The organism is Pseudonocardia phyllosphaerae (genome assembly GCF_046546475.1).
Taxonomy (GTDB): domain Bacteria; phylum Actinomycetota; class Actinomycetes; order Mycobacteriales; family Pseudonocardiaceae; genus Pseudonocardia; species Pseudonocardia phyllosphaerae.
Map to the genome: position 1 here is coordinate 113916 of NZ_JBKGXS010000004.1, position 57195 is coordinate 171110.

Below are 57195 nucleotides of genomic sequence, written 5' to 3' on the forward strand. Positions count from 1 at the left end.
GACCCGTCCGAGGCGCGCGCCGGTGTCCGCGGGGTGCTCGACGGGTTCGCCTCGCGGAGCCTCGGGACGCAGGCGGCGTTCCGGTTCGGGCTGGTCGGCTGAGGGGTCGATCGCTGCTGTCGGAGCAGCACCCGCAGGCGGGGACATCGCCGCCATGTACCTCACCTACTGAGGCATCTCCCGGCTGAGCGACCCGTCGAGTCCGGTCCCCGTCACGATCATGACGAAATGGATCAACAGCAGTGACCCCGACGCCGGCACCCGGCGCACGTCGGCCGGATTCGGCATGCGTGTGACGTGCGGGACCGGATCCGAAACCACGTCGAGCCCCGGTCTGGGCACGAGGAGCAGCTCAGGCGCGCTTGATGCGCTCCAGGATCTCAGCGAGGAGCGCCTGAGTCTGTTCGTTCGAGTGTTCCAGCACGTCGAACCGGGCATCGGTGCGCTGCTCCAGCGCATCGAGCCGGGCGATCTGCGTCCCGAACTGAGCGTTCGTGCTGTCCGTGAGCTGGTCGATCTTGGTGTCGAGGTCGCCGACCTTGGCGTCCACGCCATCGACCTTGCCCTCGATGCGCGCGGAGATCTCGTACAGGGCATCGACGTCGGCGCCCTGCTGACGCAACCGGCGTTCCGCCTCGGGGGACGACATGAGGTTCAGGCTACGACACCGGCCGTCGGCCTGAGGTCGAACGGGCGAGGAGGTTCCAGGGCGCGACCGGTCCGAGTCGGAAACCCGTGACACGACCCGTACGCCTCCGATACCGGACCTCGATCACGTACCTCCGACGCGCACCGCGGACAGCAACGCAGCCAGATCGTCGGGGTGCAGCCGCGCTGCCGCATCCGTCGCGCCACCGGCGCCCCGCAGCTCCGCCAGCTCGGCCCGCGCCGCGTCCCGTTCCCGGCGCAGCCTCTCCTCGTGGTTCCGCAGGTCCTCGTGCGCCGCCCGCAGTTCGACCGCCTCGGTCCGGGCCGCGTCCCGTGCCTCCCGCAGCTCGTCGGCGTCGGCGCGGGCGACCTCGAGCCGGTCGCGCAGGTCCGCGGTGTCGGACCGTGCCGCGTCCAGCCGTCGCCGTAGGTCGGTGACCTCGGCGCGGGCGGTGTCGCGTTCGGTCTCGCGTTCCGCGGATCGCTCCTGCGCCGCATCCCGCTCCCGTTCCAGTCCCGTGGCCCGCTCGCGTGCGGCGTCCCGCTCGTAGGCCACCTGCTGGGACTCCCGCTGCGCGTCCTCCCGGTCCCGCGCCGCCTGCTCGCGGGTGGCCGCCGCGTCCTGACGCGCCGTGTCGGCGTCGGCGACGGCGCGGTCCCGGGCGGCGACGGCGTCCTCGGCCTGCTGCCGGGCCGCGCCGAGCGCCTCGGTCGCCTCCAGTGCGGCGACGGCGGACTCCTCGGCACGGGTGACGGCCTCGGCGCGTTCACGACGCGCGTCGGCCGCGGCCGTCTCGGCCTCGCGGGTGCGGCGCAGGGCGTCGTCGCGGGCGGCCTGGGCGGCCTGGCGGGCCTGGTCGCTCTCCGCGGCCCGGGTGCGGGCCTGCTCGGTCGCGGTGACGGCCTCGGCCTGGACCTCGTCGAGACGGCGCTGCACGACCTCCAGTGCCGCGGCCAGCTCCCCGACCGGACCGGTGACGGCCGTGACCTGCTCGCGCAGCCGGTCGGCGTCGAGGGCGAACGCGCCGGCGCCGCCGTCGAGCCCGAGCGCCCCGAGTGCCTCACGTTCGGCGCGGGCCATCTGCGCGCACGTCCGCCCGCCCTCCCAGCGCGTGTCCTTGCAGAACGAGCGCGGTCGCCCGCCCTGCGGGCCCGGTGGCGGGAGCTCGGCGCGGCAGCGGCTGTATCCGCAGCGTACGACGGTGTCGGTCACGCCGATCATGGTATCAGTTCCGCCGTTTCATACTTGATTACCAGTATTGGGTTCTGAAACCGGGTCTCTGCACCAACGGAACCATCGTTTCGTAGGTGCACGTAGGCGCAGGCCACCGGAAAGCTGGGAAGGCGGCGTCGCCGCTCGCTGGAGCGCAGAAGCCGCGCATCACAGAATCCGCATGCGTCGCCCCGCCCGGCGCGACACGATCACCCCGTGCCCACCTACGTCCGACCCACCGACTTCCAGCCCCTGCGCGAGCTGCCCGACGGCTGGGCTGCATGGCCGACCCGATGACCCCGCGCCGGATCACGCTGCAGGACAAGTCCTTCCCCGCCTCGGCGGTCGGCCGTGACATCACCGGCCTGCGCCTGCCCCTGGCGGAGTTCTCGACGCCGCTGTTCGTCATCGACGGCCCGGCGCTGGCTCACAACCTGGCCACGTTCGCGGCGTGGACGGCGCGGCGCGGCCTGGAACTGATGCCGCACGGCAAGACGACGATGGCGCCGGTGCTGTGGCGACGTCAGCTCGACGCGGGCGCCACCGGCATCACGGTCGCGACCGGCTGGCAGGCCGACGTCGCCCTGCGCGCCGGGGTGCCGACCGTGCAGCTGGCGAACATGTGCACCGACCCGCGCCTGCTGCGCCGGCTCGCCGCGCACCTGGTCGAGCACCCCGAGCAGGAGCTGGTCTGCTGGGCGGACTCGGTCGCCGTCGTCGACCGGATGGAGCAGGCACTACCCGGCGACGCACGGCTCGGGGTGCTCGTCGAGCTCGGCGCCGAGGGCGCCCGGGGTGGCGCCCGCACCGAACACGACGCCGTGGCCGTCGCCGAACGCGTCGCGGCCTCCCCCGTGCTGGCGCTGCACGGCGTCGCCGGCTACGAGGGCCCCCTGGCCCACGACCGTTCCCCGGACGCCGTGGGCGCGGTCCGCGCCTGGTGCGACCGCCTCGCCGCTCTCGTCGAGCGGGTCCGGCCGCTGGTCGGCGGGACGCCGTGGATCAGCGCGGGCGGCAGCGCGTTCTTCGAGATCGTCGCCGAGAGCCTGGCGCAGGTCCCGGACGTGCGCGCGATCCTGCGGTCCGGCGCGTACCTCGTGCACGACAGCGGCTTCTACTCGAGCGTCTCCCCGCTCGACGGATCCCGGCTCGCCCCCGGCGAGGAGCCGCTGCGCCCGGCGATGTTCACCCTCGCCCGGGTCGTGTCCCAGCCGGAGCCGGGCCTGGCGCTGCTCGACGCGGGCAAGCGCGATGTCCCGTTCGACGAGGGACTGCCGGTGCCGCTCACCGTCGCCGACGACCTGGGCGGCGCCGAGCGCCCGATCACGGCCGAGATCACCGCGCTGAACGACCAGCATGCGTACCTGCGCTGGGCCGGACCGGCGCCGGTCGCCGTCGGTGACGTCGTGCGCCTCGGGCTCTCGCATCCCTGCACGGCGTTCGACAAGTGGCGCCTGGTTCCGGTCGTCGACGCCGACGGCGCGGTCACCGAGGCGGTCGAGACGTTCTTCTGACCCAGCACGTGTGACCGGTGCCACTCCGTTGTCGGCTTGAGTGTGCCGCGACGTCCGGGTGTCTCGTCGGTGACACCGCAGGACAGGCGGCGCACCCACGACACAGGAGACACCGATGACCACCGCACCCCAGGACACCCGCCCCGACCTGATCCCGGTCGAGACGTTCTTCGCCGACCCCGACGTCTCCAGCGCCTCGATCTCCCCGGACGGCACCCGCCTCGCCTACATCGCCCCCGCTCCGGGCGGCGGACGGCGCAACGTCTGGGTCCGCGGGATCGACGAGACCCACGACGACGCCGTCCAGGTCACCCACGACACCCGCCGCGGAGTCTCCCGGTACCACTGGACCGACGACCCCCGCTGGCTGCTCTACCTGCAGGACACCGACGGCAACGAGGACTGGCACGTGCACCGCGTCGACCTCGACGCTCCCGGCGAGCCCGCCGTCGATCTCACTCCGATGGAGCGCGGGTCGCGGGTGTTCGGCATCGAGCGGCTGCCCGCCCGTCCCGGCACGGTGCTGGTCACCATGAACCCGGACCCGATGTCGCTGGACGTGTACCGGCTCGACATCGCCACCGGCGAGCTCACCCCGCATCTCGAGCAGACCGAGCCGACGGCGACGACGCTGTTCGACCGGGCCGGGACGCCCGCGTTCCAGAGCGTCTACACCGACGACGGCGCGATCGAGTTCTCCGCGATCGACTCCGGCAGTGGTGAACGCCGCCTGCTGCGCCGGGTCAGCGGTGCCGAGTACCCGGTCGGCGTCTACCCGCAGCTCCTCACCGCCGACGGCGCCGGCCTGCTGGTCGGCACCTATCCCGACGACCCGGCCGACGGCGACGACCTCCGCCTGGTCCGGATCGACCACGCCACCGGCGCCGAGACCGTCGTCGCCGCCGTCGACGGGCACAGCCTGGACACCGTCGGGATGCTGGCTCCGGGCGTGCTGCCGCCGCCCGTGCTCACCGACCAGGCCGGGAACCCGCTGGCGGCCAGGTTCGTCGCCGACCGCCCGCACGTCGAGGTGATCGACCCCGGCTTCGCCCCTGTGTACGAGCGCCTCGCCACCCTCTCCGACGGCGTGCTGGGTACCCTGAGCTGCGACGACGCCGGACGCCGCTGGGTCGCGACCTTCACCCACGACCGGGACCCGGGCGTCACCTGGCTCTACGACCACGAGACCGGCGAGGCCCGCGAGCTGTTCCGGCCCTACCCCGACCGCGACCCCGCCGACATGGCGCCGATGACCCCGGTGTCCTTCCCGGCCCGCGACGGGCTGCCGCTGCACGCCTTCCTGACCCTGCCGGTCGGGGTCGAGCCGCGGAACCTGCCACTGGTGCTGGTCGTGCACGGCGGCCCGTGGGCGCATGACGTCTGGGGGTACTGCCCGGACGCGCAGTTCCTCGCCAACCGCGGCCACGCCGTCCTGCAGGTGAACTTCCGCGGTTCCACCGGCTACGGCCGCCGGCACGTCACCGCCGCGATCGGTGAGCTCGCCGGTGCCATGCACGACGACCTGCTCGACGCCGTCGACTGGGCGGTCGCGCAGGGCTACGCCGACCCGGACCGCGTCGGGATCTTCGGCGGCTCCTACGGCGGCTACGCCGCGCTGGTGGGCGTGACGGTCACCCCGGACCGGTTCGCCGCGGCCGTCGACTACTGCGGCATCTCCGACCTGGCGAACTTCCTGCGCACCCTGCCGCCGTTCACCCGGCCTTACAACGCCGGTGGCTGGTTCAGCTACGCAGGCGACCCGGAGATCCCGGAGCAGGAGGCCGACATGCTCGCCCGCTCGCCGATCACGATGAGCGACCGGATCCGCACCCCGCTGCTCGTCGCGCAGGGCGCCAACGACGTCCGGGTGGTGCAGGCCGAGTCGGACAACATCGTCGCCTCGCTGCGCGAGCGCGGGGTGCCGGTGGAGTACCTCGTCGCCGACGACGAGGGGCACGGTTTCGCCAACCCGGAGAACCAGGTGCGCCTCTACCGCGCCGTCGAGCGGCACTTCGCCACCCATCTCGGCGGCCGTTCCTCCGAACGGGCCTGACCGCTGCCCCGCAGGGGAGACATTCCGGACGAGACACCCTCGGAAACCGCCGCCCGGACGGGGTCGGATGCATCGCTGTGCAGCGGAGTTGCTACCGTCCGAAGCCGTCGACCTGCACGCCGCGCGGCTCCCCGCGCCCCGTGTGAGCCGCTCCCGCACACGCTCGACACGAGCGCGAGGACCGATCAGCGACACCGAGGTGCAAACACATGACCGGAGACGACGCCGAGGCTCGGGACGTTCTCCCGAGGCGGCCCCGCCGGGCCGAGGGCGGGTCGTCCATGTTCACCCCGGCCGGCACGACCTGGGGCGACGACGAGACCCGTCCGATCAGCGACACGCCGTTCGCCGGACGGCGGGCGCTGCGCTCACCGGGCGGGGCCGTCGGCGCTCACCGGGCCGCCGGGGAGGCCGCACCCGCGCCGGGGATGATCACTCACGGTGACGAGTACACGGACACCGTGAACGCCGTCTTCGACGACCCGCGCTTCCGCGAGCTGCGGTCGCGGGTGCGCCGGTTCGCCTTCGTCGGCACCGCGGTGTTCCTCGGCTGGTACGGCGTGTTCGTCGTCCTCGCCGCGTTCTTCCCCGACGTCATGGGCACGCCGGTCTTCGACTCGATCAACGTCGGGATGCTGCTGGGCATCGCCCAGTTCGTCTCGACCCTGCTGATCGTCTGGGCCTACAACCGGTTCAGCACCGCCGAGGTCGACCCGCGCGTCGAGGAGCTGCGCGAGGCGCACGCCGCGCGGCCCGCCGAGCCCGCCCCGGTGCACGACGACATGTGGAGCGTCTGATGAACAGCAGCGTCGGGAACCCGATCGTCAACCTGGTCGTCTTCGGCGTCTTCGTCGCACTCACGCTCGGCCTGGTCTACCGGGTCAGCCACCGCAACCACACCCCCGACGACTACTACGCCGCGGGCGGCGGCTTCTCGGGCGCCCAGAACGGCGTCGCGATGTCCGGCGACTTCCTCTCCGCGGCGTCGTTCCTCGGCATCTCGGGCGCGATCGCGGTCTACGGCTTCGACGGCTTCGTCTACTCGGTGTCCTGGGTGGTGGCCTGGCTGGTCGCGCTGCTGCTCGTCGGCGAGGGCATGCGCAACACCGGCCGCTTCACCATGGGCGACGTCATGGCCTACCGGCTGCGCCAGACCCCGGTCCGCGCCGCCGCGGCCACGTCGACGCTGATGATCTCGCTGGTCTACATGATCGCGCAGATGGCCGGTGCCGGTTCCGTCGTCGCGCTGCTGCTCGGGGTGCGCTCCGCGGGCGGCGAGTCGCTGGTGATCATCGCGGTCGGCGTCGTGATGATGCTGTACGTGCTGCTCGGGGGCATGCGCGGCACCACATGGGTGCAGATCATCAAGGCGATCGCGCTGCTCGCGTCGGTCGCCCTGCTCGCGATCTTCGTACTCGGCCGGTTCGGGCTGAGCCTGGCCGGGCTGCTCGACCATGCCGTCGATCAGAGCCCGCACGGTGCCTCGATCCTGGAACCGGGCCGCTGGTACCGCGGTCCCACCGCCCGCCTGGACTTCCTGTCCCTGGGCCTGGCGCTGGTGCTGGGCATCTCCAGCCTCCCGCACGTGCTCATGCGCTTCTTCACCGTGCCGAACGCGCAGGAGGCCCGCCGCTCGGTGACCTGGTGCTCGTGGCTGATGGTCGGTTTCTACCTGTGCATCCTGGTCGTCGGCTTCGGCGCCGCCGCGGTACTCGGGCCCGAGGAGATCCTCGGTGCCCCCGGTGGCGCCAACGCCGCCGCGCCGCTGCTGGCCTACCGGGTCGGCGGGACGGCTGCGCTGGGCGTCGTCTCGGCCGTCGCGTTCGCGACGATCCTGGCCGTCGTCGCCGGTCTGACGCTGACGGCGTCGGCGTCATTCGCGCACGACGTGTACGCCAACATCATCCGCCGCGGCCACGCCGAGCCGAAGCAGGAGATCAAGGTCGCCCGCGGCACCGCGATGGGCATCGGCGCGCTGGCGATCGCCGGTGGTGTGGTCGCCCGTGACCTCAACGTCGCGTTCCTTGTGTCGCTGGCGCTGGCCATCGCCGCCTCGGCGAACCTGCCGACGATCGTGCTGGCGCTGTTCTGGCGGCGCTTCTCCACCCAGGGCGCGCTGTGGAGCATCTACACCGGCCTGGGGTCCTGCGTCGTGCTGATCGCGTCGTCGACGACGGTCACCGGCGCACCGGACGCGCTCTTCCCCGGCGTCGACATCGCGTGGTTCCCGCTGACGAACCCGGCGATCGTCACGGTCCCGCTGTCGTTCGCGGCCGCGATCGCCGGCACGCTGCTGGACAAGACGCCGGTCGACCCGGTGAAGACCAAGGAGATGGAGGTGCGGGCGCTGACCGGCATCGGCCCCCGCCTCTGACCATCCCGCGAGGCTCTCGCGAACCCGGAAATCCCAGCGCACACCCGGTCGGCCGTGCCCGCGCACGGCCGACCGCAGGATTGACCCGCCGACCCCGGCCGCCCTAGATTCGACGGCCCGGCCCACCGGCGTTCGCGACATCCCGCCAGACGCGGAGCCCCGGGCGCACCGCCCCACGAGGGAGCCACCCTGTCCGCGATCCCGCTGTCGTGCCTGGACCTGTGCCCCGTCGGTCCCGGGGGGACGGCCGCCGACGTCGTCGCGGACAGCGTCACCATGGCCCGGCACGCGGAGTCGCTCGGGCTGCTGCGCTACTGGGTCGCCGAGCACCACCTGACCCCGGGGCTGGGCTCGACCAGCCCGATGCTGCTGCTCGCCCACCTCGCCGGGCGCACCGGCCGGATCCGGCTCGGGGTCGCCGCCACGCTCGTGTCCTACCACCCGCCGCTGCGCCTCGCCGAGGACGCGATGCTGCTGTCCGCGGCCTGCGGCGGACGCGCCGACCTCGGCCTGGGCCGGACGGTCGCCGCCCGGGCTCCCGGGACCGCCACCGGCGACGAGGACCGCCCGCAGGTCGAGGCGGCGCTGCTCGAACGCGGCCTGGGCAGCTACAGCGGCCGCTGCGACCAGCTGCTGCGGCTGCTGGCCGGCAAGGAACCGGGAATCGACGGCGGCCCGGTGCAGCTGCTCGACGGTGTCCCGCCGCAGATCTGGATACACGCGGGCGGGGCCGGGGAGAGCGCGACCTACGCCGCGCGGCACGGCCTGCCGCTGGGCCTGGCCTACTTCGCCCGCCCGACGAGCGTGCTCGAGGCCGTCGACGAGTACCGGGAGCAGTTCGTACCCGGCGTCCGGGACCGGCCGCACGTCGCCGTCGCGGTCTCCGCGCTGGCCGCCCCCACCGCGGCCGAGGCCGACGACCTCGCCGCAGGCTACGACGTCTGGCTGCGCGGCCTGGTCCTCGACCGCGGACCGGCGTACTACCCGTCCGCCGACGAGCGCGCCGCGCTGCCGCAGCTGACCGCGGACGAGCTGCTCCGGCTGGAGGACCGGCTCCGTACCCGGGTGGTGGGCGAGCCGGAGGCGGTCGCGGAACGGCTCGCCGCCGTCGTCGAGGCGCTCGAGGCGGACGAGCTGGTGATCGAGACGATGACACCCGCCCTGGCCGACCGGATGCGGTCGTTCGAGCTGCTCGCCCGGGCGTGGTCACGGCTCTGACCCGTTGCCGGTCTCCTACGATCGGCGGTGATGTCCGGTCCCTCGTCGGCGCGCGCCGTGCTCGCCTCCCTCCCCCGCCCCGACGACGTCGTGCTGCCCGGCCCGGCCGGCGACAGTGCTGACGGCGCCGGCGGGGCCGGCGGGGCCGCGGTCGACTGGCCCGGTGTCGACGACCCGGACGCGCTGCGGGCGCTGGTCGCCCGCTGGCTGGCCGGCTACGGCGGCGCGCAGACCCGCCGCACCTACGCCTACGCCCTCGGGCTGCCCCCGCAGTGGGCCGACGCCGTCACCGGCACCCCGCCGCCCGCCCGCGACCGGCCCCGCACCGCGCCGCCACCGGCCCGGCGCGGGCGGCTGCACCGGCTCGCGTACTTCCGCTGGTGCGCCACGCACGCCCTCGACCCTCGGGCCGCGACCGGCACGCACGTCACGACCTGGCTGCACGCCCTCGACGCCGCCGGAGCCGGCAAGCGCACCCGGGCCCGGATGCTGTCGACGGTGTCGGCGTTCTACGCCCACCTCGTCGAGACCGGGGTCATCGCCGGGAACCCCGCCGCACTGCACCGCGGCCGCCTCGGCCTGACCGGCACGTCGCGGGACCCGTCGCCGACGGTGCGGCTCACCGCCGCCCAGGTCCGGGCCCTGTGGGACGCGGCGGCCACGCTGCCGAACCGGACGGCGGCACGCGAACTCTACGCGCGGCGTGCGGTCGCGTTCGTCGCGCTGCTCACCCTGGGGCTGCGGATCTCCGAGGTCACCGGGCTGGACCGTGACGACCTCGTCGTCACCGGCGGGGAGCAGGTGCTGCGGGTGCGCGGCAAGGGCGGCACGGTGCGCGAGGTGTTCCCCGGCGACGCCGTCACCGGGGCTCTGGGTGCCTACCTCGCGGTCCGCGACGGCAGCACCGCCGAGACCGTCCCCGCGCGGCGCGGGCAGGCCCCGTCGGGCCCGATGCTCGCCACCCGCTCCGGCGGCCGGTGCTCGCGCCAGGACCTCTACGCGCTGCTGCGCCGGATCGCCGGGCACGCGGGCCCCGAGCTCGACGACGTCGCCGACCGGGTGCACCCGCACGCCCTGCGACACGCCTACGTCACCCTCGCCCTCGAGGCGGGCGCACCGATCCAGCACGTGCAGGCCGACGTCGGGCACGCGTCGATCGCCACCACCCGGCACTACGACCGGTCGCTGCGCACCCGCACGTCCAGCGCGGCGGACCTGGTGACCGGCCTGGTCACCGGGCCCGCCGCCGCACCGGACGCCACTGATCCCGGGCAGGCCGGCTAGCGGTCGACCCGCTCGTGCGGCTCGACCTCGGTGATCTCCCCGCTGCGCAGCTTCTCCCGGAACGCCCGCATCTCCCGCTTCACCACCGGCGCCAGCAGGTAGAGGCCGAGGATGTTGAAGATCGCGAGCAGGAACAGCACGGCGTCGGCGAAGTCCAGCACGCTGCCCAGGCTCAGGACCGACCCGACGACCACGAAGAAGCAGAACACCGCCTGGTAGACCCGCTCGGCGAGCACGCTCTTGCCGAACAGGTAGGTCCACGCCTTCTGGCCGTAGTAGCCCCAGGTGATCATCGTGGAGATCGCGAAGAGCGAGACCGCCAGCGCCAGCACGATCGGGAACCACGGCAGCACGGTCGCGAACGCGTCCGAGGTGACGACGACGCCGTCGGCCTGGTCGTCCCCGCCGGTGGCGAACGCGGCCTCCCGGGCCTCGTACCAGAACGGGGTACCGGCGATGACGATCGTCAGCGCGGTCATCGTGCAGATGATCACGGTGTCGACGAACGGCTCCAGCAGCGCGACGTAGCCCTCGGTCACCGGGTTCTTCGTCCGGACCGCGGAGTGCGCGATCGGGGCCGAGCCGAGACCGGCCTCGTTGGAGAACGCGGCCCGCTGGAAGCCGACGACCAGCGCACCCAGCGCACCACCGACGACACCCTCGGCCGAGAACGCCCCGGCCAGGATCATCCCGATCGCGCTCGGGACCTGCGCGATGTTCACCGCGATCACGATCAGGCACGCCACGACGTAGATCAGGCCCATCGCCGGGACGAGCCTGCTGGTGACCCGGCCGACCGACTTCACCCCGCCGAAGATCACCGCACCGACGATCGCCGCCAGGACCAGGCCGAAGATCAGGTGCGCGCCCGCGCCGCCGAGCAGGCCCTCCTCGCCGCCGGTCACGTTCTCCAGCTGGGCCAGGGTCTGGTTGGCCTGGAACATGTTCCCGCCGGCCACGCCGAAGAACAGCAGCATCACCGCCGCGCCGACCGCGAGTACGGTGCCCAGGCCGCGCCCGAACGCGTTCGGGAAGCGCTCGGCGACGCCCTTGCGCAGGTAGTGCATCGGCCCGCCGGAGACGGTGCCGTCGGCATGGACCTCCCGGTAGCGCACGCCGAGGGTGCACTCGACGAACTTCGTGCACATGCCGAGCAGGCCGGCCACGATCATCCAGAAGGTGGCGCCCGGACCGCCGATGGTGACCGCGACGCCGACACCGGCGATGTTGCCGAGCCCGACCGTGCCGGACAGCGCCGAGGTCAGCGCCTGGAAGTGGCTGATCTCGCCGGGCTCGTCGCGCCGGGTGTACTTCCCGGTGACGATCCGCAGGGCCAGTGCGAACGCCCGGAACTGCACGAACCCGAAGTAGATCGTGAAGATCACCCCGGCGAGGACCAGCCACGCCACGATCCACGGAAAGCTCACTCCGAACAGCGAGATCTCGTAGAAGACCACGTCGGACAGGCCCGACGCCAGCGGGTCGAAGACGGCGTCGATGGCGTTCTCGATGCTGCCGAGAAGCCCGGGTTGCGGGGCCTGGGCGAGAGCGTCGGCGGGCGTGGTCGTGGCCGCACCCGGATCCGTGACGGGAGACATACCGGACATACGACCGGATACCAGACGTGAGGGCAATCACTGCCCCATACGGTTACCAAACCGTCAAATTCGGGCCCAACCGGTTCGGCCGAACAGCGGTGTACGGGTCCGTCACCCGGACGCCGACCCCGGCGTCGGAGTTCGGCGCCGGGGATCAGCCCCGGAGGATCAGCCCCGGGGGATCAGCGCTGTCCGGTCGCCGGCCTGCGCTGCGGCACGCAGCAGTCCACCGCGCACGGGGCGCCGTCCCGGGTGCAGCCGGCCGACGGGATCGTCGACAGCCGCGGCTCGGGTGCGCCGTCGGTGTGCTCGGCCATCAGCTCGACGACCATGTCGGCGAACCGCGGGTCCGGCCCGGCCGTCGCGGCGCGGGCGAAGCCCATGCCCAGCTCCTCGCACCGCTCGGCGGCCTCGTTGTCCAGGTCCCACACGACCTCGACGTGGTCGGAGACGAACCCGACCGGCGAGACGACGACCGCGGGAACGCCCTTGGCGTGCAGGTCGTCGATGTGGCCGACGATGTCGGGCTCCAGCCACGGGATCTGCGGCGGGCCGGAGCGGGACTGCCACACGACGTCGAAGTCGTCGATGCCCAGCTCGGCCGCGACCAGCGCGGACGCCTCCTGCACCTGGCGGGAGTAGCGGTGCCCGCCCTCGGCCGGAACGCCTGCGGCGGCGTCGGCGGAGTTCGGGATGGAGTGCGCGGTGAACACCAGTCGCGCCACGTCCTGCTGCTCGGCGGGCAGCGTCGCGAACGCGCGGCGCACCGCGTCGGCGTTGGCGCGCACGAACTGCGGGTGGTCGAAGAAGTGCCGCAGCTTCACCAGGTGCGGCGCCCGCTCCCCCACGGCGGCGCGGGCCCGCTCGATGTCCTCGTCGTACTGGCGGCAGGCGGAGTAGCCGCCGTAGGCGCTGGTGGCGAACACCAGGGCGTTGCGGACGCCGTCGTCGGCCATCTGCCGCACGGTGTCCTCGGCGAACGGGTACCAGTTGCGGTTGCCGAAGTAGACCGGCAGCGCGGTGCGTGCCCCGATCGCCTCGATCAGCTCACGGTTGCGGGCGTTGATCGGCGAGACGCCGCCGAAGTGCTGGTAGTGCACCTCGACGGCGTCGAGACGCTCGGGCGGGACCCCGCGGCCACGGGTCACGTTCTCCAGGAACGGTCGGACCTCGTCGGGGGCCTCGGGACCGCCGAAGCTCAGCAGCAGAAGGGCGTCGTACGTGGTGGGCACCCCTCGATTACACACCCACCGGGCCCATGCGGCCCGTCACACCCCGACGGCGTGCACCCCGCCGTCGGCCATGATCATCGAGCCGGTGGTCGCGGGCATCCACTCCGACAGCGCCACGCAGACGGTCTTCGCCACCGGCACCGGGTCGCCCATGTCCCAGCCCAGCGGGGCCCGCTGGCTCCAGACGTCCTCGAACGCGGCGAAGCCGGGGATGGACTTGGCGGCCATCGTCTTCACCGGTCCGGCGGCGACGAGGTTGACCCGGATGCCGTCCGGGCCGAGGTCGCGGGCCAGGTAGCGGGTGACCGACTCCAGTGCGGACTTGGCGACGCCCATCCAGTCGTAGGCGGGCCAGGCCTGGCGGTTGTCGAAGTCCATCCCGACGACCGACGAGCCCGGGCCGAGCAGCGGCTTGCACGCCATGGCCAGCGACTTCAGCGAGTACGCCGACACCTCGATGGCGGTGGCGACGTCGGACCACTCGGCCTTGAGGAACGCGCCGTCGCCCAGCGCACCGGCCGGGGCGAACCCGATGGAGTGCAGGACACCGTCGAGCCGCGGCTCGTCCCCGAGGTGCTCGGCGACGCGGTCGGCGAGCGAGTCGAGCTGTTCCTGGTTCTGCACGTCCAGCTCGACGACCGGTGCGGGCTTCGGCAGGCGCTGCGCGATCCGCTCGACCAGGCGGAGCCGGCCGAAGCCGGTGAGCACGACCTCCGCGCCCTGCTCCTGAGCGATCTTGGCGGCGTGGAAGGCCAGCGAGGCGTCGGTGATCACACCGGTGATCAGCAGCCGCTTGCCGTCGAGCAGTCCCATGACGTCCTTTCGAGGGTGGTGGTGCGAGAGTCCGGGTGAGCGTGTCGCTCGGTGCGTGAGTGACTCGGTGGGTCGGTGACCGACCGGCTCAGTGGCCCATGCCGAGGCCGCCGTCGACGGGAACGATCGCCCCGGTGACGTAGCCGGCGCCCGGGGAGGCGAGGAAGGCGACCACGGACGCGATGTCGTCGGGGTCGGCGTAGCGGGCCAGCGGGATGGTCCCGAGGATCTCCTCGCGCCGCTTGTCCGACAGCGCCCGCGTCATGTCGGTGTCGACGAAGCCGGGGGCGACGACGTTCGCGGTGATGCCGCGGCTGCCGAGCTCGCGGGCGACGGAGCGGGCGAGGCCGACCAGCCCGGACTTCGAGGCGGCGTAGTTGACCTGCCCGGCCGAACCGGTGAGGCCGACGACCGACGACACGAAGATCATCCGGCCGCCCTTGGCCTTCAGCATCCCGCGCGAGGCGCGCTTGGCGACCCGGTAGGCGGCGGTGAGGTTGGCGTCGACGACCTTGGTGAAGGAGTCCTCGTCCATCCGCATGAGCAGTCCGTCGTCGGTGATCCCGGCGTTGGACACCAGCACCTCGACAGGGCCGTGCGCGGCCTCGACCTCGGTGAAGGCGGCGTCGACCGACTCGGCGTCGGTGACGTCGCAGTGCACCGGCAGCAGGCCGTCGGGCAGACCGTCCTTTCCGGAGCGGTAGGTCACCGCCACCTGATCACCCTCGGCGGCGAACGCGTTCGCGATCGCCAGTCCGATGCCGCGGTTTCCTCCGGTCACGAGCACGCTGCGTCCCACGAGGGCAGAACCTAACGCACTACCCGCCGGTTACGCCGACGCCGACCCGGGACGTGGGTCACGGCACGCGTCTGCCGAGCAGGATCCCGGCGATCAGCCCGGCCACGAGCAGCAGGAACCCGGCGATCATCCAGGGTCTGCTCGCGTCGACCTCGCGTTCCTCGTAGCCGAGTTCCTCGGACAGGTCGGAGTAGACCGCACGCAGCTCGGACTCCGACGCGGCGGTGAAGAAGCGGCCGCCGGAGAGCTGGGCGATCCGCTGCATCGAGGCGTCGTCGACGGCGACGGGCGTGCGGCCGCCGTCGAGGTCGATGGTGCCGTAGGTGGTGCCGAAGGAGATCGTGGAGACCGGGACGCCGCGCTTGGCGGCCTCCTGGGCGGCGGTGAACGAGCCGCGCGGCTCCGTCTCCCCCTCCGGCCCCGGAACGGTCTGGGTGCCGTCGGAGAGCAGCACGATCCGGGCGGGCGGCGGCTGCCCGGACTGGTCGGGGCCCCCGGACAGGGTGCGGGAGAACGAGTCGATCGACTGCATGGCGGTGAAGATCGCCTCACCGGTGGCGGTGGACTCTGCGAGCTGCAGGCCGTCGACCCCGGACTTCACCGCATTGCGGTCGGTGGTCGGCGAGACCAGTACCGCCGCGGTCCCGGCGAACGACACCAGCCCCAGGTTGACCCCGGGGGTGAGCTGGTCGGCGAACTGCTTGGCCGCGGCCTGCGCTGCGGCGAGCCGGGTGGGTGCGACGTCGGTGGCCTTCATCGACAGCGACACGTCGATCACCAGCAGCACCGTGGCCCGGTTGCGCGGGACCTTGGCCATCGCCTGCGGCCCGGCTAGGGCGACGGTGAGCAGCGCCAGCGCGGTCAGCAGCGCGATGACGGGCACGTGCCGCCACCGCCCGGGCCGCTTCGGCATGACGGTCTCGAGGAGCTCGAGGTTGGTGAACCGGAGGACGTCGCTGCGGCGCCGGCGCAGCAGCCAGACGTAGCCGACGGCCAGTGCGGCGACGACGACGAGCGCCAGCAGCCACCAGGGGCTGACGAAGTTCACGCCGGCCTCCCGGGGGTGGCGCCGGTCCCGGAGTGCTTGCGCGCGACCGCGAACCGCACGATGTCGGCGACCCAGTCGCGGTCGGTGCGCAGGGTCAGCTGTGCGGCTCCGCAGCGGCGCAGCGCGGCGGCGACCCGGTCGCGGTGCTCGGAGGCAGCCGCGGCGAACTCGCGGCGCAGCAGCGGCGTCGTCTCGACCTCGCGTCGCCGGCCGGTCTCGGGGTCGGCGAGTACGACGGACCCGACGTCGGGCAGCTCCAGCTCGCGCGGGTCGACGATCTCGATCGCGAGCAGGTCGTGTCGGGCGGTCAGGGCGCGCAGCGACCGCTCCCAGACGGGCTCGCCGAGGAAGTCGGAGATCACCGCGACCAGGCCGCGGCGGCGCGGCGGGCGGCGCAGCTCGTCCAGTGCCGCGACGAGGTCCCCGCGGACGCCCTCCGGTGCCGGCGGCATGGTCGCGACGCGGCGGACCATGCCGCGCGCGTGCGCGAGGCCGCCACGGGCGGGCAGCCGCAGCGTCTGCGCCCCGGTGGCGACGACGGCACCGATCCGGTTCCCGCCTCCGGCGGTCAGCTGGGCGACGGCGGTGAGCCCGGCCAGGGCCAGGTGCCGCTTGTCGGTGTCGGCGGTGCCGAAGTCGAGGCTGCGGGACAGGTCGACGACGGCCCAGGTCTCCAGCTCGCGGTCGGCGACGGTCTCGCGGACGTGCGGGGCGGTGGTGCGGGCGGTGACCGACCAGTCCATCCGGCGGACGTCGTCACCGGGCTGGTAGGCGCGCGCCTCCCCCGGCTCGGTCCCCGGGCCGGGCAGCAGGCCGAGGTGGTTGCCCTGCAACAGGCCGTCGAGCCGGCGGCGGACGGTCAGCTCCAGGGTGCGCAGCGACGCCTCGAGCTTGGTGAGGTCGGCGGTGGCCCTGCCCGATCCCTGCTCACCGGTGGGCCGGTCGCCCGGCCCGGTGCCGGCCGTCACGCCTGGCCACCTGCCGGGGCACCGGGCCCGCCAGGACCTGCGGCGTACGGCGCCGGGCCGCCGGGCTGCGGCGCAGACCCGTTGCCCGGACGGGCGCTGACCTGCGGCAACGGCACGGTCTGCAGCACCCGGGACACGATGTGGTCGACCGGGACCTGGTCGGCGACGGCGTCGTAGGACAGCACGAGGCGGTGCCGCAGCACGTCCGGGGCGACCTCCAGGACGTCCTGGGGCAGCACATAGTCGCGGCCGCGGACCAGGGCGAGTGCGCGTGCGGCGGCGACGATCCCGAGCGAGGCGCGCGGTGAGGCGCCGTAGGCGATCCAGGACGCGACGTCGCCGAGGCCGTGCTCGGCCGGGGTCCGGGTGGCGACGACGAGGCGCACGACGTAGTCGACCAGAGCGTGGTGCACGAACACGTCCGCCGCGGTGCGCTGGAACGCGACCAGCTCCTGGGGCGTGAGCACCTGGGCGGGCTCCGGCGGGACGGACCCCATCCGGTAGATGATCTCCCGCTCCTCCTCGACACCCGGGTACTCGATCAGCAGCTTGAACAGGAAGCGGTCGCGCTGCGCCTCGGGCAGCGGGTAGACGCCCTCGTTCTCGATCGGGTTCTGGGTGGCGAGCACCAGGAACGGGTCTGGCATCGGGTGGTCCTGCCCGCCGAGCGACAGCTTCCGCTCGGCCATGACCTCCAGCATCGCCGACTGCACCTTCGCGGGGGCACGGTTGATCTCGTCGGCCAGCACGAAGTTGGCGACGACCGGGCCCAGCTCGACGTCGAACTCCTCGCGGCCCTGCCGGTAGATCCGGGTGCCGAGGATGTCGGCGGGCACCAGGTCGGGGGTGAACTGCAGCCGGGAGAAGCTGCCGCCGACGACCCGGGCGAAGGTCTCCACGGCCAGGGTCTTCGCGACGCCGGGGACGCCCTCCAGTAGCAGGTGGCCGCGGGCCAGCAGCCCGACGAGCATCCGCTCGACGAGCCGGTCCTGGCCGACGATCACGCGCTTCACCTCGAGGACGGCGCGCTCCAGGCGCTCGGCGTCCCGGGCGGGAGTGGACTGGCCGGACGGCTCGGGCGTTCCCGCGGCAGACGTGCTCACGGTGCCCATACCACCCGGTGGCCCGTGTGACCGAGGTGAAAACGCCACGGCCGGGTGGGGTCGGAGCGGCTCGTCGGTCCAGCGGCTCGTCGGTCTGGCGTAACCGGCGCCGCGAGGGTCAGCCGGCCGGGCCGCTCCCCCGGCCGGCTGGGCCGCTCCCCCGGCCGGCGCCGCTGCGAGGTCGTGGCCGGGGTTGGTCGTCGCTGTTTGGTTGACGATTTGCTGGCGTCAATGTTTCATTGACATTGAAGAGACGGGGTGGGCGACTGTCGGCCGCTGATCGATCGCGCCTGAGACCAGATCCGGGCGTGGATCCTCTCGGGGCCACAGGGCGGCTCAGGTGACGAGCAGGTACACGATCGCGGCGACACCGATGACGACGATCGCGACACGCAGGGCCAGGGGCGAGAGGCGTCGTCCGACGGAGGCGCCGAGCACTCCCCCGACGATCGAGCTCACCGCGAGGATCCCGACGACCGGCCAGCTGACGGGCGCGATGAACGCGTAGATGACGCCGGCGACGAGGTTGACGACGGCGGACAGGACGTTCTTGAAGCCGTTGAGGGTCTGCAGCGGGTCGGCCAGCAGCAGGCCCATGACGCCGACCAGCATGATCCCCTGGGCGGCGGTGAAGTAGCCGCCGTAGATCCCGATGAGGAAGATCAGGAAGTAGAGCAGCGGCCCTGGGGTCCGCTGCGCCGACCGTTCCCTGAGCCGCCGGTTCAGCAGGGGTTGGAGTGCCACGAGCAGCACCGACAGTCCGACCAGGACGGGCACGATGGTGGCGAACGCGTTCGGCGGCAGCGACAGCAGCAGGACGGTGCCGCAGATCGCCCCGAGGAACGAGGCGACGGAGTAGCGGACGAGCCGCGCGCCGTGTCCCTGCAGCTCCTTGCGGTAGCCGACGGCACCGGTGATCGTGCCGCTGATGAGCCCGATCGCGTTCGACGTCGTCGCCGTCACCGGCGGGTAGCCGAGCGCCACGAGGACGGGGAACGTCACGAGCGTGCCGGAGCCGACCACCGTGTTGATCAGGCCGGCCCAGAGCCCGGCCACGGCGATGATCAGGATCTCCCACCACTGCACCGGGCGACCCTACGTACGTTTCGCACCGAGACGCAGTGCTTGATCGGTTCCCATGACCCAGCTCTCCCGCCGTGTGCCAGTCTCGGAACCAGACAGACTCGGGACCCGACTCGGAACCGGCTCCGGAACCGGCCCCGGAACCCGGTCTCAGAACGGGGCCGGGGTGTCGTCCTCGCCGTCGCGCGGTTCCGGGATCGCGGCCTCTGGTTCGCCGGTGAGGCGCGTGATCCTGGTTCGCCGGCTGGACGCCTCGCGGTCGGGGTCGAGCACCCGCCGCTCCGCGACGCCCTCGGTCACCACGGTGTCCTCGGTGAAGACGCGGTAGTCCTTCGGGTACGTCGTCGACTGATACCCGTCGGGGCTGATCCAGGTCAGCCCACCGTCGGGGCGCACCAGTGCGTGCCAGCCGGTGACGTCCTTGAGCTTGTGATGGCGCTGGCACAACCCGAACAGGTTGTCGTCGACGGTATGGCCGTCCTTGCCCCAGTCCAGGTGGTGATCGAGATCGCGGATGCGGCGTTCGCAGTCCGGACCACGGCACGTGCCGTCACGGCCGTGGACGTGGTCGTGCAGATTCGCCGGAGGCCGGTAGGTGTTGCGTCCGTAGTCGAGCAACTGCCCGGTGACCGGGTCGGTGACCAGGCGTTTCCAGTCACCACCGGCGGCCAGGGCACGGGCGGTGGCCGCGGAGATCGGACCGTGGCCGGTGATCTCCCCGGGCCGGCTACCGCCGAGCAGGGTGTCGAGCCCGACCACGACCTGGATCAACGGCTTACGACCGATCGTGGCGTTCGGATCGGGCTTGTGGGCCAGGACCTCGGCGACGGCAGTGGCGATGACCTCGGCGTCCACACCGGTCGGCTCGTCGATCGCTGCGCCGGTCGCTGCGGTGGTCTCCGTGCCGGTTGTTGCCTCGGTGGTCTGCGCGGTGCCGAACCCGGTGTCGCTGCCGGGTATCCCGTTGGATGCGCCCGCAGCCCCTGCGAGGCGCGGCGCCGGCGCTACACCGCTACCGGTGCTCGTCGTGGTGCCGACTCCAGGGCGACTGTTGACCACAGTGCTCACCGCGGACATCACCGAGGTCAGGTCGGTGATCGTCACCGTGCCCTGCAACAACTCATGCGCCAGATCGCAGCGGCGCTGCGCCAACGTCCGCGGATCCTCGGTGCCCAGCGAGCGGGCGAGCCGGTCCAGGGAGTTCCAGGACGCCTCGGTCTGCGCCGCCGAGCCGGACAGCCACAGTGATCCCATGCCGTTGTCGCTGCGGCTGATCGACACCTCGCGGTCGTCGAACGCCCGCTGATGACGCTTGGACGCACCCTCGGGGTCGGCCCGGTGGATCGCGGTCCGCAACCGCGCCCGCAACCGGGTCTGGGTGATCGTCGAAGCGCCGGGCAGGATCGCAGCCTGCACCGCGCGGGCGGCGTCGTCGTCGAGGACCTGGGTGGACTCGGCGATCGCTTCGGCGGCACGTTCCCCGATCCGGCCCGCCTCCCACTCGGCGAGAGTCTCGGGAAGCACCCGATACAAGCGTTCGGCCATGCCGAGCTCGCCGCGGGCCTGGTCCTCGGTCAGACGGGTGGCGATCGCCACCTGCGACGGTAGCCAGCGGGCCACCGGCACCGCAGTCTTCCCGGTGGCATCGGGGACGGGTGCAGTGCTGCCCGGTGGGTGTCGTTCGACCAGGGCGCCGAGCAGGCGGGTGCGGACCGCGCCGGCCCAGCGTTCCAGCTGCACCGCAGCCTCGACGGTCTTCAGGAGTTCGCGGTCGGACAGCTCGCCGGGTGCGGCGGCGGTGGCCTCGCACAACGCGGCGAGGGTCCCGCCGGGCAGCATGTGCCCGGCGAGTGCCTCTTCGACCGTTGTGTCGACCACGTGTTCGATTCTACCGGAGTATGCAGTCAGTTCTCCAGTAACAGTTGCCGTCATTGGGCGCAAGGAGTCGACCGTTGGTCGGCGCACAACACGTGTTCCGGCAGCCGGAGGTCACGTGCACCGAGCCGCTCGTTTCCGGCGCGGACCTCGGCCGGCCCTGCCGCCTCGCAGACCGGTCGGGGGCGACGTCCGAGACTGCCTCGCAGACCGGTCGGGGGGCGACGTCCGAGACTGCCTCGCAGACCGGTCGGGGCGACGTCCGAGTCGTCGGGGGTCGACACCGGGCCGGTACCGGATCGACGGGCCTGCCGTGAACGCGACGCCACCGACCGGCCGCCACTCAGTCATCGGACGGGGGCGGGATCAGGTCCCAGCGGTCCCCGCGACGTCCCGGAACACCGCGACCGTCCCGTACTCCTCCACCTGCGGCCGCTCCTCGAACTCCACCCCGAGGCCGCGCAGACGCGCGTACTCCGCCATCCCACCCACTCGGTCAGGCCACAGCCGGCACCCGCTCCCGCGACCGCACCGGAGCCGACGCCGCCAGCACCCCACCGATCACCACACACCCCGCGACCAGCTCCACCACCGACGGCCGTTCCCCCAGTACCACCATCGCCAGCCCCATTCCGACGACCGGGACGAGCAGCGAGTGCGGCGCGACGACACCGGCCGGGTAGCGACGCATCAGCGCCGTCCAGATCCCCGCGGCCATCACCGTCGCCACCACCGACAGGTAGACGAGCGCGACGAGCCCGGGCAGGCCGTCCCACGAGAACGCCGCGGCGGTCTCCCGCCACCCCGTCCACGGCCCCTCGACCAGCGCCGACGCGCCCAGCAGCGGAACCGGCGGGACCACGGTCATCCAGAGCGTCAGGTGCAGCGGGTTCACCGCGACGCCGTCGCGCTGGGCCAGCCGGCTCGACAGGTTGCCGAACGCCCAGGCCAGCGCCCCGAGCAGCGTCAGCAGTACCGGCAGGAACGCCGCAGCCTGCGCCCGGACCAGTGCGATCACCGCCAGCGCGGCCACCGCGGACCCGATCCCGGCCCACTGCCGCGCACCGACGTGCTCGCGCAGCAGCACCGCGCCCAGCACCAGGGTGAACGGCCCGGACGCCTGCAGCACCAGCGACGCCAGCCCGGTCGGCATGCCCGCGTTCATCCCGAGAAACAGGAACAGGAACTGCAGCGTCCCGAAACCGAGGCCGTAGCCGATCAGCCATCGCACCGGCACCTGCGGGCGCGGGACCAGCAGCACGGTCGGCACCGCGATCACCAGCATCCGCAGCCCGGCGAGGAAGATCGGGTGGAAGTGCTCTAGCCCGACGTGGATGGCGAGGAAGTTCGCGCCCCACAGCACGGCGACGAGTACGGCGAGCATCCGGTCCCGGCTGGTCATGCCCCGAGCCTGCGCGACGACGACCGTGCAGACCAGCGACGAGATCTGAACCGGCGTTGTAGCTTCTCTTCATGGACGTGCGACGGCTCCGCATCCTGCGCGAGCTCGCCGACCGCGGCTCGGTCACCGCCGTCGCCGAGGCGCTGAGCTTCACGCCGTCCGCGGTGTCCCAGCAGCTCAAGACGCTGTCCCGGGAGGCGGGCATCGCGCTGACCGTCCCCGACGGCCGCGGGCTGCGGCTCACCGAGGCCGGCGCCGCCGTCGTCGCGGGGGCCGAGGACGTGCTCACCGCACTCGGCCGGCTCGACGAGACCGTCGCCGGGCTGCGCGGACGCCCGGAGGGCACGGTGCGGGTGGTGCTCTTCCCGTCCGCGGCCCGGTTGCTGCTCCCCGGGCTGCTGCGTCGCGGCGCCGGGCACGACGGCCTGCACCTGGCCTGCCGCGACGACGACCTGCGTCCCGACGAGGTGCCCGCCGCGGCCGCCGACGCGGACGTCGTCGTCACCCATCACGACGAGCGGCTCGACCCGTTCACCGGCGGGCGTCTGCACGTCCGGCCGCTGCTGCGCGAACCCCTGGACGTCGCGCTGCCGCCGGGCCACCCGCTCGCCGCCCGCGCCGACGTGCACCTCACCGACCTGGTCGACGAGGCCTGGATCGGCGTCGGCGTGGGCTGGCCGGTCGACGACGTCCTGCGCTCGCTCGGCCTGGTCACCGGCACGACCCCGCGGATCGCCCAGCGCATCAACGACTTCGCCGTCACCGAGGAGCTGGTCGCGAGCGGCTACGGCGTCGCGCTGCTCCCCCGCTACTCCACCGACCACCGGAACGACGCCCGCATCGCGCTCCGCCCGCTGGCCGGGGTGAAGGCGGCGCGGCTGGTCCGGGCGGTGACCCGTCCGGACGTGGCCGAGCGCCCGGCGGTCCGGCTGGTGCTGGACCTGCTCGCCGACGAGGCCGACGCCGTCCGCACCCGACACGGCGACGGCTGAGCCACGGGCGGCACGACGCGGACAGCCGCGACCGGCCCCCGGGAGCCGGGTAACCGGGCGCCGGGCAGCCGGGAGCCGGGTAACCGGGGTCAGAAGATCCGGGTGACCTTGTTCAGCTGCCCGTAGCGCACCGGGCTGATCCGCACCTTCGCCCCCGAGTAGGGCGCCTCGAGCATCTTGCCGTTCCCCAGGTACAGCGCGATGTGGTACGTCCGGCCGTTCTCGGCCCAGGACAGCATGTCCCCGCGGCGCATGTCCGAGATCGGGACCAGCTCGCCGTAGTTCGCCTGGTTGCCGCTGTAGCGCGGCAGGTGCACCCCGGCGCCGGCGAAGGAGTAGAGCATCAGCCCGGAGCAGTCGAACCCGACGTTGGCGTAGTCGCGGTACTCGTCGGCGACGCCGCCGTCGCGGATGCCCGTCGTCGGGCCGCCGGAGTTGCCGCCACCCCACGAGTAGCGCACGCCCAGCTGCTCGGTCGCCCGGTCGATCACGGTCTCGATCGCCTCGGAGCCGCTGCTCGGCGTGCCCGCGTCCGGCGCGGACTCCTGGGCGACCTGCGGGCCGTCCGACGGACGCTGCGCGTTCTCCCGAGCGCGGCGCTCGCGCTCGGCCGCGTTCCGGGCCCGCTGCGCGGCCCGGGCGGCCTCCCGGGCCTTCGCCTCGGCCTTGGCCTTGCGCTCGGCCTCGGCGGCGAGGCGGGCCTGCTCGGCCTGCCAGGCGACGAAGCGCTGCCGCTGGGCGCGCAGCCCGGCGTCGGAGTTCTCGGCGGCGTCGAGCTTGCGCTGCACCTCGGCCTGCTCGGCACGCACCGCGTCGAGCCGGCCGCGCTGCTCGTCGGCCGCTGTCGACGCCGACGCCAGCGCCTGGTCCGCGGCCTTGCTCGCGTCCTCCGCGGCGGCCCGGCGGCGGTCCGCCTCCGCCTGCGCCGCACGGGCCCGGGAGTCGGCGTTGGCCTGCTCGACCCGGGCGCGCTCGAGACGGTCGAGCATCGCCTCCTGGTCCTCGCTCAGCGCGTCGGTCATCCGGGCGCGGTCCATGAGGTCACGCGGGTCGGTCGCCCGGGACAGCTGCCCGAGCGGGCCGAGGTCGAGGCCGTGGGTGTAGACGTCGCCGACGAACGCGTCGACCTGGGTGCGCGCGTCGTCGACGACCCGGCCGGCCTCCTCGGTCCGGTGCCGGGCGTCGGCCGCGGCCGCCGCGGCCGTCTCGGCCTCGCGGGCCGCGGCGTCCGCGGTGTCGCGGGCCTGGTTGGCCTCCTCGTGCCGGGAGGCCACCTGGATCTGGAGCCGGTCGGCCTCGGCATCGAGCTCGGAGAGGCGCCCGGTGAGCCGGCCGACCTCCGCCGTGCGGTCCGCGACGTCCTGACGGCTGCGGGCCAGGTCGTCGTCGCCGGGGTTCGGCGGCGGGGTCGGTCGCGGCGGCGGCTCGGCCGGCGTGGCCATCGCGGCCGGGACGGGCGCCGGGCTCGCGACACCGGGCGTCGCCACCGACACCGCGGCGACCAGGACCAGCACCCCGGCGGCCACGGGTGCGGCCGGGCGCCTGCGGGCGTCGCGCGTCACGAGTCCTCCGGGGGATCGATCGGGGGCGGATCCCCGCCGGACCGGTGCCGACGAAGATCGAGAAGAGCGACCGCAGACTGCCACTCGCGTTACGTGAGCACCCCGCGACACACCGTGCACACCCGTTCGTGATGCCCCGGCCAGGGGAACTGCCACGTCGGCGCCGTCGGCTCCTCACCGTGGGGACACCGGCCGGACACCTGCGGGCCGTCGGTCACACCGGCCTCGCGCGGCTTGTAGGACAGGCGTACTATTTGCCATGAGGGTCCGCGATGCCGCCTACCCGGCGGTGCGCGAGACTCCGTGTCGTCTCGAACGTCGTGGCGACACGACCTGACGACACCGGTGCCGCCCACCGGCCGCCCCGCGGCCGTCGCCGGCCACCGGTCACCGAAAAGACGCCCACCACCACGGGGAGGACCGCCAAGTGGCCAGTACCGACAGCTTCGGCGCCAGAGGACAGCTCGACGTCGGGGGCACCGGTTACGAGATCTTCCGGCTCTCCGCGGTGGAGGGCGCGCAGCGGCTTCCGTTCAGCCTCAAGGTGCTGCTGGAGAACCTGCTCCGCACCGAGGACGGCGCGAACGTGACCGCCGACCACATCACCGCGCTCGCGAACTGGGACCCGCAGGCGGCCCCGGACACCGAGATCCAGTTCACCCCGGCCCGGGTGATCATGCAGGACTTCACCGGTGTCCCCTGCGTCGTGGACCTGGCGACCATGCGCGAGGCCGTCACCGAGATGGGCGGCGACCCCGCCAAGGTGAACCCGCTCGCACCGGCCGAGCTGGTCATCGACCACTCGGTGATGATCGACTTCTTCGGCACCGAGGACGCGTTCGAGCGCAACATCGAGTTCGAGTACGGCCGCAACAAGGAGCGCTACCAGTTCCTGCGCTGGGGTCAGGGTGCCTTCGACGAGTTCAAGGTCGTCCCGCCCGGCACCGGCATCGTCCACCAGGTCAACATCGAGAACCTGGCGCGCGTGGTCATGGCGCGCAACGGCCAGGCCTACCCGGACACCCTGGTCGGCACCGACTCGCACACCACGATGGTCAACGGCCTCGGCGTGCTGGGCTGGGGCGTCGGCGGCATCGAGGCCGAGGCCGCGATGCTCGGCCAGCCGGTGTCGATGCTCATCCCGAAGGTGCTCGGCTTCAAGCTGACCGGTGACATCCCGACCGGCGTCACCGCCACCGACGTCGTCCTCACGATCACCGAGATGCTGCGGCGCCAGGGCGTCGTCGGCAAGTTCGTCGAGTTCTACGGCGAGGGCGTCGGCGCCGTGCCGCTGGCCAACCGCGCCACCATCGGCAACATGAGCCCGGAGTTCGGCTCCACGGCCGCGATCTTCCCGATCGACGACGAGACCGTCCGCTACCTGAAGCTGACCGGCCGCTCCGCCGAGCAGATCGCGCTGGTCGAGGCCTACGCCAAGGAGCAGGGCCTCTGGCACGACCCGTCGCACGAGCCGGTCTACTCCGAGACTCTCGAGCTCGATCTGTCGACGGTCGTCCCGTCGATCGCCGGCCCGAAGCGCCCGCAGGACCGCATCGAGCTGTCGGACGCGAAGCCGGCCTTCCGCAAGGAGGTCCACAGCTACACCGACGACGAGGTCGCCGCCGACGACCCGCTGGTCGGCCTCGACGAGTCCGAGGCCGAGTCCTTCCCCGCCAGCGACCCGCCTGCGCCCTCGTTCGCCGATGACGACGCGGCCCCGATCGTCATCTCCGCCGCCGACGGCGGCGCGGGCCGGCCGTCGAAGCCGGTCACGGTGAACTCCGACTCGCGCGGCCAGTTCGTGCTCGACCACGGCGCCGTGGTGATCGCCTCGATCACCTCCTGCACCAACACCTCCAACCCGAGCGTGATGCTCGGGGCGGCGCTGCTGGCCAAGAACGCCGTCGACAAGGGCCTGACCACCAAGCCGTGGGTCAAGACCTCGATGGCGCCGGGCTCGCAGGTCGTCACCGACTACTACGAGCGCGCCGGACTCTGGCCCTACCTGGACAAGCTGGGCTACAACCTCGTCGGCTACGGCTGCACCACCTGCATCGGCAACTCCGGCCCGCTGCCGGAGGAGATCTCCCAGGCGGTCAACGACAACGACCTCACCGTCGTGTCCGTGCTGTCGGGCAACCGCAACTTCGAGGGCCGGATCAACCCGGACGTCAAGATGAACTACCTGGCGTCCCCGCCGCTGGTCATCGCCTACGCGCTGGCCGGGACGATGGACTTCGACTTCGAGAACCAGCCGCTCGGGCAGGACCAGGACGGCAACGACGTCTTCCTGCGCGACATCTGGCCCTCCACCGAGGACGTCAACGCCGTCGTCGACTCCTCGATCACCTCGGAGATGTTCACCAGGAGCTACTCCGACGTGTTCCGCGGTGACGACCGCTGGCGCTCGCTGCCCACCCCGGAGGGCCAGACCTTCGAGTGGGACCAGCAGTCGACCTACGTGCGCAAGCCCCCGTACTTCGAGGGCATGGCGGCCGACCCGTCGCCGGTCACCGACATCGACGGTGCCCGCGTGCTGGCGCTGCTGGGCGACTCGGTCACCACCGACCACATCTCCCCCGCCGGCGCGATCAAGCCGGGCACCCCGGCCGCGCAGTACCTCGACGAGCACGGCGTGGAGAAGAAGGACTACAACTCCTTCGGCTCCCGGCGCGGCAACCACGAGGTCATGATCCGCGGGACCTTCGCGAACATCCGGCTGCGCAACCAGCTGCTGGACGCGATCGTCGACGGCGGTGTCTCCGGCGGTTACACCCGCGACTTCACCGCCGAGGGCGCGCCGCAGGCGTTCATCTACGACGCCGCGCAGAACTACGCCGAGCAGGGCACCCCGCTGGTCGTCCTGGGCGGCAAGGAGTACGGCTCCGGCTCGTCGCGTGACTGGGCGGCCAAGGGCACCGCGCTGCTGGGCGTCAAGGCCGTCATCGTGGAGTCGTTCGAGCGGATCCACCGCTCGAACCTGATCGGCATGGGTGTGCTGCCGCTGCAGTTCCCCGAGGGCGAGACCGCCCGCTCGATCGGCCTCGACGGCACCGAGACCTTCGACATCGCAGGGGTCACCGAGCTGAACGACGGCACGACGCCGAGGACGGTGCACGTCACCGCCACCAAGGACTCGGGCGAGAAGGTCGAGTTCGACGCGACCGTCCGCATCGACACCCCTGGAGAGGCCGACTACTACCGCAACGGCGGCATCCTGCAGTACGTGCTGCGGGGGATGCTCGCGAGCTGAGCCGGCCGCGCGCCACGCAGACGGAGCCCGTCGTCCCACTGGGGCGGCGGGCTCCGTCGCGTCCGGGGCACGGCTGCGTCCGGGGCACGGGCCCGCCGCGTGTGCGGCCGCATGATCAGCGTTTCCGAGGGATCCGGTGCCGGATGTGGCACCGGATCCCTCGGAGCCGACGATCTTGACCCGGGGCGGGGCCGCTGGTCAGGAGGTGCCGAGCCGGAACTCGACCAACGGCGGCGGGTCGCCCGGCCCGACCGGACGCCCGAGGGCCCGTTCGACGACCTGCCCGAGCTGCTCCCAGGCCGCCGGATGCCGGGCGATGTAGGCGGCAAGCAGCTCTCCCGCCTCGTCGCGCGGGAGCACCCGTGCGGTGGCGGGCTGCGACCGGCGGCTGCCGACGGAGATCCGCACCCGCGGGTCGGCGACGACGTTGCGGTACCACTGGGCGCGCTCGCCGAACCCGGACACGACGACGAAGCGCCCCGGCCCGGGGTGGCCGACGACCTCGACGACGACCTCCCTCGGCAGCCCGCTGCGCCGTCCGGTGTGTTCGAGCAGCAGCATCCGGTGGCCGAGGACCCGGCCGAGGCCTCGGTGGTAGAGCGTGATCGGGGCGCGGGCGAGCGCGCGGGTACGCAGTGCGCGGTCGAGCACCGCGACTCCGGCGCCGCGGACGAGATCGGCGAGCCCCATCGATCCTCCCCTGCGGCGGGCGGTGATCCGTTCCGCGGCGCCGCGTGCTACTCCGTAGGTGGGCGCCTCCACCCTGGCGCGCACGACCGACCGCGACCACCGGAGGCACCGTTGCTTCTCACCTCGCTCACCCGGCCCCAGGACCTCGACCGCGCGGTCGTCGTCGGCGACGACGTGCTGTCCCGCGCCGGGCTCGTCGACGCGGCGGGCCGGTTCGCGGCGGGGATCCCCGGCGACGGGCCGGTGGCGGTGTGCGCGACGGCGTCGATGGACACGGTCGTCGCGGCCGTCGGCTGCCTGCTCGCGGGGGTGCCGGTGGTGCCGGTGCCGCCGGACTCCGGGCCTGCCGAGCGCGACCACGTGCTGCGCGACTCCGGCGCGGCGGCGTGGGCCGGTGAGCGGCCCGACGAGGTCACGTTGCCGCAGGTCCGCCCGGGTGCGGAGCCGGTCGCACCGGTGGAGACCGACCCGGAGCGCACGGCGATGCTGCTCTACACGTCGGGGACGACCGGAGCGCCGAAGGGCGCGGAGCTGTCCGGGCGCGCGATCGCCGCCGGGCTCGACGGCCTGTTCGACGTGTGGGGCTGGACGCCGGACGACACCGTCGTGCACGGGCTGCCGCTGTTCCACGTGCACGGCCTGATCCTCGGGGTGCTGGGGGCGCTGCGGATCGGGTCGCGCGTCGTGCACACGGTGAAGCCGGAGCCCGCCCGCTACGCCGCCGTCGCCCGGTCCGAGCACCCGGGGACGATGTACTTCGGCGTCCCGACGGTGTGGAACCGGATCGTCGCCGATCCCGATGCGGCACAGGCCCTGGCGAACGCCCGGCTGCTGGTGTCGGGCAGCGCCCCACTGCCGGAGTCGCTGTTCTCCCGGATCGCCGAGCTGACCGGGCAGGCCCCCGTCGAGCGCTACGGCATGACCGAAACGATGATCACGCTCAGCGCGCGGGCCGGCGGCGAGCGCCGCGCCGGTTGGGTCGGGCTGCCGGTCCCCGGGGCCGAGACCCGCCTCGTTCCCGCCTCCGACGAGGACACCACTCCGGTGCCCGACGACGGCGAGACCGTCGGCCGGTTGGAGGTCCGCGGCCCGATGCTGTTCTCCGGCTACCGCAACCGGCCCGACGCGACCGCCGAGTCCGACGCCGGCGACGGCTGGTTCCGCACCGGTGACCTCGCCGTCCGCGACGCGGCGGGTTTCCACCGCATCGTCGGCCGGGAGTCCACCGACCTGATCAAGTCCGGCGGGTACCGGATCGGCTCCGGCGAGATCGAGGCGGTGCTGCTGGACCACCCGGACGTCGCCGAGGTCGCGGTCGTCGGGGAGCCCGACGACGATCTGGGGCAGCGGATCGTCGCCTACGTGGTCGGCGAGGGCGGGACAGAGCAGGAGCTGATCGACCACGTCGCCGCGAAGCTGTCCCGGCACAAGCGGCCGCGGGAGGTGCGGTTCGTCGACGCACTCCCCCGCAACCCGATGGGAAAGGTACAGAAGAAGCGGCTGGGGCGGTAAGCAGGAGCCATGCCCTGTACCTTCAACCACTCCATCCTCGCCGCCCGCGACCGTGAGGTCTCCGCGGCGTTCTTCCGGCACGTCCTCGAAGCGGCCGAGGCGCCGTCGTGGGGGCCGTTCACCAACGTTCTGCTCGACGGCGGCGTCATGATCCAGTTCGCCGATCTGTCCGTCGAGGAGCACCCGGAGATCCAGCCTCAGCACTACGCGTTCCTGGTCGACGACGCCTTGTTCGACCGGGCGCTGGCGAAGCTGGACACCGACGGGACCGCCTACTGGGCGGACCCGCAGCGCACCCGGCCGGGCGAGATCAACCACGAACACGGCGGCCGCGGCGTGTACTTCTGCGATCCGGCTGGGCACTACCTGGAGCTGATCACCCAGCCGTACCTGTGAGACGGTGATCGCCATCGCGGCCGGAGGGGGACCGATGGCGACACCGGTACGGAGGAGGTCCCGGAGCCGGGACACCCGGACCGCCTATCTGCTGCTCGCGCCGAGCCTGGTCGGCGTGGTGCTGTTCCTGGCCGTCCCGGTGCTCATCGTGTTCGGGCTGTCGTTCTTCCGCTGGGACGTCCTCGGACCGGTCACGTTCGCCGGGTTCGACAACATCACCGAGGTCGCCGCCGACGACCGGTTCGCCCGGTCGCTGCTGGTCACGGCGGTGTTCGTGCTGATCGTCATCCCGCTGCAGACGGTGCTCGGGCTCGGCCTCGCGCTGCTGATGCACCGCGGCCTGCCGGGCACCTCGGCGTTCCGGACGATCTTCGTGCTGCCCTGGGTGTGCGCGCCGCTCGCGCTCGGCGTCATGTGGCGGTGGATCCTCGCCCCCACCGACGGCGCCCTGAACGCGCTGCTCGGCACCCGCGTCGCGTGGCTCGCCGACCCGGCGCTCGCGCTGCCCTCGGTGGCCGCGGTGACGGCGTGGACGCAGGTCGGCTACGTCGCGCTGTTCTTCCTCGCGGGCCTGCGCAACGTGCCGGAGTCGGTGATCGAGGCCGCCCGGCTCGACGGCGCGTCGTCGTGGCGGCTGTTCTCCCGGATCGTGCTGCCGCTGCTGCGCCCGACGCTGTTCTTCGTCCTGGTCACCGGCGTGATCTCCAGCTTCCAGACCTTCGACGCCGTCTACGCGCTGACGCCGAAGGGCGGCCCGTCGGGCGTCACCGACGTCGTCGCCGGCCGGATCTACTACGCCGCGTTCACCGACCGCGAGGTCGGGCAGGCCGCGGTGATGGCCGTCGTGCTGTTCCTGGTCCTGGCCGTGGTGACGGTGGCCCAGCAGCGGTGGTTCGCCCGCCGCACGACCTACGAGCTGGACACGTGAGCACGCCCCGCCGGTCCCGCGTCGCCGACGCGGGGATCTACCTGCTCCTGCTCGCGGGCGCCGTGCTGACCGTGGCGCCGTTCCTGCTGAGCGTGCTGACGGCGCTGAAGTCGCCGAACCAGTTCTCCGCGCAGCCGGTGCTCACCCCGCCCGCGCCGCCGACGGGGGCGAACGTCGCGGAGCTGTTCTCCCGCTACGACTTCGTCGTGCCGGTCGCGGTGACCGCCCAGGTCGTCGTCGTGATCCTGGTCGGGCAGATCGTGTTCTCGATCCTGGCCGCCTACGCGTTCGCCCGCCTGGAGTTCCCGGGGCGCGACGCGGTGTTCTGGCTGTACCTGGCGACGCTGATGGTCCCGCAGGCGGTGACCATCGTGCCGCTGTACCTGATGATGGCCGGGGCCGGGCTGCGGAACACGTTCTGGGCGCTGGTGCTGCCCTACGTCCTCGGCTCGCCGTACGCGATCTTCCTGCTGCGCGAGTACTTCCGCGGCATCCCGCAGGACCTGATCGACGCCGCCCGGCTCGACGGCTGCGGCACGCTCGGGACCCTGCGCCACGTCGTCGTGCCGATGAGCCGGCCGATCATCACGACGCTGGCCGTGATCACCGTCGTCACGCACTGGAACAACTTCCTGTGGCCGCTGGTGATCACCGCGGGGCCGCGCTGGCAGGTGCTGACCGTGGCCACCGCCGGGCTGCAGAGCCAGTACAACGGCAACTGGACGCTGGTCATGGCGGCGACGACGCTGGCGACGATCCCGCTGGTGCTGCTGTTCCTGGTGTTCCAGCGCGGCATCGTCCGGTCGATCACCATCACCGGCGGGTTCCGGTGAGCCGCACCGACTCCGTACCTCCTGCCTCCCACTCCGCGGTGTCCCGTCGTGCCGTGCTCGGGGCCGGGGCCGCGGGTCTGCTGGCGGCGGCCGGGTGCTCGCCGTACTCCCCCGACGCCGGGAACCCACCGGGCGTCACGACCGTGACGTTCCGGCTCTGGGACGACTCGGTGCTGCCCGCCTACCGGGCGTCGTTCGACGAGTTCTCCCGGCGCAACCCCGACATCCGGGTGCAGTTCCTGCAGGTGCCGTTCTCCGACTATTTCACCTCGCTGCCGCTCGACGTCGCGGGCGGGAACGCGACCGACGTCTACTGGCTCAACGCCGCGAACGCCGCCGCCTACGTCGACGCCGGGAAGCTGATCGACGTCGGCATCGAGCTCGCCGACCAGCGCAAGCAGTGGGCGGCGTCGGCGGTGCAGGAGTACACCCGTGGCGGACGGCTGTGGGGTGTGCCGGCCATGACCGACGGCCGGATCGCCGTCTACTACAACCGGGCGATGGTCGCCGCGGCCGGCGTCGACGTCGACCGGCTTCGCTGGGACCCGGTGGACCGCAGCGTCGACACCCTGCTGCCGGCCGCCCGGCGGCTGACCCGCGACCGCGCCGGACGCACCGCGGACCAGCCGGGCTTCGACCCGGGATCGGTCGTGCAGTACGGCTACAACGCCGCCCGGGACCTGCAGGCGATCTACTACAACTTCCTCGGCTCCAACGGCGCCCGCTTCCAGACGCCCGACGACACGTTCGATTTCGCGACCCCGGCCGGGGAGCAGGCGTTCGGCTACCTGGTGAACATGATCGACCGGGAGCGGGTGACGCCGTCGGCGGCGGACACCAACACCAACGGCGACTTCAGCCGCGACCAGTTCCTGCAGGGCAAGCTGGCGCTGTTCCAGAGCGGCACCTACAACCTGTCCAACGTCGCGGAGGGCGCGAAGTTCGACTGGGGTGTCGCGCCGCTGCCGGTGGGGCCGCGCGGGCAGGTCAGCGTCGTGAGCAGTGTGATCGCCGCCGGGAACGCCGACAGCCCGCACCACGAGCAGGTCCTGCGGGTGCTGCGCTGGCTCGGTTCGCCCGAGGGTGCAGCGCCGCTCGGGGCGAACGGCACGGCCCTGCCCGCGGTCACCGCCGCCCAGGCCGCGTACTACGCCTACTGGGCGCGCCGCGGCGTCGACACCCGCTGGTTCGGTGAGGCCGGCGGCACCGGCACGATCCCGGCGCCGTCCGGGCCGAAGTTCGAGGCGGCGTCGACGGCGATGGAACCGATCCTCAACGATGTCTTCGCCGCCGCGGTGCCGCTCGACGCCGGGCTGCGGCACGCGCAGGACGTCGGGAACGCAGCGGTGCGCGGCTGAGATCGGCGGTCCGCAGGTTCCGGGACCACGCGTGAACGGGCACACCGGCGATCCGGGCGCGATCCCGGCCGTTGGCTCCGGTCCCCGGGTACCTCAGCCGGTGAGGCATCGCCTCCGTCCGGGGCAACGGACAGCGGCCGGGTGCCCACCGAGCCCGCGGCCCTCCGGCGTCCCCGGCGGGGTGCTGTGCCGGAGATGCCTCAGCAGGTGAAGCATCTCGGGGTACCCCACCCCGCGCCACCGCAGCCGCGTCGTCACACCCGCCGGCGGGCTCGGGGTCTGCCCGCGGCCGCCGTTGCTCCTCCCCTGGCGCCATCCAGCGACAGCGCCGGTCCGGTGCTTTCCCGGGCGACGTCGTGAGCGGTGTTGCGGGGTGTCGTCGTTTCATTGCCGGATCGCTGGCGTCAATGTTTCATTGACACTGAGATGGGGGCACGGCCGGAGCCGGACGCTCACCTGTTGCGGCGAACGCTCACGTGATCATGCGAGCGTTCCCGTAACCGGTGAGCGTCTGTGTGGCGCTCACCGAGCGGGGCTCGTGCGTGTGGGTCAGGGGTGCGGGTGGCCCGGGTCGACCCAGGGGACGTGTTCCGGGTCGGTGACGCCCTCGATGTCGAGGTTGACCACGATCGGCTCCTGCCCGGAGCGGGTGAGGACGCACTCGAGGGGCTCGTCGTCGAGGGCGTTGATCTCCTGGTGCGGAACGTAGGGCGGGACGAAGATGAACCCGCCCGGCCCGGCCTCGGCGGTGAACTCGAGGTGCTCGCCCCACTTCATCCGGGCCCGGCCGCGCACGACGTAGATGACGCTCTCCAGCTCGCCGTGGTGGTGCGCGCCGGTGCGGGCGCCCGGGTGGATCGTGACGGTCCCGGCCCACAGCTTCTCCGAGCCGGCCCGTTCCCCGGTGACCGCGGCGGCGCGGTGCATGCCGGGGGTCTGCGGGGTGTTGGTGTCCAGGGCGTCGCCGGGGATCACGCGGACGCCGTCGTTGCGCCAGTCGGTAGCCACCCGCCCGACGCTAGCGCCCGGCACCGCGGAACGACGACCGGACGGTTACTCCCGCCCGGCCCGGAACCGGTAGGACCGCTCCCCCAGCTCGGTGCCCGGGCCGGTGAACCCGGCGGCACCGAGCCGCGCCGGCAGCGTCAGCGGGTCGACCGGGTTGAGAGTGTCGCCGACGTGGATCAGCCGGAACCGCAGGCTCATCCGCGAGTCGATCCCGGCGAACGCTCCCCCGGGCCGCAGCACGCGCGCGGCCTCGGCGAAGAGCCGGTCCTGCTCGGCCGGAGTCGGGACGTGGTGCAACATCGTGAAGCAGACGACGGCGTCGAAGCTCTCGTCCGGGAACGGCAGGTCCGCGCCGTCGCCGTGCCGGATGTCGACGCCCAGCTCGGCGCCGACGGTGTCGCGCAGGTCCGCGGCCATCGTCCCGTCCACCTCGACGGCGGTCAGCGCCCCGGCGCGCGGGGCGAGCCAGCGGGTGGTGACGCCGTAGCCGGGGCCGATCTCCAGTACGTTCCCGGTGAGGTCGACGTCGCGGGTGGCCCACGGCAGCGTCGTGCCGTGCATGCGCTCCGCCCACTCCTCGGAGCGGCAGATCTTGCGGTGCAGCCGGTTCATCGCCATGCCGGAGACGCTAGAACCGCGCCCGGGCCGTGAGCGCCGTCCCGGCCGCCGCGACGAGCACGCGGCGGCCGGGACGACACGTGCTCAGACCGCGGTGGCCAGGGTCAGCGCGAAGCGGCCCTCCGGGTCGACCCAGCGCCGGGTCGTCTCGAAGCCGGCGTCGGTGAGCATCGCGTCGATCTGCTCGGGGCGGAACTTCGACGACACCTCGGTGGCGATCTCCTCCCCCGCGGTGAACGGCACGTCGAGGTCGAGGTCGGCGACGTGCACGGTCATGTCACGCCCGGCGCGCAGCCGCATCTCGATCCAGGCGTTGTCGGCGTCCCACACCGCGACGTGGGTGAACGCGTCGACGTCGAAGTCGGCGCCGAGCTCGCGGTTCACCACGTGCAGGACGTTGCGGTTGAACTCGGCGGTGACGCCTGCGGCGTCGTCGTAGGCGGGGATCATGGTGTCGACGTCGGTGACCAGCCCGGTGCCGAGCAGCAGCTGCTCACCGGGTGCGAGCACCGAGCGGACGTGGGTGAGGAACTCGTGGCGCGGCACCGGGAGCAGGTTGCCGATCGTCCCGCCGAGGAAGGCGATCATGCGCTTGCCGCCGGGGTCGGCGCCGGGGAGCCGGTCGAGGTCGCGGGTGAAGTCCCCGACGACGCCGTGCAGCGCCAGGTCGGGGTAGGCGTCGTGCAGCTCGTCGAGGGCGCCGCGCAGCGCGGACTCGCTGACGTCCTGCGGGACGTAGCGGGTGAGCGTGCCGGTGCGGGTGAACGCGTCGAGCAGCAGGCGGGTCTTCGTGGAGGACCCGGACCCCAGCTCGACGACGGTGTCGGCCCCGGACGAGCGGGCGATGTCGTCGACCGAGTCGCGCAGCAGCGCGCGCTCGGTGCGGAACGGGTAGTACTCGGGCAGCTCGGTGATCTGCTCGAACAGGTCCGAGCCACGGGCGTCGTAGAACCACTTCGGCGGGAGTTCCTTGGGCGTCGCGGTCAGGCCCCGGGCGACGTCGGCGCGCAGGGCGCTACCGGCGTCGGTTCCGGTGAGGTGGACGTCCAGCTGGATCGTGCCGTGGGTGCTCACGGTGCTCCTAGCGCTTCAAGGGTGAGGTGGCCCGGGCGGGCCACCACCAGGTGCCGGTCGGGCACCCGGGTCCAGTCGGGGAACGCGTGCGTGGGCTCCGACGCCACCGTCACGGCGGCGGAACCCGGGTCGTCGGGGGCGGCGGGGAGCCCGGTGGCGGGAAGGTCGGCGGCAGGAAGTTCGGCGTCGGGGAGCGCGGCGGCCGATGAGGCGACGGCGGGGGTCTCGAGGACGGCCAGGGCGTGCCGCCACGCGGTCGCCCAGATCGTCGTGCCGTCGGTGAGCAGCAGGTTCAGCCGCGACCCGGGGGCGTCGCGGTCGACGCGCTCACAGGTCTCGGCGAGCACCGCGGCGGGGTCGTCCCCGGCGCGCAACCGGTGCCGGACCAGCGCCCACAGCACCGCCGCGTCGGTCGGCGCGTCGAGGGTCATCAGGTCCTCCACCGGCAGCGTCGATGCGGCCCCGGCCAGCGAGTCCGGCCATCCCCGGACGACGCCGTTGTGGCTGAACAGCCACGGCCCGTCGGTGAAGGGCATGGCCGCGGTCTCGACGACGGGCATCCCGGTCGTGGCGGAGCGGACCGCCGCCAGCACCGCATGCGACGACGTCCCCGCCGCCAGCGACGCGAACGAGGTGTCCGCCCACAGCGGCTGCGCCGAGCGCACCCGCACCGGCTCGGCGCGGCCGGGCAGGTACCAGCCCGCGCCGGAGCCGTCGGCGTTGATCGTGCCGCCGCCGCGCATGTCGGCGGGTGCGTAGGACTGCGCGAGCAGGCCGTGCTCCGGTTCCACGAGCAGCGACGACAGCGTCCGCGGTGGTCCGATGTGGGCCAGGTGCCGGCACACCTCAGCGACCGTCGGCGGGCGAGGCGTCGCGCGCCAGCCGGAAGCCGGAGAAGATCTGCCGGCGCACCGGGTGGTCCCAGTTGCGGAACGTGGCGCGGATCGCCGACGGGTCGGTGCCGAACGAGCCGCCGCGCAGCACCCGGTAGTCGCCGCCGAAGAAGACCTGCGAGTACTCCGGGTACGGGAACACGCTGAACCCCGGGTAGGGCTCCCAGCCGGAGTCGCACCACTCCCACACGTCGCCGACGAGCTGCTGCACCCCGAGCGCGGACGCGCCTGCCGGGTAGGCACCCGCCGGGGCGGGCTGCAGGTGGCGCTGGCCGAGGTTGGCGCGCTCCGGTGTCGGGTCGTCGTCGCCCCACGGATAGCGGCGCGAGCGGCCGGTGGCCGGGTCGTACCGGGCGGCCTTCTCCCACTCGGCCTCGGTGGGCAGCCGCTTGCCGGCCCACCGGGCGAACGCCTGCGCCTCGTGGAAGGTCACGTGCTGCACCGGCTCGTCCCCGGGCACCGGCTCGACGACGCCGAACCGGCGCCGCCACCAGGTCCCGTCGGCGTCGCGGGTCCAGAACCGGGGCGCGGTCAGGTCCTCGGCGACGCGGGCGGCCCAGCCGGGCCCGGTCCACCAGCGCGGGTCGTCGTAGCCGCCTGCCTCGACGAACGCGGCGAACCGGGCGTTGGTGACCGGGTAGGTCTCGATCACGTACGCGGGCAGGTCGACGGTGTGCGCGGGGCGCTCGTTGTCCAGCGCCCAGGGCTCGGTGGAGGTACCCATCTCGAACGGACCGGCCGGGACGTGGGTCTCGGCGGCCGCATCGACGGCCTGCGCGGCGGCGGGCGGGGCGGGCGCGTGCAGCAGCGGGGCGCCCTCGCGGAGCTGGTGGGTGGCCAGCATCGTCTCGTCGTGCTGCTGCTCGTGCTGGACGATCATGCCGAACGCGAAACCATCGGCCTCGATCGCGCGGCCCCGCAGCGGGCTGCGGTGCAGCGCGTCGAGCGCCTTGTCGCGCACCTCGTCCACGTACTCCCGGGCCTCGGCGGGAGTGAGCAGCGGCAACGTGACCCGCGAGCTGCGGGTGTGCTGGAACGCGTCGTAGAGGCCGTCGATCTCCGGGCGCAGCGGCTCGCGGCCGCCGACGTCGCGGACCAGCCACAGCTCCTCCATGGAGCCGATGTGCGCGAGGTCCCAGACCAGCGGCGACATCAGCGGGGAGTGCTGGGCCTGCATGTCGGCGTCGTCGAGGTCGGTGAGTCCGGAGCTGCGGGCACGCGAGCGCGACAGCAGTGCGGCCACGCGCTCACGGACGGCCTCGGGGCTCTCCCCCGGCGCCGCGGGCCCGGTCACGGGCGTCGGCACGGTACCGGTCTGCACGGAGCCGGTCTGCACGGAGCCGGTCTGCACGGAGCCGGTCGGTACGGCCTCGGTGGTCATCGGACACCCTCCTGGATGCGGTGGACGTCGTGCCCGGGGACGGGATCGCCGTTCCGGGCCGGGTCAGCATGGTCGTCGGGAGCGCTGCGGTACAGGCCCGGCGGGAACGGGGCCCCGGCCCCCGCGGCGGACTCCTCGAACGGGAACACCTCGTCGGCGGGGCACAGGCCCTGCAGCACACGGCGTTCGGTGACCTCGCGCAGGCGGGCGAGCACCCGGGCGGGCACGGTGACCAGCGGGTGCCCGGCGGCGGCGAGGACCTCGCAGGCGAGCGGGAACAGCGTGCCGGCGGCGCGGGCCAGGGCCGGGTCGGCGAGTGCGTCGCGGGCGGCGGTCACCCACGCGTCGCGGACCGGCTCGCAGGCCTCCCGGACCCGGCCGAGGACCTCCGGCGACGACGTCAGCGCGGCCAGCACCGCGGCAGGCAGCGCCCAGTCGTCGCCGGGCTGGCCGTCGACGTAGCGCACCTCGAGGTGGCCCTGCGGGCGGACCGGCGGGAACAGCGTGGACACGTGGTAGTCGAGGTCGGCCTGCGTCGGCGGGCGGGCCAGGATGCCGTCGGTGCAGCGGCCGGAGACCCAGTCGTCGAAGGTCACCGACGGCGGCACGGCCCAGGACCCGGTGCCGCGCACGCACAGCAGCGGCGTCCCGACGACGCGGCGCGCCCACTCCAGGGCGGGGTCGGCGTCGAGCAGCGCGCCCGGCGGCGGCGCGGTGCGCGCGGGGTCCAGGCTCAGCCAGCACGCCTGCCGCGCGGACTTCCAGCCGGTGCGGTGCCCGTGCTGCACCGGGGAGTTCGCGAACGCGGCCAGCAGCACCGGTCCGAGCTCGTGCAGCGCGGCCCACCGGTCGGTGATCTGCGACGCGGGTCCGGCGTCCAGGCTGACCTGCACCGCCGACGTCGAGCACATGCCGGAGCGGCCGTGCGGGCCGACGCGGTCGAACACGCACTCCATGGCCGCGTAGCGGGGCAGGTCCAGCACCCGCTGCGCGGGGCGGACCGGGTCGGCGGCGCGGTCGTGCACGGCGAGGCGGTGCGCGGCGAGCAGGGAGTGGAGGTGCGCGGCGTCGGCGCCGACGGCGTCGACGAGCGAGGTGAGGGAGCGCTCGGGGGCGCTGGAGATCTCGACCTGTCCCCCGGGTTCGACGGTCACGACGCTGCCGGCGGGCAGCGGCCGCGCCGGGGCGGCGGGGTCCAGGGAGGCGGGCGTGTGGTCACCGAGCGCGGCGCGCAGGGTGTCCGGGTCGACCGGCGCATCGGGCCGGGCGGGGTCGTAGGGCATCCACTCGATCTCGACTCCGGCGAGTGTCGGAGGGCCGTGCTTGAAACAGACGGACGCGACGTAGGCCTCGGCCTCGGCCCGGGTGCGCAGCACCCCGTCGCCCCGCACCTCGAACGGTGTCACCCGGGCGACGCTACCCGGGGCCACCGACACCCGCGAGTGCATCGGCGCGCCGGACAACTGCTCGTAACCCCTGCCTGCGGCGCGCCGCGACCGGCACGCGCGGCAAGCAGGACATGCGTACGGAATACTGGCGGTCATGCCCCGCGTCAGCACCGACCAGCTCGCCGCCCGGCGGCGGCAGATCCTGGACGGAGCGCGCGCCTGCTTCGCCGACCACGGCTACGAGGGCGCGACCGTCCGGCGCCTGGAGCAGTACACCGACCTGTCCCGCGGGGCGATCTTCCACTACTTCCGGGACAAGGAGGCGCTGTTCCTGGCCCTGGCCGAGCAGGACGCCGTGCGGATGGCCGACGTCGTCGCCGAGCAGGGCCTGGTGCAGGTCATGCGCGACCTGCTCGACGCCGACGCCGACCGCAGCTGGCTCGGCACCCGCCTCGAGGTGTCCCGGCGGCTGCGCACCGAGCCCGAGTTCCGGGCCCGCTGGCAGGAGCACTCCGGCGCGCTCACCGCCGCGACCCGCGCCCGGCTGGAACGCCAGGCCGCGGCCGGGGCGCTGCGCGACGACGTCGCCGTCCCGGTGCTGGCGCAGTACCTGGAGCTGGTCCTGGAGGGCCTGGTGTCACACCTGGCGATGGGGCTGCCGACCGACGACCTGGGCGCGGTGCTCGACGTCGTGGAGAACGGGGTGCGGGCGCAGGCCCGGGCCCGCTGAGCGCGACTGAGCACGACCGGGCGCGACTGGGCACGTCGGGCACGCCACCCCGCCGCGGGGATGCGGGAACCACTGCCGCGCAGGGAGGATCGGGGCCATGCCGTACCCCTTCCTCCCGGCCGGCGACGACGCGGTGCCGGTCGCGGTCCGCGGGTTCGCCCGTGCGCACGCCGATCTCGTGACCCTGCACGAGGATCCGATCCACCTCGTCGCGAACCACCGCTCCCCCGACCGGCGGGTCGCGCTGGTCTCCGGCGGCGGCTCCGGGCACGAGCCGCTGCACGCCGGGTTCCTCGGCCGCGGCATGCTCGACGCCGTCGCCCCCGGCCCGGTGTTCACCTCGCCGCACAACAAGGCCGTGCTGCACGCGTCGCGCGCCGCGCTCGCCGGGCTGGACGCGCCGCAGGGCGTGCTCCACGTCGTCAAGAACTACACCGGTGACCGGATCAACTTCGGCATCGCCGCGGAGCGGCTGCGGATGGAGGGGATCGACGTCCGCCGCGTCCTGGTCGACGACGACCTCGCCACCGACGCCCTCGACACCGCCACCGGGCGGCGCGGGACCGGGGCGACCGTCGTCGTCGAGAAGATCCTGGGGGCGGCCGCGGACACCGGCGCGGGGATCGCCGAGCTGGCGCAGCTGGGGGCCGACGTGGCCGCCGCCTCGCGCAGCCTCGCCGTGGCGTCGCGGGCGCAGACCTCGCACCGCACCGGGGAGCCGGCGTTCGCCCTCGACGGCGAACTCGACTACGGCGTCGGCATCCACGGCGAGCGGGCGCAGCGCTCGGTGCCGCGGCCCCCGGCGGAGGAGCTGGTCGCACGGATGCTCGACGAGATCGTCGCCGGGCTGCCCGACGGGTCCGATGACGTGGTGCTGGTGGTCAACGGCATGGGCGGCACCGCGCTGCTGGAGCTCTACGCGCTGGCCGAGCTCGCCTCCCAGGTCCTCGACGACCGCGGCCTGTCCCGGACCGGCACGCTGGTCGGCACGTTCGTCCCGGCCCTGGACATGGCCGGGTTCTCGCTGACCCTGACCCGCATGCGCCCGGAGTGGACGGAGCTGTGGGCCGCACCCACCGGGACCGCCGCGTTCCCGCCCAGCACCGGCAACCCCAGCACCGGTAACCCGAGCACCGACGGCCCGGGTACCGACGACCGCACGGAGGAGGCCCGATGAGCCGCCTGGACCAGGACGCCGTGCTGCGGACGTTCGCCACCGCCGTCGAGGACGGGCACGGGGCGCTGACCGACCTCGACCAGCACTCCGGGGACGGCGACTTCGGTGACAACCTGCGCGCCGGCGTCCGGCACGCGGTGTCCCTCGCCGGGCAGGGCAGGCAGGGCGGGTTCGCCGCGCTCGGCGAGGTGTTCCTCGACGAGGTCGGCGGCACCAGCGGCCCGCTGCTGGGGCTGCTGTTCACCGAGATCGCGCGGTCGCTGGCGTCCTCGCACGACGACCTGGCCGCCGTCGCGTCCGGGGCCCGGGCCGGCCTGACCGCCATTCAGCGCGTCGGGGAGGCCGAGGTCGGCGACCGCACCCTGGTCGACGCGCTCGCCCCGGCCGTCACCGCGCTCGGCCGCGACGGCTGGGCCGCCGGCGCGGAGGCGGCCCGCGCGGGCGCCGAGGGCACCGCGGAGCTGACCGCACGGCACGGCCGGGCCTCCTACCTGGGCGACCGCGCCCGCGGGCAGGCCGACCCCGGTGCGGTCGGGGTGGCGCTGCTGTTCTGGGCGCTGGCCCGGGTCGCCGAGCCCGACGCCGAGGTCGTCTCGCCCCTGCCCTGATCCGGGCCTCGCCGTCCTGAGCCGGCCTCGCCGGCACGGGCCGGGCCTACAGCGGCGCGTGCTGCTCCTCCTGGGCGGCGAACTGGGTGTGGTGCAGGGTCGCGTAGCGCCCCTCGCGGGCGAGCAGCTCGTCGTGGGTCCCGGTCTCGACGACGCGCCCGTGCTCCAGTACCGCGATCCGGTCCGCGGCCCGCACCGTCGACAGCCGGTGCGCGATGACGATCGCGGTGCGCCCGACCAGCGCCTCGCTCAGTGCCTCCTGCACCGCCACCTCGGACTCGGAGTCCAGGTGCGCGGTGGCTTCGTCGAGGATCACCACGCGTGGCTTCGCCAGCAGCAGCCGGGCGATCGTGAGCCGCTGGCGCTCGCCGCCGGAGAGCCGGTACCCGCGCTCCCCCACGACGGTGCCGAGACCGTCCGGCAGCTCGTCGAGCAGCTCACCGAGGCGGGCGCGGCGCAGCGCGTCGACCATCTCCTCGTCGGTGGCGTGCGGGGCGGCGTAGCGCAGGTTCTCCGCGATCGTGTCGTGGAACAGGTGCCCGTCCTGGGTGACCATGCCGACGGTGCCGCGCAGCGTCGCGAAGCCCAGGTCCCGCACGTCCACGCCGGAGAGCTCGACGGCGCCGGAGTCGACGTCGTAGAGCCGCGGGACCAGCGAGGCGAGCGTCGACTTCCCCGCCCCGGACGACCCGACGAGCGCGAGCAGCCCGCCGCCACGGACGTGCAGGTCGACGCCGTGCAGCACCTCCGACGGGGTGCGGTGGTCGAGCACCGTGACCTCCTCCAGCGACGCCAGCGACACCGCCCGGGCGCTCGGGTAGGTGAAGCGCACGTCGCGGAGCCGGACGTCGACCGGCCCGTCGGGCAGCGACCGCGGTTGCGCGGCCTCGGTCAGCGACGGCCGCAGGTCGAGCACCTCGAAGACCCGCTCGAACGCGACCAGCGCCGTCATCACGTCGACGCGGGCGTTGGCCAGCGCCGTCATCGGGGTGTAGAGCCGGGTGAGCAGCAGCCCGAGCGCGACGACGGTGCCGGCCGGGATCGCGCCGGTCACCGCCAGGTAGCCGCCGAGTCCGTAGATCAGGGCCTGGGCCAGCGCGGACACCAGCTGCAGCGCGGTCACGAACAGCCGGGACACCATCGCGCTGCGGACGCCGATCTCCCGCACCCGCGACACCTGCCCGCGGAACACCGTCGCCTCCTGCTCGGGGTTCCCGAACAGCTTCACCAGGGTCGCGCCGGGCGCGGAGAAGCGCTCGGTCATCTGGTTGCCCATGGTGGCGTTGAGCTCGGCGGCCTCGCGGCGCAGCTCGGCGATCCGCGTGCCCATCGCGCGGGCGGGCAGCACGAACACCGGCAGCAGCAGCATCGCCAGCACCGTGACCTGCCAGGCCAGCCCGATCATCACCGCGACGGCGAGCACGAGCTGGATGCCGTTGGCCAGCACCGTCGACAGGGTGCCGGTGATGGCGGTCTGGGCGCCGATGACGTCGTTGTTGAGCCGCGAGACCAGCGCACCGGTGCGGGTACGGGCGAAGAACGCGAGCGGCATGGCCTGCACGTGGGAGAACACCGCGACCCGCAGGTCCTCGATCAGTCCCTCGCCGAGCCGGGAGGAGAACCACCGCCCGGCCAGCCCGACGACGGCCTCCAGCAGCGCCATCCCGGCGATCCCGGCGGCGAGGACGATCACCGCACGGGCGGCGCCGGGCAGCTGCCCTGCGGCGACGATGGTGTTGACGACCCGCCCGGCGAGCAGCGGGGTGACGACGCCGACCACCGCGGTGACGGTGGTGAGGCCGAGGTAGGCGAACAGCCAGTGCCGGTAGGGCCGGACGAAGCCCCAGATCCGGGGCCAGGTGCCCGGTGCGACGGCGCCGCGGCGGATGGACTCCGAGTCCGCTCCGCGCACGACCCCCCGCATGAGCGTGAGCGGACGATCCACGTGTCGTTCTCCTTCGCCGGTGGTGGACGGCGAGGAACAACGTTACGTCGGGTACCGGTCCGCGGCGCGCAGAGCATTCCGCCCCGCGCATGCGTCGGCGCCACCGGCGACCTCGTCGGGCCCCCGGCGGCGCCGTGGAGAACGCGCTACTTCTTCTTGGTGCGGGTCGCGCCACCGCGCCCGCGCAGCGTCACGCCGGTCTCGGAGAGGACGCGGTGCACGAATCCGTAGGAACGGCCGGTCTGTTCGGCCAGCGAACGGATGCTCGCGCCCTTCTCGTACTTCTTCTTCAGATCCGCGGCGAGTTTCCCGCGCTGGGTCCCGGTGATCCGGGCGCCCTTCTTCAGTTCTGCAGCCATGGGCCCTCCCTCGTCCCCACCGCGGATGCCCCCGCGGACCGCCGCCTCTCCGGCGACGATCAGGCCATGATGATCCAGACCGTCATTCCTGGCCAGAACAGGCAAAACGCGATCGGTGAGCGGTTACCCCGAACGGCGCACGTTGCGCGACGACGCAGTGTCCGATCACGAACGGATCACGGAGACTCGTCACCCGCGCGGAGCAGCCGACGGCGGCCACGACGGCACATCGGCCGCCGTGGTGGCGTGATCATCGGCCGTACTGCGCCGGACGAGTGATCATCTGCGTAGGCGACGGCCGGACCCGAGGATCCGGCGTCCGTCCGGATGACGACGCCCCCGCCCGGGATCAGGCGAGCTGGACGAGCTCCAGGTAGTCCGCGGACCAGTGGTCCTCGGTGCCGTCGGGCAGCACGATCACCCGGTCCGGCTCCAGCGCCTCGACCGCGCCCGGGTCGTGCGTCACCAGGACGACGGCGCCCTCGAACCGGCGCAGGGCGTCGAGCACCTGCTCGCGGCTGGCCGGGTCCAGGTTGTTCGTGGGCTCGTCGAGCAGCAGCACGTTCGCCGCCGAGGACACCAGACCGGCCAGCGCGAGCCGGGTCCGCTCACCGCCGGAGAGCGTGCCCGCGGGCTGCTGGAGCTGCTCGCCGGAGAACATGAACGAGCCCAGCACGGTGCGCAGCTGCTGCTCGTGGGTGTCCGGCGAGGCGTGCCGGATGTTGTCCCAGACCGACGCGTCCATGTCGAGGGTGTCGTGCTCCTGGGCGAAGTAGCCGCGCCGCAGGCCGTGCCCGGGCACGACCTCGCCGGCGTCGCCCTTCTCCACCCCGGCCAGGATCCGCAGCAGCGTGGTCTTGCCCGCGCCGTTGAAACCGAGCACGACGACCTTGGAGCCGCGGTCCACGGCCAGGTCGACGCCGGTGAACACCTCCAGCGAGCCGTAGGCCTTGGACAGGCCCTCCGCGGTCAGCGGGGTCCGGCCGCAGGGCGCGGGCGTGGGGAACCGGATGGAGGCGACGCGGTCGTCCTGGCGCTCCTCGTCGAGCCCGGCGAGCAGCTGGTCGGCCCGGCGCGCCATGTTCTTCGCGGCGACGGCCTTGGTCGCCTTGGCACCCATCTTCGCGGCCTGGGTCTGCAGCGCGGACGCCTTCTTCTCGGCGTTGGCGCGCTCGCGGCGGCGGCGCTTCTCGTCGGTCGCCCGCGCCTCCTGGTAGCGCCGCCAGTCCATGTTGTACTGGTCGGCCTCGCCGCGGGTGGCGTCGAGGAACCACACCTTGTTGACCACGGCGGCGAGCAGGTCGGTGTCGTGGCTGATCACGACGAGCCCGCCCTCGTGGCTCTGCAGGAACCCGCGCAGCCAGGTGATCGAGTCGGCGTCGAGGTGGTTCGTGGGCTCGTCGAGCAGCAGCGTGGTGGCCGACTGCGAGCCGCCGTCGGACGCGGCGAACAGGATCCGCGCCAGCTCGACGCGGCGGCGCTGTCCGCCGGACAGGGTGCGCATCGGCTGGGCGAGGACCCGGTCGGGCAGGCCGAGGTTGGTGCAGATTCGGGCGGCCTCGGACTCCGCGGCGTAGCCGCCGAGCGCGGAGAAGCGCTCCTCGAGGTTGCCGTACTCGCGCACGGCCTTGTCGTTCGCCGGGCCGTCGACGATCTCGGCCATCGCGTTCTGGGCCTTCTCCATCTTCGCGAGCAGCACGTCGAGCCCGCGCGCGGACAGCACCCGGTCCTTCGCGGTGATCGACAGGTCGCCCTCACGGGGGTCCTGCGGGAGGTAGCCGACCGGGGAGTTCGCGGTGACGCTGCCGCCGTAGGGCTCCCCCTCCCCGGCGAGGACACGCATCGACGTCGTCTTGCCGGCGCCGTTGCGGCCGACCAGGCCGATCCGGTCGCCGGGCTGGACGCGCAGGTCGGCGCCGGACAGCAGGATGCGGGATCCGGCGCGCAGTTCGAGGCCGGTCGCGGTGATCACGAGAGGGAGCTCCAGACGGAGGTGGGCGCGGCGTTCCCCTCGGGGAGCACGCGGAACAGGGCGAGGAAAGACACAGGGCGCAGAGAGGCGGGACGGCGGGGCACGGCTGTGCCCGGGCGCGTCGGCTACTCGATCTGGACCATCGCCGCCACCGTACCGGCCGAGGTCGCCGTCCTTCGTGTGTGGGGCGCACGGCATGAGCGATCTCACCCGGGCAGCCGCGACGGCACCCCGGAATGCTAGCGCACTGCTACCGTAACGCTATGACCGAGGAGATCCGGCAGTCGGACCTGCGCAACGACAACGCAGCCGTCATGCGCCGGGTCGCCGCCGGCGAGTCGTTCGTGGTCACCGTCAACGGCCGGCCGGTCGCCGACGTCGTCCCCCACCAGCGAGGAACAGGCCGGCGCCGCTTCGTCCCGGTGGCAGAGCTCGCCGGCGTGCTCGCGGACGGCCCGGAACCGGACGCACCCGCGTGGCGCGCCGATCTGGACGGCGCCGACGAGCTCCTCGGCCCCGACGACGTCACCGACCCGTTCGCGCGCAGCCCGCGGTGAGTCCGACGGCCGGGCCGCGTCGCGCCCTGCTCGACACGTCGGTGCTCATCGACTTCCCCGCCGCCCGAGTCTCCGAGGTCGCCGACGAGGTCGCCGTGTCGGCCGTCACCCTCGCCGAGCTGCACTTCGGTGTCACCGCGGCGGCCGACCCCGTCGTCGCGCTGCACCGCAGGCGGCGCGTCCGGTCGGTGATCGACCGGTTCGAGGTGCTGGACTTCGACGCCGCCACCGCCGAGTACTACGGAGCACTCGCCGCCCTGGTGCGGCGGCACGGGCGCACCCCGCGGCCCCGGCGGATGGACCTGCAGATCGCCGCGACGGCGGCGCGGTACGGCCTGCCGCTGCTCACCCGCAACCCCGGCGACTTCACCGGCCTGGAGTCGGCGCTGACCGTGGTCGACCTGCTCGACGGCGCGTGACCGGCTTGTGAACGGCACGACGGCGCACATCGGCCGGGTCGACGTCCTCGTGCTCGGCGGTGGCCCCGCCGGACGTGCCCTGGCCGGGTGCTGCGCGGCGCTCGGCCTGCGCACCGCGCTCGCCGACCCGGACCCGGACCGGGCGTGGACCGCGACGTACTGCGCGTGGCCCGACGAGCTGCCCGGTGGCCTTCCGGCGTCGGTGTTCGCGGCCCGGCCGCGCGCCCGCGCCGTGCTGCCCGGCTGTGGGGCTCGGGAAAACCGCCCCGACGACCATGCCTCCTGCGACCACCGCTCCTACGACCTCGGCCCCTACCTGGTGCTCGACACCGCCGGGCTGCGCGCCTGCCTCGACGAGCGCCTCGCCGGCCCCCCGGGCGGTCCCGGGGTCACGGTCCTGACCGGCCGGGTGGACGACGGCGACGTCCGGCCCGGCCCGGACGGCCACCGGGTCCGGCTGCGCCGCACCACCCGGGATCCCGCCACCGGGCACCGCCCGGACGAACCCGACGGCTCCGGCTCCGGGGACACCGTGCTCACCGCGGCGCTCGTCGTCGACGCCACCGGCGCCCCGTCGCGGCTGCGCCCCGCTCCGGGACCGCGCACCGAGCAGACCGCCTACGGCGTCGTCGTTCCCGCCGCCGCGGCGGCGCCGGTCGTCGGGCCCGGTGAGGCGGTGTTCATGGACTGGCGCCCGCCGCCGCCCGGGCCGGGACGCACGCACTGGCCGACGTTCCTCTACGCCGTCCCGTACGGCGACGGCCCGGAACGAGGCGGCGCTGCAAGAGAAAGCCCAGGTGGAGACGGTCCGGCGGGAGACGGCCCAGGGGGAGACGGCCCAGAGGGAGACGGCACCGTCCTGCTGGAGGAGACCTCGCTGGCCCGGCGGCCCGGGCTCCCGCTGCCCGAGCTGCGCGAGCGGCTGGACGCCCGGCTCACCGCGCTCGGCGTGACCGTCCCCGCCGGCGCCCCGGTCGAGCGGGTCCGGTTCCCGGTCGACAGCCCACGCACCACCGGCCACCCGGTCGCGTTCGGCGCCGCGACACCGCTGGTGCACCCGGCGACCGGGTTCAGCGTCGCGCCCGCGCTGCGACTGGCCCCGCAGGTCGCCGCCGCGCTCGCCACGCACCTGCCGCACGACCCGGCCCGGGCCGCGCACGCCGCCGAGCGGCTGCTGTGGTCCCCCGCCGCACGCGCCGTGCACGTGCTGCGCGCACACGGCCTGCGCACCGTGCTGGACCTGCCGCCGGCGTTGGTCCCGGGGTTCTTCGACGCGTTCTTCCGCAGCCGCCGCGGCCGCGCGTTCCTCACCGGGCGCGACGACGTCGCGGGGACCCTCGCCGGAATGGCGGGTGTGTTCACCGCCGCACCCGGCCCCGTACGACGGAACATGCTGCGTTCGGCCCTGCGTTTTCACCCGTCCGGGCGATGACGCCGGACACCATCGCTCCGTTGACGCAGTACCAGGTAGTAACCTTGACCGAGCTCAGTGTCGAGAGGGTCGAGGGGCTCGACCCCCTCCCCCGGTACGGAGGCCAGCCATGCCCGCTTACCAGACCATCGTCGTCGGTACCGACGGCTCCGCGACGTCGTTCGCCGCCGTCGAGCGTGCCGCCGGCGTCGCCGCCGACAGCGGCGCCACGCTGCTCATCGTGTCCGCCTACACCCCGGCCAGCCGGGAGACCGCGGGCCGCGAGAACATCGCCGCCGCCCAGGACGCGCTGAAGGACGAGGCGTTCCTCGTCGAGGGCTGGACGCCCGCCGAGGAGGCGCTGCGCGAGGCGACCGACCGCGCCGCCCGCGTCGGCGCGAAGAAGGTGACCACGCACGCCGAGGACGGCGCCCCGGTCGACGTGCTCCGCAAGGCCGTCCGCGACCACTCCGCGGACCTGCTGGTGATCGGCAACCGCGGCCTGAACAGCTTCTCCGGGCGCCTGCTGGGCTCGGTCCCCGCCGACGCCACCCGCCGGGCCGGCGTCGACGTGCTGGTCGTGCACACGACGTGAGCCGGTGAGCGGACCGGACCGGCCGGGGCCGGGTGAGCGCGGCGCGGGCCGGCGCGGCTTCTCGCCGCCCAGCCCGTCGGCCGCCGGGTGGGACGACGTCGACGAGGCCGTCCTCGACGAGTTCATCCTGGGCGCCCCGCGGGAGTTCACCCGCGACGAGCTGATCGCAGCCTCCGGGCTCGACCCCGAGGACTCGCACCGGCTGTGGCGCTCGCTCGGATTCCCCGACTCCGACCCCGACGCCCAGGTGTTCACCGCCGCGGACCTCGACGCCGCGCGCCGGGTCGCCGACCTGACCGCGGCGTGGCTGCCCGATCAGGGCGCGCGGGAGGCGATCGCCCGTGCGCTCGCCCAGTCGCTGTCCCGCCTGGCGGAGTGGCAGATCGGGATGCTCGCCCAGGTCGCGGCCGCGAACGGTGTCGAGCTGACCCCGTCGTCGGCGGCGCAGCTGGCGTCGGAGGTGCTGCCCGAGCTCGAGCAGCTGCAGTCCTACGTGTGGCGGCGCCACCTCGCCGCCACCGCGGCCCGCTGGACGGCCGGAGCGCAGGCCACCGACGCGGCGGGCGCCGCCGCCGACACCTGGCCGCTGACGGTCGGGTTCGCCGACATGGTCGGGTTCACCCGCACCACCCGCAGGCGTTCGCTCGACCAGTTGGGCGAGATGATCGAGCGCTTCGGCGCCGTCACCACCGAGGTCATCGCGAACGGCCGCGGCCGCGTGGTGAAGACCGTCGGCGACGAGGTCCTGTTCGTCACCGAGCACCCCGCCGACGGCGCCGCGATCGCACTGGCGCTGCGCGACCGGGTCCGCGCCGAGCCCGCGCTGCCGTCGCTGCGGATCGGGCTGGCGCACGGCATGGTCCTGACCCGCTACGGCGACGTGTACGGCGAGGTCGTCAACGTCGCCGCCCGGCTCACCTCCGAGGCCCGCCCGGACACCGTGCTGGTGGACCGGGAGGTGCACGGCACGCTGCGCGACGATCCGCGGTTCGTGCTGCGCCGCATCGCGACCCTGCACACGCGCGGCTACACCCACCTGCGGGCCTGGTCGCTGTTCGGAGCCCGGGAACGCTGACCCCCAGACCGCGCGGGATCAGCGGGGAACGGGGACGATCACCCCATGACCACGGCACTCGGGTCGACGACGACCGCGTACCTGGACCGGATCGGCGTCGACCCCGGTCCGCCGGACGCCGGTCTGCTCGCCCGCATCGTGCGGGCCCATCTCGCGGTCATCCCGTTCGAGAACCTGGACCCGTTCACCGGCACCGAGCCGCCCGTGACCGCCGACGACGTCGCCGCCAAGCTGGTGCACGGCCGTCGCGGCGGGTGGTGCTTCGAGCAGAACCTGCTGCTGCACGACGTGCTCGCCGACCTCGGCTACCGGGTGGAGCCGCTGATCGGCCGGGTACGCCTCGGCGCCGCCCCCGAGGACCCGCCGACCCGGCGCTCGCACCGGCTCACCCTGATCGACCTCGACGGCCAGTGGGTGACCGCCGACGTCGGGTTCGGCGGCATGAACGCGGTGCTGCCGCTGCGGCTGGAGACCGGCACCGTGCAGCCGACCCCGTTCGGCGGCTACCGCTACACCGTCGACGACCCCGGCGGTCCCGCGACACCGGTGTGGTCGTTGCGCCGCACCGGGTCCGGCGGCGAGCAGGTGCTCTACACGTTCGACCTCACCCCGGCCCCGGCGGTCGACTACGAGACGGCGTCCTGGTACCTGACCCATCACCCGGAGTCCCTGTTCCGCACCGGGCTGACCGCGGCGGTCACGGGCCCGGACCGGCGCACCACGCTCGACGGCCCGCGGCTGACCGTGCACCCGGCCGGCGGTGAAGCGCACGCGCGGGAGCTGGCGTCCCCGGTGGCGGTGCGCGACGCCCTGGAGGACGTGTTCGGGATCGACACCGGCACCGTGCCCGGCCTGACGGGGCGGATCGCCGAGGTCTACTTCTCCTGAGGCCCCGGACACACTTCCGGGCCGGGCCCCGAAGGGAACCCGGCCCGGAAGTGACGGACGGCTGTTGCTCAGACCCGGAAGTGCTCAGACCCGGAAGCCGAGGGCGCGCAGCTGCTCGCGGCCGTCCTCGGTGATCTTCTCCGGGCCCCACGGCGGCATCCAGACCCAGTTGATCCTGACGTCCTTCACCAGGCCGTCGGGGCCGCCCTCCTCGTCGAAGGTGAGCGCGGACCGCGTCTGGTCCTCGATGACGTCGGTCAGCGGGCAGGCCGCCGACGTGAGCGTCATGTCGATGATCGCGGTGGTGCCCTCGGCGTCGGTGTCGATGCCGTACACCAGGCCCAGGTCGACGACGTTGATCCCCAGCTCGGGGTCGACGACGTCGCGCATGGCCTCCTCGAGCTCCTCCTGGGAGGGCGCGCCCTCGGGTCGCTCGGCCGCCGGCGGCGGCTCGGGCATTCCGGCGGCGCCACGGACGACGTTCTCGTCGCCGGTGGCTTCGGTGGTCTCGGCCGTCGCGTCCGCGACGGCGGTGGTCTCGTGCTCGGTCGTCTCGCTCATGCCGGAGACTCCTCCGTCTCGATCGCGGCGTCGGTGCGGCTGACGGCGTCCTTGAACGCCATCCACCCCAGCAACGCGCACTTCACCCGGGCGGGGTACTTGGCGACGCCGGCGAAGGCGACGCCGTCGCCGAGCACGTCCTCGTCCGGCTCGACCTGTCCCCTACCTTGGGCCATCTCCTGGAACGACGCCAGCACGCGGAAGGCCTCGTCCACCGACCGGCCGACGAGCAGGTCGTGCATCACCGACACCGACGCCTGGCTGATGGAGCACCCGAGCGAGTCGTAGGAGACGTCGGCGATCGTGTTCCCGTCGACCTTCACCCGCAGGGTGACCTCGTCACCGCAGGTCGGGTTGACGTGGTGCGCCTCGGCGTCGTACGGATCGCGCAGGCCCGACCCGTGCGGGTCGCGGTAGTGGTCCAGGATGATCTCCTGGTACATCTGCTGGAGCTGCATCTAGACCGTCCCGAAGAACTTCTGGGCGGCACGGATCCCGTCGGCCAGCGCCTCGACCTCGTCGAGCGTGTTGTACACCGCGAACGACGCCCGCGCGGTGGCGGTGACGCCGAGCCGCCGGTGCAGCGGCCACGCGCAGTGGTGCCCCACCCGGATCGCGACGCCCCGGTCGTCGAGCACCTGGGACAGGTCGTGCGGGTGGATGCCGTCCACGACGAACGACACCGCCCCGCCCCGGTCCTCGGTGGTCTGCGGGCCGACGATGCGGACCCCGTCGATCGCGGCGAGCTGCTCCAGCGCGGCGGCCGTGAGCGCGTGCTCGTGCGCGGCGACGGCGTCCATGCCGATCTCCGACAGGTAGTCGACGGCGGCACCCAGGCCCACGGCCTGCGAGCTCATCATCGACCCGGCCTCGAACTTCTGCGGCGCCGGCGCGTACGTCGACCCCTCCATCCGGACCAGCTCGATCATCGACCCGCCGGTGAGGAACGGCGGCAGCGCCTCGAGCAGCTCGTGCCGCCCGTAGAGCACGCCGACCCCGGACGGCCCGAGCATCTTGTGCCCGGAGAACACCGCGAAGTCGACGTCCAGGGCGTGCAGGTCGACCGGCATGTGCGGCACCGACTGGCAGGCGTCGAGCACGGTGAACGCGCCGACGGCCTTCGCCCGCGCCACCAGCTCCGCGACCGGCACGACGGCGCCGGTGACGTTGGACTGGTGGCTGAAGGCGACGACCCTGGTGCGGTCGGTCAGCTCGAGCGAGTCGAGGTCGATCCGGCCGTCGTCGGTCACCGCGTACCAGCGCAGGGTCGCCCCGGTGCGCCGGCACAGCTCCTGCCAGGGCACCAGGTTCGCGTGGTGCTCCAGCTCGGTGACGACGACCTCGTCACCGGGCCCGAGCGCGAACCGCTCGGACTCCGGGCCGAGGCCGGTCCGGACCGAGGCGTTGCCGAAGCCGTAGGCGACGGCGTTGAGGCCCTCGGTGGCGTTCTTGACGAAGACGATCTCGTCGTCGTTCGCGCCGACGAACGCCGCGATGCGTGCCCGGGCGGACTCGTAGGCGTCGGTGGCCTCCTCCGACAGCTGGTGCGCACCCCGGTGGACCGCGGCGTTGACGGTCTCGAGGAACGCCCGCTCGGCGTCGAGAACCTGCCGCGGCCGCTGCGAGGTCGCCCCGGAGTCCAGGTAGACCAGCGGCTCGTCCTCACGCACGGTGCGCGTGAGGATCGGGAAGTCCGCCCGGATCCGGGCCACGGCTGCCTCGTCGAGGTCCCCCGTGGTCCCGGTTCCGTTCGTGACCGTCATGTCAGGCCAGAGCCTTCGTGTCGGTGTCCTTGGCGGCGTCGGCGTCCTTCGCGGCCTGGGTGAACCGCACGTACCCGTTGGCCTCCAGCTCGTCGGCCAGCTCCGGGCCGCCGGACTCGACGATGCGCCCGTTGGCGAACACGTGCACCTTGTCCGGCTTGATGTGGTTCAGGATCCGGGTGTAGTGCGTGATCAGCAGGACGCCGTTCTCCGGGTTCTCCCGGTACCGGTTCACGCCCTCGGACACGACGCGCAGGGCGTCGACGTCGAGGCCGGAGTCGGTCTCGTCGAGGATCGCGAAGCCCGGCTTGAGCAGCTCGAGCTGCAGGACCTCGTGGCGCTTCTTCTCACCGCCGGAGAAGCCCTCGTTGACCGAGCGGTCCGCGAACTCCGGGGAGATGTCGAGGTCGGACATGGCCGACTTGACCTCCTTCACCCAGGTCCGCAGCTTCGGCGCCTCGCCGCGGGTGGCGGTGGCCGCCGACCGCAGGAAGTTCGCCATGGACACGCCCGGCACCTCGACGGGGTACTGCATCGCCAGGAACAGGCCCGCGCGGGCCCGCTCGTCGACGCTCATCTCCAGGACGTCCTCGCCGTCCAGGAGCACCTGCCCCGAGGTGATCGTGTACTTGGGGTGCCCGGCGATGGCGTAGGCCAGCGTGGACTTGCCCGAGCCGTTCGGGCCCATGATCGCGTGGGTCTCGCCCGCACCGACGGTCAGGTCGACGCCGCGCAGGATCTCCTTGGGACCCTCCTCGGTCTCGACCGATGCGTGCAGGTCCTTGATCTCCAGAGTGGACATCTTCGGTGGTCGCTCCGTGTCTCGCGAAAGTGTGTGTGGTGGGCGGGTCGCTCAGGCGCCCGTGATGGCCAGCTCGGCCTCGACGGCGTTCTCGAGCCGCTCCTTGAGCTCCGGCAACGTGATCTTGTTCAGGACCTCGCCGAAGAACCCGCGGACGACGAGCCGTCGTGCCTGGTCCTCCGGGATGCCGCGGCTGCGCAGGTAGAACAGCTGCTCGTCGTCGAACCGGCCGGTGGCGCTGGCGTGGCCCGCGCTCACGATCTCGCCGGTCTCGATCTCCAGGTTCGGGACCGAGTCCGCACGCGCGTGCTCGGTGAGCACCAGGTTGCGGTTGAACTCGAAGGTCTCGGTGTTCTCCGCCGCCGCGCGGATCAGCACGTCGCCGATCCACACCACGTGCGCCCCGTCGCGGGAGTCGCTCTGCAGCGCGTTCTTGTAGAGAACGTTGGACTTGCAGTTGGGCACCGAGTGGTCGACGAGCAGCCGCTGCTCGAGGTGCTGGCCGGCGTCGGTGAACCCGAGGCCGAGCAGCTCCGCGTCCCCGCCGGGGCCCGCGTAGTTGATCGTCGAGGAGACGCGCACCAGGTCGCCGCCCAGCTGCACGGCGGTGCCGCGCAGCAGGGCGTCGCGGCCGACCATGTAGTGCTCGGCGCCGACGTGCACCGCGTCGTCGGCCCACTCCTCGGTGACCACCAGGGTCAGCCGGGAGCCGTCGGCCAGGACGACCTCGGTGTTGTCGGCGAGCACGCCGGACCCGCGGTGGACGACGACGACCGTCGCCTCGGTGTGCGGGGTGGTCCGGATGTGCAGGTGCGCCGCCGCCGAGACGCCCACGCCGGGCCCGTCGACGGTGATGGTCACCGGCTCCGGGGTTCCGTCGAGGGTCACCACGGTGGCCTCGTCGAACGCCGACCAGGCGGCCGCCGCGACGCGGTCGGTGGGGACGCCACCCTCGCCGAGGCGTGCGTCGTCGCGCCCGACCTCCTCGACGGTGATCCCCGGGCCCTGGGTGACCTCGAACTTGGCCGAGCCCTGGAAGTCGGCGGAGCCGTCGTGCAGGCCGTGCAGCCGGCGCAGCGGGGTGAAGCGCCAGTTCTCCTCGCGGCCGCCGGGGACCTCGAAGGCCTCGACGTCGAACGACCGGAACCGCTCGCCCGCAGAGGCGATCGGGACCTCGCCCTGGCCCTCCTTGGCGCCCTTCAGCTCCGGCGCCAGACCAGAAACGTCACTTGCCGTCATCCGACGGAACCCTCCATCTGCAGCTCGATGAGCCGGTTCAGCTCCAGCGCGTACTCCATCGGCAGCTCACGGGCGATCGGCTCGACGAACCCGCGCACCACCATGGCCATGGCCTCGTCCTCGGTCAGACCGCGGCTCATCAGGTAGAAGAGCTGGTCGTCGGAGACCTTGGAGACCGTGGCCTCGTGCCCCATCGACACGTCGTCGTTGCGGATGTCGACGTAGGGGTAGGTGTCCGACCGGGAGATCTGGTCGACCAGCAGCGCGTCGCACTTCACCGTGGACCGGGAGTTGCGCGCCTTCGGGTTGACCTGGATCAGGCCGCGGTAGGACGTCCGGCCGCCGCCGCGGGCCACCGACTTCGACACGATCGTCGACGACGTGTTCGGCGCGAGATGCACCATCTTGGCGCCGGCGTCCTGGTGCTGGTCCTCGCCCGCGAAGGCGACGGACAGGACCTCGCCCTTCGCGTGCTCGCCCATCAGCCACACGGCCGGGTACTTCATGGTCACCTTGGAGCCGAGGTTGCCGTCGACCCACTCCATGGTCGCGCCCTCCTCGGCCTTGGCGCGCTTGGTGACCAGGTTGTAGACGTTGTTCGACCAGTTCTGGATCGTGGTGTAGCGGCAGCGGCCGCCCTTCTTGACCACGATCTCGACGACGGCCGAGTGCAGCGAGTCGGTCTTGTAGATCGGCGCGGTGCAGCCCTCGACGTAGTGCACGTAGGCACCCTCGTCGACGATGATCAGCGTCCGCTCGAACTGGCCCATGTTCTCGGTGTTGATCCGGAAGTAGGCCTGGAGCGGGATGTCGACGTGCACGCCCGGCGGCACGTAGATGAACGAGCCTCCCGACCAGACGGCCGAGTTCAGCGCGGAGAACTTGTTGTCCCCGGACGGGATGACCGAGCCGAAGTACTCCTTGAACAGCTCCGGGTGCTCCTTGAGCGCGGTGTCGGTGTCGAGGAACACCACGCCCTGCTC

Annotated in this window: 52 protein-coding genes (2 of these 52 running past the window's edge); 23 read left to right on the forward strand and 29 right to left on the reverse strand. The window is 73.2% G+C overall.

The genetic code is table 11. The features are described 5' to 3' along the window. Nucleotides 1-102: the 3' end of an FAD-binding oxidoreductase gene (locus tag ACLE50_RS11015; protein ID WP_410943363.1), read on the forward strand. 1101 nt of this gene lie to the left of the window's left edge; only the last 102 of its 1203 coding nucleotides appear in the window; its start codon lies off the left edge, out of view; it ends in the stop codon at nucleotides 100-102. Between the two features lie 250 nt (nucleotides 103-352). Here ACLE50_RS11015 and ACLE50_RS11020 read toward each other — a convergent pair whose 3' ends face one another. Next, a complete protein-coding gene (locus tag ACLE50_RS11020; RefSeq protein ID WP_410943364.1) occupies nucleotides 353-649 on the reverse strand; it encodes a hypothetical protein in 297 nt (98 codons plus the stop codon). Nucleotides 650-772: 123 nt separating this feature from the next. After that, on the reverse strand, nucleotides 773-1861 hold the full coding sequence (locus tag ACLE50_RS11025; RefSeq protein WP_410943365.1) for a coiled-coil domain-containing protein: 1089 nt from the start codon (nucleotides 1859-1861) through the stop codon (nucleotides 773-775). A 281-nt stretch (nucleotides 1862-2142) separates the two neighbouring features. On the opposite strand from ACLE50_RS11025, the gene ACLE50_RS11030 reads away from it, so the two are divergent. The 6 genes from ACLE50_RS11030 to ACLE50_RS11055 all read left to right on the forward strand — a co-directional run bounded on the left by ACLE50_RS11030 (nucleotide 2143) and on the right by ACLE50_RS11055 (nucleotide 10304). Then, nucleotides 2143-3375, forward strand: coding sequence for a type III PLP-dependent enzyme domain-containing protein (locus ACLE50_RS11030; protein ID WP_410943366.1), 1233 nt, complete (start codon nucleotides 2143-2145; stop codon nucleotides 3373-3375). A gap of 115 nt (nucleotides 3376-3490) precedes the next feature. Next, nucleotides 3491-5428: a S9 family peptidase gene (locus ACLE50_RS11035; protein ID WP_410943367.1), complete on the forward strand. Its 1938-nt coding sequence runs from the start codon at nucleotides 3491-3493 to the stop codon at nucleotides 5426-5428. A 209-nt stretch (nucleotides 5429-5637) separates the two neighbouring features. Beyond that, nucleotides 5638-6225 carry a DUF485 domain-containing protein gene (locus ACLE50_RS11040; RefSeq protein WP_410943368.1) on the forward strand — a complete coding sequence of 196 codons (588 nt, stop codon included), beginning with the start codon at nucleotides 5638-5640 and terminating at the stop codon, nucleotides 6223-6225. Then, a complete protein-coding gene (locus tag ACLE50_RS11045) occupies nucleotides 6225-7802 on the forward strand; it encodes a solute symporter family protein (RefSeq protein ID WP_410943369.1) in 1578 nt (525 codons plus the stop codon). Before ACLE50_RS11040 ends, ACLE50_RS11045 begins: the two co-directional genes overlap by 1 nt. A 213-nt stretch (nucleotides 7803-8015) precedes the next feature. Further along, the gene (locus ACLE50_RS11050) at nucleotides 8016-9020 is read left to right on the forward strand and encodes an MsnO8 family LLM class oxidoreductase (RefSeq protein ID WP_410943572.1); all 1005 of its coding nucleotides are present in this window, start codon (nucleotides 8016-8018) and stop codon (nucleotides 9018-9020) included. A 30-nt stretch (nucleotides 9021-9050) separates the two neighbouring features. Then, nucleotides 9051-10304 (forward strand): tyrosine-type recombinase/integrase, encoded by a 1254-nt coding sequence (locus ACLE50_RS11055; protein WP_410943370.1) that lies wholly within the window; start codon nucleotides 9051-9053, stop codon nucleotides 10302-10304. Here the strand turns inward: ACLE50_RS11055 and ACLE50_RS11060 are convergent. From ACLE50_RS11060 to ACLE50_RS11105, 10 genes are all read right to left on the reverse strand, one after another. Beyond that, nucleotides 10301-11902, reverse strand: coding sequence for an alanine/glycine:cation symporter family protein (locus tag ACLE50_RS11060; protein ID WP_410943371.1), 1602 nt, complete (start codon nucleotides 11900-11902; stop codon nucleotides 10301-10303). The genes ACLE50_RS11055 and ACLE50_RS11060 overlap by 4 nt on opposite strands. A 182-nt stretch (nucleotides 11903-12084) precedes the next feature. Then, nucleotides 12085-13134 carry a ferrochelatase gene (locus ACLE50_RS11065; protein WP_410943372.1) on the reverse strand — a complete coding sequence of 350 codons (1050 nt, stop codon included), beginning with the start codon at nucleotides 13132-13134 and terminating at the stop codon, nucleotides 12085-12087. A gap of 36 nt (nucleotides 13135-13170) precedes the next feature. Continuing rightward, on the reverse strand, nucleotides 13171-13947 hold the full coding sequence (gene fabI / locus ACLE50_RS11070; RefSeq protein ID WP_410943373.1) for an enoyl-ACP reductase FabI: 777 nt from the start codon (nucleotides 13945-13947) through the stop codon (nucleotides 13171-13173). A gap of 88 nt (nucleotides 13948-14035) precedes the next feature. Continuing rightward, nucleotides 14036-14746 (reverse strand): 3-oxoacyl-ACP reductase FabG, encoded by a 711-nt coding sequence (gene fabG / locus ACLE50_RS11075; protein ID WP_410943374.1) that lies wholly within the window; start codon nucleotides 14744-14746, stop codon nucleotides 14036-14038. A gap of 58 nt (nucleotides 14747-14804) precedes the next feature. After that, entirely contained in the window at nucleotides 14805-15794 is a 990-nt protein-coding gene (locus ACLE50_RS11080; protein WP_410943375.1) for a VWA domain-containing protein, read from the reverse strand. Then, nucleotides 15791-16762: a DUF58 domain-containing protein gene (locus ACLE50_RS11085; protein WP_410943376.1), complete on the reverse strand. Its 972-nt coding sequence runs from the start codon at nucleotides 16760-16762 to the stop codon at nucleotides 15791-15793. The genes ACLE50_RS11080 and ACLE50_RS11085 overlap by 4 nt, the downstream gene beginning before the upstream one ends. Continuing rightward, nucleotides 16759-17874, reverse strand: a complete 1116-nt coding sequence (locus ACLE50_RS11090) for an AAA family ATPase (protein ID WP_410943377.1) — start codon at nucleotides 17872-17874, stop codon at nucleotides 16759-16761. Before ACLE50_RS11090 ends, ACLE50_RS11085 begins: the two co-directional genes overlap by 4 nt. Before the next feature lie 327 nt (nucleotides 17875-18201). Further along, nucleotides 18202-18951: a sulfite exporter TauE/SafE family protein gene (locus tag ACLE50_RS11095; RefSeq protein ID WP_410943378.1), complete on the reverse strand. Its 750-nt coding sequence runs from the start codon at nucleotides 18949-18951 to the stop codon at nucleotides 18202-18204. A gap of 147 nt (nucleotides 18952-19098) precedes the next feature. Further along, complete coding sequence (locus ACLE50_RS11100; protein WP_410943379.1) at nucleotides 19099-20826, reverse strand: HNH endonuclease; 1728 nt, start codon at nucleotides 20824-20826, stop codon at nucleotides 19099-19101. A 493-nt stretch (nucleotides 20827-21319) separates the two neighbouring features. Next, nucleotides 21320-22225, reverse strand: a complete 906-nt coding sequence (locus tag ACLE50_RS11105; protein WP_410943380.1) for an EamA family transporter — start codon at nucleotides 22223-22225, stop codon at nucleotides 21320-21322. A 71-nt stretch (nucleotides 22226-22296) separates the two neighbouring features. Here ACLE50_RS11105 and ACLE50_RS11110 point away from each other — a divergent pair, with 71 nt between their 5' ends. Then, nucleotides 22297-23217: a LysR family transcriptional regulator gene (locus ACLE50_RS11110; RefSeq protein WP_410943381.1), complete on the forward strand. Its 921-nt coding sequence runs from the start codon at nucleotides 22297-22299 to the stop codon at nucleotides 23215-23217. A gap of 89 nt (nucleotides 23218-23306) precedes the next feature. Here ACLE50_RS11110 and ACLE50_RS11115 read toward each other — a convergent pair whose 3' ends face one another. Continuing rightward, the gene (locus ACLE50_RS11115; protein WP_410943382.1) at nucleotides 23307-24779 is read right to left on the reverse strand and encodes a C40 family peptidase; all 1473 of its coding nucleotides are present in this window, start codon (nucleotides 24777-24779) and stop codon (nucleotides 23307-23309) included. Nucleotides 24780-25206: 427 nt separating this feature from the next. Here ACLE50_RS11115 and ACLE50_RS11120 point away from each other — a divergent pair, with 427 nt between their 5' ends. Then, nucleotides 25207-28032, forward strand: a complete 2826-nt coding sequence (locus tag ACLE50_RS11120; protein ID WP_410943383.1) for an aconitate hydratase — start codon at nucleotides 25207-25209, stop codon at nucleotides 28030-28032. Nucleotides 28033-28230: 198 nt separating this feature from the next. Here ACLE50_RS11120 and ACLE50_RS11125 read toward each other — a convergent pair whose 3' ends face one another. Continuing rightward, nucleotides 28231-28722: a nitroreductase family deazaflavin-dependent oxidoreductase gene (locus ACLE50_RS11125; protein WP_410943384.1), complete on the reverse strand. Its 492-nt coding sequence runs from the start codon at nucleotides 28720-28722 to the stop codon at nucleotides 28231-28233. A 111-nt stretch (nucleotides 28723-28833) separates the two neighbouring features. On the opposite strand from ACLE50_RS11125, the gene ACLE50_RS11130 reads away from it, so the two are divergent. Genes ACLE50_RS11130 through ACLE50_RS11150 form a run of 5 tightly spaced genes read left to right on the forward strand, consistent with a single transcriptional unit; the run spans nucleotide 28834 to nucleotide 33749 of the window. Beyond that, nucleotides 28834-30234: an acyl-CoA synthetase gene (locus tag ACLE50_RS11130; protein WP_410943385.1), complete on the forward strand. Its 1401-nt coding sequence runs from the start codon at nucleotides 28834-28836 to the stop codon at nucleotides 30232-30234. Nucleotides 30235-30243: 9 nt separating this feature from the next. Continuing rightward, a complete protein-coding gene (locus tag ACLE50_RS11135) occupies nucleotides 30244-30630 on the forward strand; it encodes a VOC family protein (protein WP_410943386.1) in 387 nt (128 codons plus the stop codon). A gap of 34 nt (nucleotides 30631-30664) precedes the next feature. Next, complete coding sequence (locus ACLE50_RS11140) at nucleotides 30665-31558, forward strand: carbohydrate ABC transporter permease (protein ID WP_410943387.1); 894 nt, start codon at nucleotides 30665-30667, stop codon at nucleotides 31556-31558. Further along, a complete protein-coding gene (locus ACLE50_RS11145) occupies nucleotides 31555-32391 on the forward strand; it encodes a carbohydrate ABC transporter permease (protein WP_410943388.1) in 837 nt (278 codons plus the stop codon). The genes ACLE50_RS11140 and ACLE50_RS11145 overlap by 4 nt, the downstream gene beginning before the upstream one ends. Before the next feature lie 53 nt (nucleotides 32392-32444). Continuing rightward, nucleotides 32445-33749: an ABC transporter substrate-binding protein gene (locus ACLE50_RS11150; RefSeq protein WP_410943389.1), complete on the forward strand. Its 1305-nt coding sequence runs from the start codon at nucleotides 32445-32447 to the stop codon at nucleotides 33747-33749. A 549-nt stretch (nucleotides 33750-34298) separates the two neighbouring features. Here ACLE50_RS11150 and ACLE50_RS11155 read toward each other — a convergent pair. The 6 genes from ACLE50_RS11155 to egtA all read right to left on the reverse strand — a co-directional run bounded on the left by ACLE50_RS11155 (nucleotide 34299) and on the right by egtA (nucleotide 40129). After that, complete coding sequence (locus tag ACLE50_RS11155) at nucleotides 34299-34757, reverse strand: cupin domain-containing protein (protein WP_410943390.1); 459 nt, start codon at nucleotides 34755-34757, stop codon at nucleotides 34299-34301. 45 nt (nucleotides 34758-34802) lie between these two features. After that, nucleotides 34803-35375, reverse strand: a complete 573-nt coding sequence (locus ACLE50_RS11160; protein WP_410943391.1) for a class I SAM-dependent methyltransferase — start codon at nucleotides 35373-35375, stop codon at nucleotides 34803-34805. A gap of 84 nt (nucleotides 35376-35459) precedes the next feature. Next, nucleotides 35460-36449, reverse strand: coding sequence for an L-histidine N(alpha)-methyltransferase (egtD, locus tag ACLE50_RS11165; protein ID WP_410943392.1), 990 nt, complete (start codon nucleotides 36447-36449; stop codon nucleotides 35460-35462). Continuing rightward, nucleotides 36446-37294, reverse strand: a complete 849-nt coding sequence (egtC, locus tag ACLE50_RS11170) for an ergothioneine biosynthesis protein EgtC (RefSeq protein WP_410943393.1) — start codon at nucleotides 37292-37294, stop codon at nucleotides 36446-36448. The genes egtD and egtC overlap by 4 nt, the downstream gene beginning before the upstream one ends. 1 nt (nucleotide 37295) lies before the next feature. Beyond that, complete coding sequence (gene egtB, locus ACLE50_RS11175) at nucleotides 37296-38723, reverse strand: ergothioneine biosynthesis protein EgtB (protein ID WP_410943394.1); 1428 nt, start codon at nucleotides 38721-38723, stop codon at nucleotides 37296-37298. Beyond that, the gene (gene egtA / locus ACLE50_RS11180) at nucleotides 38720-40129 is read right to left on the reverse strand and encodes an ergothioneine biosynthesis glutamate--cysteine ligase EgtA (RefSeq protein WP_410943395.1); all 1410 of its coding nucleotides are present in this window, start codon (nucleotides 40127-40129) and stop codon (nucleotides 38720-38722) included. Before egtA ends, egtB begins: the two co-directional genes overlap by 4 nt. 136 nt (nucleotides 40130-40265) lie before the next feature. On the opposite strand from egtA, the gene ACLE50_RS11185 reads away from it, so the two are divergent. The 3 genes from ACLE50_RS11185 (at nucleotide 40266) to ACLE50_RS11195 (ending at nucleotide 42626) form a co-directional block, all read left to right on the forward strand. Further along, nucleotides 40266-40841, forward strand: a complete 576-nt coding sequence (locus tag ACLE50_RS11185; RefSeq protein ID WP_410943396.1) for a TetR/AcrR family transcriptional regulator — start codon at nucleotides 40266-40268, stop codon at nucleotides 40839-40841. Nucleotides 40842-40938: 97 nt separating this feature from the next. Further along, entirely contained in the window at nucleotides 40939-42018 is a 1080-nt protein-coding gene (locus ACLE50_RS11190) for a dihydroxyacetone kinase subunit DhaK (RefSeq protein WP_410943397.1), read from the forward strand. Continuing rightward, nucleotides 42015-42626, forward strand: coding sequence for a DAK2 domain-containing protein (locus tag ACLE50_RS11195; protein WP_410943398.1), 612 nt, complete (start codon nucleotides 42015-42017; stop codon nucleotides 42624-42626). The genes ACLE50_RS11190 and ACLE50_RS11195 overlap by 4 nt, the downstream gene beginning before the upstream one ends. Before the next feature lie 46 nt (nucleotides 42627-42672). Here the strand turns inward: ACLE50_RS11195 and ACLE50_RS11200 are convergent, their stop codons facing one another. The 3 genes from ACLE50_RS11200 to ACLE50_RS11210 form a co-directional block, all read right to left on the reverse strand. Next, entirely contained in the window at nucleotides 42673-44571 is a 1899-nt protein-coding gene (locus ACLE50_RS11200) for an ABC transporter ATP-binding protein (RefSeq protein WP_410943399.1), read from the reverse strand. 146 nt (nucleotides 44572-44717) lie between these two features. Further along, the gene (locus tag ACLE50_RS11205) at nucleotides 44718-44930 is read right to left on the reverse strand and encodes a helix-turn-helix domain-containing protein (RefSeq protein WP_410943400.1); all 213 of its coding nucleotides are present in this window, start codon (nucleotides 44928-44930) and stop codon (nucleotides 44718-44720) included. A 349-nt stretch (nucleotides 44931-45279) separates the two neighbouring features. Continuing rightward, a complete protein-coding gene (locus tag ACLE50_RS11210; protein ID WP_410943401.1) occupies nucleotides 45280-46902 on the reverse strand; it encodes an ABC-F family ATP-binding cassette domain-containing protein in 1623 nt (540 codons plus the stop codon). A gap of 263 nt (nucleotides 46903-47165) precedes the next feature. On the opposite strand from ACLE50_RS11210, the gene ACLE50_RS11215 reads away from it, so the two are divergent. From ACLE50_RS11215 to ACLE50_RS11240, 6 genes are all read left to right on the forward strand, one after another. After that, on the forward strand, nucleotides 47166-47459 hold the full coding sequence (locus tag ACLE50_RS11215; protein ID WP_410943402.1) for a type II toxin-antitoxin system Phd/YefM family antitoxin: 294 nt from the start codon (nucleotides 47166-47168) through the stop codon (nucleotides 47457-47459). Then, nucleotides 47456-47878 carry a type II toxin-antitoxin system VapC family toxin gene (locus ACLE50_RS11220; protein ID WP_410943403.1) on the forward strand — a complete coding sequence of 141 codons (423 nt, stop codon included), beginning with the start codon at nucleotides 47456-47458 and terminating at the stop codon, nucleotides 47876-47878. Before ACLE50_RS11215 ends, ACLE50_RS11220 begins: the two co-directional genes overlap by 4 nt. A 7-nt stretch (nucleotides 47879-47885) precedes the next feature. Then, entirely contained in the window at nucleotides 47886-49310 is a 1425-nt protein-coding gene (locus ACLE50_RS11225; protein WP_410943404.1) for a lycopene cyclase family protein, read from the forward strand. Between the two features lie 109 nt (nucleotides 49311-49419). After that, nucleotides 49420-49884: a universal stress protein gene (locus tag ACLE50_RS11230; RefSeq protein WP_410943405.1), complete on the forward strand. Its 465-nt coding sequence runs from the start codon at nucleotides 49420-49422 to the stop codon at nucleotides 49882-49884. Nucleotides 49885-49888: 4 nt separating this feature from the next. After that, nucleotides 49889-50959 carry an adenylate/guanylate cyclase domain-containing protein gene (locus ACLE50_RS11235; RefSeq protein WP_410943406.1) on the forward strand — a complete coding sequence of 357 codons (1071 nt, stop codon included), beginning with the start codon at nucleotides 49889-49891 and terminating at the stop codon, nucleotides 50957-50959. Between the two features lie 45 nt (nucleotides 50960-51004). Continuing rightward, nucleotides 51005-51847 carry an arylamine N-acetyltransferase family protein gene (locus tag ACLE50_RS11240; protein ID WP_410943407.1) on the forward strand — a complete coding sequence of 281 codons (843 nt, stop codon included), beginning with the start codon at nucleotides 51005-51007 and terminating at the stop codon, nucleotides 51845-51847. 84 nt (nucleotides 51848-51931) lie between these two features. Here ACLE50_RS11240 and ACLE50_RS11245 read toward each other — a convergent pair whose 3' ends face one another. The 6 genes in view from ACLE50_RS11245 to sufB are tightly spaced (at most 51 nt apart) and all read right to left on the reverse strand, a layout consistent with a single transcriptional unit that may run on beyond the window. Continuing rightward, a complete protein-coding gene (locus tag ACLE50_RS11245) occupies nucleotides 51932-52408 on the reverse strand; it encodes a metal-sulfur cluster assembly factor (protein WP_410943408.1) in 477 nt (158 codons plus the stop codon). Next, nucleotides 52405-52866 carry a Fe-S cluster assembly sulfur transfer protein SufU gene (sufU, locus tag ACLE50_RS11250; protein ID WP_410943409.1) on the reverse strand — a complete coding sequence of 154 codons (462 nt, stop codon included), beginning with the start codon at nucleotides 52864-52866 and terminating at the stop codon, nucleotides 52405-52407. Before sufU ends, ACLE50_RS11245 begins: the two co-directional genes overlap by 4 nt. Next, complete coding sequence (locus ACLE50_RS11255) at nucleotides 52867-54171, reverse strand: cysteine desulfurase (RefSeq protein ID WP_410943410.1); 1305 nt, start codon at nucleotides 54169-54171, stop codon at nucleotides 52867-52869. Nucleotide 54172: 1 nt separating this feature from the next. Continuing rightward, on the reverse strand, nucleotides 54173-54973 hold the full coding sequence (sufC, locus tag ACLE50_RS11260) for a Fe-S cluster assembly ATPase SufC (protein ID WP_410943411.1): 801 nt from the start codon (nucleotides 54971-54973) through the stop codon (nucleotides 54173-54175). 51 nt (nucleotides 54974-55024) lie between these two features. After that, a complete protein-coding gene (gene sufD / locus ACLE50_RS11265; RefSeq protein ID WP_410943412.1) occupies nucleotides 55025-56212 on the reverse strand; it encodes a Fe-S cluster assembly protein SufD in 1188 nt (395 codons plus the stop codon). Beyond that, nucleotides 56209-57195: the 3' portion of a Fe-S cluster assembly protein SufB gene (gene sufB / locus ACLE50_RS11270; RefSeq protein WP_410943413.1), read on the reverse strand. 450 nt of this gene lie beyond the right edge of the window; the window shows 987 of its 1437 coding nt (coding positions 451-1437); its start codon lies beyond the right edge, outside the window; the stop codon is at nucleotides 56209-56211. The genes sufD and sufB overlap by 4 nt, the downstream gene beginning before the upstream one ends.

Bases quoted from the DNA above. Each gene is read 5' to 3' on its own strand.
- egtB (WP_410943394.1), bottom strand. From the start codon at position 38,723: ATGACCACCGAGGCCGTACCGACCGGCTCCGTGCAGACCGGCTCCGTG.
- ACLE50_RS11105 (WP_410943380.1), bottom strand. From the start codon at position 22,225: ATGACCAGCCGGGACCGGATGCTCGCCGTACTCGTCGCCGTGCTGTGG.
- ACLE50_RS11055 (WP_410943370.1), top strand. From the start codon at position 9,051: ATGTCCGGTCCCTCGTCGGCGCGCGCCGTGCTCGCCTCCCTCCCCCGC.
- ACLE50_RS11035 (WP_410943367.1), top strand. From the start codon at position 3,491: ATGACCACCGCACCCCAGGACACCCGCCCCGACCTGATCCCGGTCGAG.
- ACLE50_RS11060 (WP_410943371.1), bottom strand. From the start codon at position 11,902: ATGTCTCCCGTCACGGATCCGGGTGCGGCCACGACCACGCCCGCCGAC.
- ACLE50_RS11045 (WP_410943369.1), top strand. From the start codon at position 6,225: ATGAACAGCAGCGTCGGGAACCCGATCGTCAACCTGGTCGTCTTCGGC.
- fabI (WP_410943373.1), bottom strand. From the start codon at position 13,947: ATGGGACTGCTCGACGGCAAGCGGCTGCTGATCACCGGTGTGATCACC.
- sufU (WP_410943409.1), bottom strand. From the start codon at position 52,866: ATGCAGCTCCAGCAGATGTACCAGGAGATCATCCTGGACCACTACCGC.
- ACLE50_RS11240 (WP_410943407.1), top strand. From the start codon at position 51,005: ATGACCACGGCACTCGGGTCGACGACGACCGCGTACCTGGACCGGATC.
- ACLE50_RS11030 (WP_410943366.1), top strand. From the start codon at position 2,143: ATGGCCGACCCGATGACCCCGCGCCGGATCACGCTGCAGGACAAGTCC.
- ACLE50_RS11020 (WP_410943364.1), bottom strand. From the start codon at position 649: ATGTCGTCCCCCGAGGCGGAACGCCGGTTGCGTCAGCAGGGCGCCGAC.
- ACLE50_RS11125 (WP_410943384.1), bottom strand. From the start codon at position 28,722: ATGGGGCTCGCCGATCTCGTCCGCGGCGCCGGAGTCGCGGTGCTCGAC.
- sufD (WP_410943412.1), bottom strand. From the start codon at position 56,212: ATGACGGCAAGTGACGTTTCTGGTCTGGCGCCGGAGCTGAAGGGCGCC.
- ACLE50_RS11205 (WP_410943400.1), bottom strand. From the start codon at position 44,930: ATGGCTGCAGAACTGAAGAAGGGCGCCCGGATCACCGGGACCCAGCGC.
- ACLE50_RS11230 (WP_410943405.1), top strand. From the start codon at position 49,420: ATGCCCGCTTACCAGACCATCGTCGTCGGTACCGACGGCTCCGCGACG.
- sufC (WP_410943411.1), bottom strand. From the start codon at position 54,973: ATGTCCACTCTGGAGATCAAGGACCTGCACGCATCGGTCGAGACCGAG.
- ACLE50_RS11215 (WP_410943402.1), top strand. From the start codon at position 47,166: ATGACCGAGGAGATCCGGCAGTCGGACCTGCGCAACGACAACGCAGCC.
- ACLE50_RS11140 (WP_410943387.1), top strand. From the start codon at position 30,665: ATGGCGACACCGGTACGGAGGAGGTCCCGGAGCCGGGACACCCGGACC.
- ACLE50_RS11090 (WP_410943377.1), bottom strand. From the start codon at position 17,874: ATGGGCACCGTGAGCACGTCTGCCGCGGGAACGCCCGAGCCGTCCGGC.
- ACLE50_RS11135 (WP_410943386.1), top strand. From the start codon at position 30,244: ATGCCCTGTACCTTCAACCACTCCATCCTCGCCGCCCGCGACCGTGAG.
- ACLE50_RS11255 (WP_410943410.1), bottom strand. From the start codon at position 54,171: ATGACGGTCACGAACGGAACCGGGACCACGGGGGACCTCGACGAGGCA.
- ACLE50_RS11245 (WP_410943408.1), bottom strand. From the start codon at position 52,408: ATGAGCGAGACGACCGAGCACGAGACCACCGCCGTCGCGGACGCGACG.
- ACLE50_RS11040 (WP_410943368.1), top strand. From the start codon at position 5,638: ATGACCGGAGACGACGCCGAGGCTCGGGACGTTCTCCCGAGGCGGCCC.
- ACLE50_RS11190 (WP_410943397.1), top strand. From the start codon at position 40,939: ATGCCGTACCCCTTCCTCCCGGCCGGCGACGACGCGGTGCCGGTCGCG.
- ACLE50_RS11160 (WP_410943391.1), bottom strand. From the start codon at position 35,375: ATGGCGATGAACCGGCTGCACCGCAAGATCTGCCGCTCCGAGGAGTGG.
- ACLE50_RS11195 (WP_410943398.1), top strand. From the start codon at position 42,015: ATGAGCCGCCTGGACCAGGACGCCGTGCTGCGGACGTTCGCCACCGCC.
- ACLE50_RS11110 (WP_410943381.1), top strand. From the start codon at position 22,297: ATGGACGTGCGACGGCTCCGCATCCTGCGCGAGCTCGCCGACCGCGGC.
- ACLE50_RS11185 (WP_410943396.1), top strand. From the start codon at position 40,266: ATGCCCCGCGTCAGCACCGACCAGCTCGCCGCCCGGCGGCGGCAGATC.